Source organism: Caldanaerobius polysaccharolyticus DSM 13641 (genome assembly GCF_000427425.1).
Taxonomy (GTDB): domain Bacteria; phylum Bacillota; class Thermoanaerobacteria; order Thermoanaerobacterales; family Caldanaerobiaceae; genus Caldanaerobius; species Caldanaerobius polysaccharolyticus.
In genome coordinates, this window is sequence record NZ_KE386494.1 from 787,608 (window position 1) to 845,278 (window position 57,671).

The 57,671-nt window shown below is 42.4% G+C and carries 52 protein-coding genes, 1 other RNA gene, 4 pseudogenes and 1 riboswitch (1 of these 58 only partly in view); of the genes and pseudogenes, 11 read left to right on the forward strand and 46 right to left on the reverse strand.

The features are described 5' to 3' along the window. Positions 1 to 736, forward strand: a pseudogene (locus CALPO_RS14400) (IS30 family transposase); the annotation flags it as partial. A 419-nt stretch (positions 737 to 1,155) separates the two neighbouring features. On the opposite strand, the pseudogene CALPO_RS13260 reads toward CALPO_RS14400, so the two are convergent. Further along, a pseudogene (locus tag CALPO_RS13260) lies at positions 1,156 to 2,176 on the reverse strand (IS256 family transposase). A 457-nt stretch (positions 2,177 to 2,633) separates the two neighbouring features. Between CALPO_RS13260 and CALPO_RS0104730 the strand changes: the two are divergent. Continuing rightward, on the forward strand, positions 2,634 to 3,923 hold the full coding sequence (locus CALPO_RS0104730) for an IS110 family RNA-guided transposase (RefSeq protein WP_026486302.1): 1,290 nt from the start codon (positions 2,634 to 2,636) through the stop codon (positions 3,921 to 3,923). A gap of 348 nt (positions 3,924 to 4,271) precedes the next feature. Here the strand turns inward: CALPO_RS0104730 and CALPO_RS14595 are convergent, their stop codons facing one another. Together CALPO_RS14595 and CALPO_RS0104740 are read right to left on the reverse strand one after the other, a co-directional pair. Then, positions 4,272 to 4,433 carry a hypothetical protein gene (locus CALPO_RS14595; protein WP_156940132.1) on the reverse strand — a complete coding sequence of 54 codons (162 nt, stop codon included), beginning with the start codon at positions 4,431 to 4,433 and terminating at the stop codon, positions 4,272 to 4,274. 142 nt (positions 4,434 to 4,575) lie between these two features. Then, positions 4,576 to 5,832, reverse strand: coding sequence for an IS110 family RNA-guided transposase (locus tag CALPO_RS0104740; RefSeq protein WP_026486303.1), 1,257 nt, complete (start codon positions 5,830 to 5,832; stop codon positions 4,576 to 4,578). 95 nt (positions 5,833 to 5,927) lie between these two features. On the opposite strand from CALPO_RS0104740, the pseudogene CALPO_RS13265 reads away from it, so the two are divergent. Further along, positions 5,928 to 7,355: pseudogene (locus CALPO_RS13265) on the forward strand (ISLre2 family transposase). A 72-nt stretch (positions 7,356 to 7,427) separates the two neighbouring features. Here the strand turns inward: CALPO_RS13265 and CALPO_RS0104750 are convergent. The 4 genes from CALPO_RS0104750 to CALPO_RS0104765 all read right to left on the reverse strand — a co-directional run bounded on the left by CALPO_RS0104750 (position 7,428) and on the right by CALPO_RS0104765 (position 11,446). After that, entirely contained in the window at positions 7,428 to 7,643 is a 216-nt protein-coding gene (locus tag CALPO_RS0104750) for a hypothetical protein (protein WP_026486304.1), read from the reverse strand. Between the two features lie 259 nt (positions 7,644 to 7,902). After that, positions 7,903 to 8,736 carry a flagellin Hag gene (hag, locus tag CALPO_RS0104755; protein WP_026486305.1) on the reverse strand — a complete coding sequence of 278 codons (834 nt, stop codon included), beginning with the start codon at positions 8,734 to 8,736 and terminating at the stop codon, positions 7,903 to 7,905. Positions 8,737 to 8,822: 86 nt separating this feature from the next. Next, on the reverse strand, positions 8,823 to 10,562 hold the full coding sequence (locus CALPO_RS0104760; protein WP_051585828.1) for an ATP-binding protein: 1,740 nt from the start codon (positions 10,560 to 10,562) through the stop codon (positions 8,823 to 8,825). A gap of 71 nt (positions 10,563 to 10,633) precedes the next feature. Next, positions 10,634 to 11,446 carry an AraC family transcriptional regulator gene (locus CALPO_RS0104765; RefSeq protein ID WP_026486307.1) on the reverse strand — a complete coding sequence of 271 codons (813 nt, stop codon included), beginning with the start codon at positions 11,444 to 11,446 and terminating at the stop codon, positions 10,634 to 10,636. A gap of 136 nt (positions 11,447 to 11,582) precedes the next feature. On the opposite strand from CALPO_RS0104765, the gene mntA reads away from it, so the two are divergent. The 6 genes and pseudogenes from mntA (at position 11,583) to CALPO_RS0104800 (ending at position 15,513) form a co-directional block, all read left to right on the forward strand. After that, positions 11,583 to 12,005 carry a type VII toxin-antitoxin system MntA family adenylyltransferase antitoxin gene (gene mntA, locus CALPO_RS0104770; protein WP_026486308.1) on the forward strand — a complete coding sequence of 141 codons (423 nt, stop codon included), beginning with the start codon at positions 11,583 to 11,585 and terminating at the stop codon, positions 12,003 to 12,005. Continuing rightward, the gene (hepT, locus tag CALPO_RS0104775) at positions 11,995 to 12,423 is read left to right on the forward strand and encodes a type VII toxin-antitoxin system HepT family RNase toxin (protein WP_026486309.1); all 429 of its coding nucleotides are present in this window, start codon (positions 11,995 to 11,997) and stop codon (positions 12,421 to 12,423) included. Before mntA ends, hepT begins: the two co-directional genes overlap by 11 nt. Before the next feature lie 106 nt (positions 12,424 to 12,529). Next, entirely contained in the window at positions 12,530 to 13,831 is a 1,302-nt protein-coding gene (gene melA / locus CALPO_RS0104780; RefSeq protein ID WP_026486310.1) for an alpha-glucosidase/alpha-galactosidase, read from the forward strand. A gap of 259 nt (positions 13,832 to 14,090) precedes the next feature. Continuing rightward, positions 14,091 to 14,780, forward strand: a pseudogene (locus CALPO_RS14900) (ROK family protein). Between the two features lie 76 nt (positions 14,781 to 14,856). Next, a complete protein-coding gene (locus CALPO_RS15330) occupies positions 14,857 to 14,988 on the forward strand; it encodes a DUF4461 domain-containing protein (protein WP_218915144.1) in 132 nt (43 codons plus the stop codon). A gap of 90 nt (positions 14,989 to 15,078) precedes the next feature. After that, positions 15,079 to 15,513 (forward strand): VOC family protein, encoded by a 435-nt coding sequence (locus CALPO_RS0104800; RefSeq protein WP_026486312.1) that lies wholly within the window; start codon positions 15,079 to 15,081, stop codon positions 15,511 to 15,513. 214 nt (positions 15,514 to 15,727) lie between these two features. Here CALPO_RS0104800 and CALPO_RS0104805 read toward each other — a convergent pair whose 3' ends face one another. The 6 genes from CALPO_RS0104805 to CALPO_RS14605 all read right to left on the reverse strand — a co-directional run bounded on the left by CALPO_RS0104805 (position 15,728) and on the right by CALPO_RS14605 (position 22,817). Further along, positions 15,728 to 16,444 (reverse strand): ThuA domain-containing protein, encoded by a 717-nt coding sequence (locus tag CALPO_RS0104805; RefSeq protein ID WP_026486313.1) that lies wholly within the window; start codon positions 16,442 to 16,444, stop codon positions 15,728 to 15,730. 52 nt (positions 16,445 to 16,496) lie between these two features. Further along, positions 16,497 to 18,275 (reverse strand): ABC transporter ATP-binding protein, encoded by a 1,779-nt coding sequence (locus CALPO_RS0104810; protein ID WP_026486314.1) that lies wholly within the window; start codon positions 18,273 to 18,275, stop codon positions 16,497 to 16,499. Further along, positions 18,275 to 20,041 (reverse strand): ABC transporter ATP-binding protein, encoded by a 1,767-nt coding sequence (locus tag CALPO_RS0104815; RefSeq protein ID WP_026486315.1) that lies wholly within the window; start codon positions 20,039 to 20,041, stop codon positions 18,275 to 18,277. Before CALPO_RS0104815 ends, CALPO_RS0104810 begins: the two co-directional genes overlap by 1 nt. Before the next feature lie 247 nt (positions 20,042 to 20,288). Continuing rightward, positions 20,289 to 21,920, reverse strand: a complete 1,632-nt coding sequence (locus tag CALPO_RS0104820; RefSeq protein ID WP_026486316.1) for an AMP-binding protein — start codon at positions 21,918 to 21,920, stop codon at positions 20,289 to 20,291. Positions 21,921 to 21,948: 28 nt separating this feature from the next. After that, positions 21,949 to 22,656 carry a gamma-glutamyl-gamma-aminobutyrate hydrolase family protein gene (locus CALPO_RS0104825; protein WP_169736182.1) on the reverse strand — a complete coding sequence of 236 codons (708 nt, stop codon included), beginning with the start codon at positions 22,654 to 22,656 and terminating at the stop codon, positions 21,949 to 21,951. 5 nt (positions 22,657 to 22,661) lie between these two features. After that, positions 22,662 to 22,817 (reverse strand): hypothetical protein, encoded by a 156-nt coding sequence (locus tag CALPO_RS14605; protein WP_156940134.1) that lies wholly within the window; start codon positions 22,815 to 22,817, stop codon positions 22,662 to 22,664. A gap of 154 nt (positions 22,818 to 22,971) precedes the next feature. On the opposite strand from CALPO_RS14605, the gene CALPO_RS0104835 reads away from it, so the two are divergent. After that, entirely contained in the window at positions 22,972 to 24,006 is a 1,035-nt protein-coding gene (locus CALPO_RS0104835; protein WP_026486318.1) for an FAD:protein FMN transferase, read from the forward strand. Positions 24,007 to 24,031: 25 nt separating this feature from the next. On the opposite strand, the gene prfB is transcribed toward CALPO_RS0104835, so the two are convergent. From prfB to CALPO_RS0104965, 26 genes are all read right to left on the reverse strand, one after another. Continuing rightward, positions 24,032 to 25,151, reverse strand: a protein-coding gene (gene prfB / locus CALPO_RS0104840; protein ID WP_156940135.1) for a peptide chain release factor 2 whose coding sequence is annotated in 2 segments (ribosomal slippage) — positions 24,032 to 25,081 and positions 25,083 to 25,151 — 1,119 coding nt in all. Because the reading frame shifts where the segments join, the coding sequence is not laid out codon by codon here. Between the two features lie 34 nt (positions 25,152 to 25,185). Continuing rightward, positions 25,186 to 27,708 (reverse strand): preprotein translocase subunit SecA, encoded by a 2,523-nt coding sequence (secA, locus tag CALPO_RS0104845; RefSeq protein WP_026486320.1) that lies wholly within the window; start codon positions 27,706 to 27,708, stop codon positions 25,186 to 25,188. A gap of 77 nt (positions 27,709 to 27,785) precedes the next feature. Then, positions 27,786 to 28,328, reverse strand: a complete 543-nt coding sequence (gene hpf / locus CALPO_RS0104850; protein WP_026486321.1) for a ribosome hibernation-promoting factor, HPF/YfiA family — start codon at positions 28,326 to 28,328, stop codon at positions 27,786 to 27,788. A gap of 93 nt (positions 28,329 to 28,421) precedes the next feature. Then, complete coding sequence (locus tag CALPO_RS0104855; RefSeq protein WP_026486322.1) at positions 28,422 to 29,141, reverse strand: amino acid ABC transporter ATP-binding protein; 720 nt, start codon at positions 29,139 to 29,141, stop codon at positions 28,422 to 28,424. 1 nt (position 29,142) lies between these two features. Next, on the reverse strand, positions 29,143 to 29,811 hold the full coding sequence (locus CALPO_RS0104860) for an amino acid ABC transporter permease (protein WP_026486323.1): 669 nt from the start codon (positions 29,809 to 29,811) through the stop codon (positions 29,143 to 29,145). 13 nt (positions 29,812 to 29,824) lie between these two features. Beyond that, entirely contained in the window at positions 29,825 to 30,640 is an 816-nt protein-coding gene (locus CALPO_RS0104865; RefSeq protein WP_026486324.1) for a basic amino acid ABC transporter substrate-binding protein, read from the reverse strand. Positions 30,641 to 30,890: 250 nt separating this feature from the next. Then, positions 30,891 to 31,088 carry a zinc-ribbon domain-containing protein gene (locus CALPO_RS0104870; protein WP_026486325.1) on the reverse strand — a complete coding sequence of 66 codons (198 nt, stop codon included), beginning with the start codon at positions 31,086 to 31,088 and terminating at the stop codon, positions 30,891 to 30,893. Between the two features lie 86 nt (positions 31,089 to 31,174). Further along, the gene (locus CALPO_RS0104875; RefSeq protein WP_026486326.1) at positions 31,175 to 32,305 is read right to left on the reverse strand and encodes a glycosyltransferase family 4 protein; all 1,131 of its coding nucleotides are present in this window, start codon (positions 32,303 to 32,305) and stop codon (positions 31,175 to 31,177) included. A 59-nt stretch (positions 32,306 to 32,364) separates the two neighbouring features. Next, positions 32,365 to 32,703: an Arm DNA-binding domain-containing protein gene (locus CALPO_RS0104880; protein ID WP_026486327.1), complete on the reverse strand. Its 339-nt coding sequence runs from the start codon at positions 32,701 to 32,703 to the stop codon at positions 32,365 to 32,367. Between the two features lies 1 nt (position 32,704). Continuing rightward, positions 32,705 to 33,091, reverse strand: a complete 387-nt coding sequence (gene fliS, locus CALPO_RS0104885) for a flagellar export chaperone FliS (protein ID WP_026486328.1) — start codon at positions 33,089 to 33,091, stop codon at positions 32,705 to 32,707. Further along, on the reverse strand, positions 33,088 to 34,749 hold the full coding sequence (fliD, locus tag CALPO_RS0104890) for a flagellar filament capping protein FliD (RefSeq protein WP_026486329.1): 1,662 nt from the start codon (positions 34,747 to 34,749) through the stop codon (positions 33,088 to 33,090). Before fliD ends, fliS begins: the two co-directional genes overlap by 4 nt. A 15-nt stretch (positions 34,750 to 34,764) precedes the next feature. Beyond that, positions 34,765 to 35,121 carry a flagellar protein FlaG gene (locus tag CALPO_RS0104895; protein ID WP_026486330.1) on the reverse strand — a complete coding sequence of 119 codons (357 nt, stop codon included), beginning with the start codon at positions 35,119 to 35,121 and terminating at the stop codon, positions 34,765 to 34,767. 12 nt (positions 35,122 to 35,133) lie between these two features. Next, on the reverse strand, positions 35,134 to 36,051 hold the full coding sequence (gene flgL, locus CALPO_RS0104900) for a flagellar hook-associated protein FlgL (protein ID WP_026486331.1): 918 nt from the start codon (positions 36,049 to 36,051) through the stop codon (positions 35,134 to 35,136). Between the two features lie 5 nt (positions 36,052 to 36,056). Beyond that, entirely contained in the window at positions 36,057 to 37,541 is a 1,485-nt protein-coding gene (flgK, locus tag CALPO_RS0104905) for a flagellar hook-associated protein FlgK (RefSeq protein ID WP_026486332.1), read from the reverse strand. A 1-nt stretch (position 37,542) separates the two neighbouring features. Further along, positions 37,543 to 38,028, reverse strand: a complete 486-nt coding sequence (locus CALPO_RS0104910) for a flagellar protein FlgN (RefSeq protein ID WP_026486333.1) — start codon at positions 38,026 to 38,028, stop codon at positions 37,543 to 37,545. A 4-nt stretch (positions 38,029 to 38,032) separates the two neighbouring features. Further along, complete coding sequence (flgM, locus tag CALPO_RS14145) at positions 38,033 to 38,326, reverse strand: flagellar biosynthesis anti-sigma factor FlgM (protein WP_051585831.1); 294 nt, start codon at positions 38,324 to 38,326, stop codon at positions 38,033 to 38,035. Positions 38,327 to 38,375: 49 nt separating this feature from the next. Beyond that, positions 38,376 to 38,801: a TIGR03826 family flagellar region protein gene (locus tag CALPO_RS0104920; protein ID WP_026486334.1), complete on the reverse strand. Its 426-nt coding sequence runs from the start codon at positions 38,799 to 38,801 to the stop codon at positions 38,376 to 38,378. A gap of 13 nt (positions 38,802 to 38,814) precedes the next feature. Next, positions 38,815 to 39,507, reverse strand: a complete 693-nt coding sequence (locus CALPO_RS0104925; protein WP_026486335.1) for a ComF family protein — start codon at positions 39,505 to 39,507, stop codon at positions 38,815 to 38,817. Further along, entirely contained in the window at positions 39,504 to 41,195 is a 1,692-nt protein-coding gene (locus CALPO_RS13280; RefSeq protein WP_051585832.1) for a DEAD/DEAH box helicase family protein, read from the reverse strand. The genes CALPO_RS0104925 and CALPO_RS13280 overlap by 4 nt, the downstream gene beginning before the upstream one ends. After that, positions 41,192 to 43,411 (reverse strand): SF1B family DNA helicase RecD2, encoded by a 2,220-nt coding sequence (gene recD2, locus CALPO_RS0104935; protein ID WP_245589912.1) that lies wholly within the window; start codon positions 43,409 to 43,411, stop codon positions 41,192 to 41,194. The genes CALPO_RS13280 and recD2 overlap by 4 nt, the downstream gene beginning before the upstream one ends. Positions 43,412 to 43,462: 51 nt before the next feature. Continuing rightward, positions 43,463 to 44,428 carry a sugar phosphate isomerase/epimerase family protein gene (locus CALPO_RS0104940; protein WP_026486337.1) on the reverse strand — a complete coding sequence of 322 codons (966 nt, stop codon included), beginning with the start codon at positions 44,426 to 44,428 and terminating at the stop codon, positions 43,463 to 43,465. A 47-nt stretch (positions 44,429 to 44,475) separates the two neighbouring features. Then, positions 44,476 to 45,843 carry a PTS galactitol transporter subunit IIC gene (locus CALPO_RS13285; RefSeq protein ID WP_051585833.1) on the reverse strand — a complete coding sequence of 456 codons (1,368 nt, stop codon included), beginning with the start codon at positions 45,841 to 45,843 and terminating at the stop codon, positions 44,476 to 44,478. A gap of 67 nt (positions 45,844 to 45,910) precedes the next feature. Further along, positions 45,911 to 46,963, reverse strand: coding sequence for an NAD(P)/FAD-dependent oxidoreductase (locus tag CALPO_RS15035; RefSeq protein WP_026486338.1), 1,053 nt, complete (start codon positions 46,961 to 46,963; stop codon positions 45,911 to 45,913). 13 nt (positions 46,964 to 46,976) lie between these two features. Beyond that, on the reverse strand, positions 46,977 to 48,068 hold the full coding sequence (locus CALPO_RS0104955) for an NAD(P)/FAD-dependent oxidoreductase (RefSeq protein WP_026486339.1): 1,092 nt from the start codon (positions 48,066 to 48,068) through the stop codon (positions 46,977 to 46,979). Between the two features lie 93 nt (positions 48,069 to 48,161). Continuing rightward, positions 48,162 to 48,605, reverse strand: a complete 444-nt coding sequence (locus CALPO_RS0104960) for a hypothetical protein (RefSeq protein WP_026486340.1) — start codon at positions 48,603 to 48,605, stop codon at positions 48,162 to 48,164. Beyond that, the gene (locus CALPO_RS0104965) at positions 48,605 to 49,060 is read right to left on the reverse strand and encodes a ferritin family protein (RefSeq protein WP_026486341.1); all 456 of its coding nucleotides are present in this window, start codon (positions 49,058 to 49,060) and stop codon (positions 48,605 to 48,607) included. Before CALPO_RS0104965 ends, CALPO_RS0104960 begins: the two co-directional genes overlap by 1 nt. Before the next feature lie 92 nt (positions 49,061 to 49,152). Next, positions 49,153 to 49,328: riboswitch (Lysine riboswitch) on the forward strand. A gap of 71 nt (positions 49,329 to 49,399) precedes the next feature. On the opposite strand from CALPO_RS0104965, the gene lysA reads away from it, so the two are divergent. Next, entirely contained in the window at positions 49,400 to 50,731 is a 1,332-nt protein-coding gene (lysA, locus tag CALPO_RS0104970; protein ID WP_035172333.1) for a diaminopimelate decarboxylase, read from the forward strand. Between the two features lie 36 nt (positions 50,732 to 50,767). Here the strand turns inward: lysA and CALPO_RS0104975 are convergent, their stop codons facing one another. From CALPO_RS0104975 to CALPO_RS0105000, 7 genes are all read right to left on the reverse strand, one after another. Next, entirely contained in the window at positions 50,768 to 51,361 is a 594-nt protein-coding gene (locus CALPO_RS0104975; protein ID WP_026486343.1) for a 50S ribosomal protein L25, read from the reverse strand. Positions 51,362 to 51,428: 67 nt separating this feature from the next. Continuing rightward, positions 51,429 to 53,642 (reverse strand): hypothetical protein, encoded by a 2,214-nt coding sequence (locus CALPO_RS0104980; protein WP_035172336.1) that lies wholly within the window; start codon positions 53,640 to 53,642, stop codon positions 51,429 to 51,431. Positions 53,643 to 53,717: 75 nt separating this feature from the next. Beyond that, positions 53,718 to 53,894: non-coding RNA, 6S RNA (gene ssrS, locus CALPO_RS14405), on the reverse strand. A gap of 67 nt (positions 53,895 to 53,961) precedes the next feature. Beyond that, positions 53,962 to 55,575: a phosphoglycerate dehydrogenase gene (serA, locus tag CALPO_RS0104985; protein ID WP_026486345.1), complete on the reverse strand. Its 1,614-nt coding sequence runs from the start codon at positions 55,573 to 55,575 to the stop codon at positions 53,962 to 53,964. Positions 55,576 to 55,602: 27 nt separating this feature from the next. Further along, positions 55,603 to 56,742, reverse strand: a complete 1,140-nt coding sequence (locus tag CALPO_RS0104990) for a pyridoxal-phosphate-dependent aminotransferase family protein (RefSeq protein ID WP_026486346.1) — start codon at positions 56,740 to 56,742, stop codon at positions 55,603 to 55,605. A gap of 168 nt (positions 56,743 to 56,910) precedes the next feature. Further along, positions 56,911 to 57,132, reverse strand: a complete 222-nt coding sequence (locus CALPO_RS0104995) for a hypothetical protein (RefSeq protein WP_026486347.1) — start codon at positions 57,130 to 57,132, stop codon at positions 56,911 to 56,913. Between the two features lie 97 nt (positions 57,133 to 57,229). Next, positions 57,230 to 57,671, reverse strand: partial view of a SpoVR family protein gene (locus CALPO_RS0105000; RefSeq protein WP_026486348.1) — the 3' portion only. Its footprint extends 869 nt past the window's final position; 442 of the gene's 1,311 nt are visible here — the last part of the coding sequence; its start codon lies off the right edge, out of view; its stop codon occupies positions 57,230 to 57,232.

Genomic DNA, 57,671 nt, shown 5'->3' on the forward strand with positions numbered 1-57,671 from the left:
CTTTTAAAATCCTTACACCTTATGAAAGAGGTAAAATTTGTGCTCTTTTAAAAGAAGGGTTCTCACCATCTCAAATCGCTAAAAAACTTGGCCGTCATCGCAGCACCATTTACCGCGAAATAAAACGTGGCACCACAACTCAACGCCGCACAGATCTAACTACATATGAAGCATACTTCCCTGAAACCGGCCAGGCGGTATATGAGAAGAATCGCTCTTTCTGTGGCCGAAAAAGTTAGGCAAAAGTATTAGCGAACGGCCTGATAGCATTGAAAAGCGTGAGGAGCTCGGTCATTGGGAAATCGACACTGTTCTCGGAAGACGCTCTAATGACCATATTCTGCTGACCCTAACAGAAAGAAAAACTCGCTATCATCTGCTCCTTTCATTGGTAAGTAAAACTGCTGAGGCGGTAGATGAAGCATTAAAGCGGCTAAAAAGCCAGTATGGTCTTATGTTTTCTCGGGTGTTTAAGAGCATCACTGCGGATAACGGTAGTGAGTTTGCCAATTTAAACGTCCATGGGATTGATATTTACTATGCTCACCCCTACTCTGCCTGGGAACGAGCAATTAATGAGAGGCACAATGGCCTAGTAAGGCGGTTGATTCCTAAGGGAACAGCTATCAGTGAATTGTCACTTTCACAAATTGAGCGGGCGCAGAATTGGTATAATACTTTATTCGGGTTTCCAAAAAATGTGTCGCATTTAATATTGTCGCATTTAATACTGTAGTTTAAGAAAAATTAAGCGCTAAATAATTAACACTTACCATAATGGCAGAATTATGTGTATTTGTGAAAAAAAGTTTGTTAAAACCATTGAACTAAAAAAGAATAGATATTCATATAGGAGTATCATCCAATCATTAAACAAAACGCACTAAGAAATAACGTGGAAAATAAAATATTTAATAAAAAAATAGGGAGTGAAAAATATTTTGTGTATTTAGATTAATTTCATGCTCTTTCTTGATAAGAATCAATTAATATTTTATTTAACCCATTTCTTAGTATAACCTTTTTTCTACATTTTATGCATTAAAATGAATTAAATTGGTTAAAATATTTAATCAGGGATCGCCTGAGCTTTTTTGAGAACCTTTGAAGACCGTAGGGCTTAAGGTCCTCAAAAAAATTTTTTCGGTTTTCCCCTTATAGATATTTTTCTAGTCTACCTGGATACATTATAATTAATTGGTTTAACACTATATCCCAATTTTCATATCCTACTGTCCACTTCTTTAATACATTCATACTTACCAAATACAGCATTTTTTCTAAAGCTTCATCTGATGAGCTGCCTGTGGAATCCTTCAATTATGTTCGTCGTATACATTACTTTCCTTAATTCATTAGGAAATTTGTAAAATGAGCTTGAAACTTCCCAATTATTTTCCCAACTCTTTATTGCGTAGGGATAAGTATTTTGCCATTTGCTTTTTAGTTTTTCAAATTCATCTCTTGCAATTTCTTCATTAGCAACCTGGTACACTGCTTTAAAATCTTTGCTAAACTTTTTAAGATGTTTATATGAAACATATTTAAAGCAATTCCTTAATTGATGTATTATGCATCTTTGTATTTCTGAATAATACCTAATATGTCTTTTGTACTTTTTATTGTTACAATAATACTACATATGCAGCTCTATTAATAATATGGCCGTCAGTTCTAATTTTGTAGTGAAGGCATCCATGAATACAAATGGATAAATTTTTTCTGATGGTCTTGATTGCCATTCTTTAATTTCCGGCACTATTCTTTCGGTCATTTTGCTGACCATTTCAGCAGAAAGTTGTACACCATATAAGTCTTTAATTTGGTCATGGATGTCTCTGGTTGACATACCTCTTACATAAAGTGTAATAACTTTTTCTTCAATTCCTGATATGTCTCTTTTGTATTTCGGAACTATTTTGGGTTCAAATTCGCCTTCTTTATCACGTGGAATATCAATTTCCATTTCACCAAATTGAGTTTTTACAGTCTTTTAAGTATCTTCGTCTTTCTTCTCATACTTTTCATGTCCAAGCTCTGTAGAGAGCTCTGCTTCAAGTATTTCTTGGATAGCATCTTTAAAAAGGTCTTTTAGTATTGCATAAAGGTCTGGAATAGATTGAATATTGTTTTCACTGATGAAACTTTTTAATTGTTCCTTTGTCAAAATTGACATTTTTAAAAACCTCCCTTGTAAGATATAGTTGTAACAATTCAGTAATAAAATACTGAATGAGTTACCTATATTTAACTTTCCATTTCTCCTTCTCCCCTTCAGTGAAGAAGGAAAAAATCAAGCATTTCGTTTAAATATGCTTTTCTCTAGGGAAAAGCGCCCTTCTGTAATTATCTCTAGTCTTTAACTTCGCCAACTTGTTGGCCTGAACCTTGACAACGTAGTATAATATCTTGCGGAATAGGAAGTTTGATGCACTTCCTCCCAGAGACTCTTTCTATATGAAAGAGATTACTCGTAATAGAGACTATCAATCCATTCCGTGTAAGATTCTACGTTTTGGCTGGTTGAGGCCAACTTTCGTTGGTTCCTCGTTTCACGTGCAAGGTTGTATTCTTACAGGGAAATGGAATGGATCTTCCTATTTCAAAATATTTTCGTTAGGGGGTTAATAACTATGACTAATCAACCAATAGCTGGCTTTGATGTTAGTAAAAAATTCAGTGATATGTGCATCCTAAGCCCTGACAACAAAGTATTTGCTAGAATGAGAGTACATCATAACATATCCGACTTCAGAAAAGCTTGCTCTCTTTTAAAAGAGGCGGAAAAGGAGTTCGCTATGACACCCATAATTATCATGGAAGCTACTGGCCACTATCATAGACTCCTTTTCCATTTCCTCAAAAACTCTGGATATGAGGTTATTGTAGTTAACCCCATCCAAACTGATTCTATCAAAAATATCAGCGTAAGGAAAGTAAAAAATGATAAAGTTGATGCTTACCGTATTGCTATCCTCTACAGGCTTAGGGAACTCAAGCCTACCAATACGCCTGTAGAAGCCATATTAGACATTCGCAATCTCTGCAGGCAATATTATGATATTTCCGATGACTGTACTGCTTACAAAAATAAACTAATTGCTATCTTGGACGAATTGTTCCCAGGGTTCAATGACATCTTCGGAAACATAGCATCTAAAACTGCACTTGAGATTCTCTCAACTTATCCTACACCAGAAGATATACTAAATGCTCCAAAGGATATGCTTGTTGAAATTATCTCTAAGGCTAGCCGTAAAGGTTTAAAATGGTCTTTGAACAAATACGACAAGCTTATAGACATTGCAAATGAGGTTAAACCCTTATTCATCAAACATTCTAGCAGCAATGTTCTTTTAAACACTGTCATTACTTTAATTAAAACATTTCAAGACCTCTTAAAACAGATTGAAAATGAAATACATAAAATTATTACAAATAATCCTGACTATGTTGGCAAAGCAATTGAACTTTTAGATTCAATTCCTGGTATAGATACTATAACAGCCGCTACAATACTTGGTGAAATAGGTGACTTTTCGGCTTTTAAGAGTCCTAAACAGCTTGTTGCTTTCTTCGGTATCGATCCTTCTCAAAAGGATTCTGGACAATTCAAAAGTTCTAATAACAAAATGTCTAAAAGAGGTTCAAAAATACTCAGGAGAGTATTATATACTACTGCAATGGCCAATGTACGAAAAAAATGCAACAAGGAATTATTTAACCCGGTACTATTTGAATATTACAACCAAAAGCTTGCTTCTAAGCCTAAAAAAGTCGCCTTAGTTGCCGTAATGCATAAGCTTGTATATATCATTTTTGCCGTGTTGAGAGATCAAAGCCCTTTTATGTTAAGAACACCTGAAGAACATAAAAAATTACTCGTTCTTAAAGCGTTACAGCAACGGGGAAAAACGGCTTAATATTTTGTTGTCAAGGTTCAATTGTATCATTCAGGCCAGCTATTTTTTACCATTTTTAGGTGGCTTTGTTGTTGTGCGATTAATTTAAATACTGCATTTAACTAAAAATTTTTTTACTTTTTAAAAAGTCTCTTGACAAGTATTAGCTGGTCTCTATTATCTTTCATTTTCTCACGATATCTCCGTTTTTCTTCGATTTTCTCATTGCAACAAGAACCCTCTATGGCTTATATTATCATTTTTTACTCATATTCCCTCTAAATGCGTAACCTTAATAAGCCTCGTTTGTTATTTCCATATTCTGGCGGAATGCCTCCACTTATCTCATGGGGCTTACCCTCCCATGTCTCACAGGATCTTCGTCCTTAATTCCTTCGTTCTACCTGCCATGAGGTGGATGTCAGCTACGCTCCTTCGCAGGGTCTCTGCCCTTATGGTGAAAATTCTTACCTGACTATTCCTGCTCTTGTTGTCAATGTTCAAATCGTAATTTATCTTCTTGAAATGCATATTTCTTTTTTATCCTTTGCACCGCTTAATTGTCCTAACCATCGCAGAACGCGAGGCTGTCAAGGGTCAGCTTTTAAGACATGAACAAAACAAAGCTGAGACGGTAGTACTTGCCCAAGACTTCGAGCAGATGCGATGCTTATTACGCAACTTCCTGTAATGGGGGCCTCTTTATGTCTTTTAGCATCTTAACCGGATCGTATTTTACGCCTTTTCTCAGTATTACGTAGAATATCCTTATCATCTTGCAGCATAATGCTATCAATGATTGTTTCTTTTTTAATGGGTTTTGTGCCCGGGTCGTGTAGTACTTGTGAAGCTCCTGGAATTCTTTATTCTTTGCCACAATCGGCATTATTGCCTTGAATAATATGCTTCTTAATCGTCTTCGCCCCCTTTTGCTTATTACTGTCTCCCCTTTGTGTTTACCCGAGCTATTCTCTACCAGATTTAATCCCGCCAGCTTTTGTATCTGCTTTGGGTGCTCATATCTCTCTATATCTCCTACTTCTGAAATAAATCCTGCTACTGTATTTATACCTATGCCTTTGATCTTTAACATCTCATTAACTCCAGGTACCTGCATCACAAGCTCTTTTATTTCTTTATCTACCTCTTCAAGCTGCTTTCTAAGCAGTTCATATTGCTCGAGGGTACTCTTTAATTCGTATTCTGCCATCTTGATGCCCTCTCTTCTGCCTATACTCTTTCTTGCAGCATTTAAGAGCTCTATTGCCCTTTTTTGGCCTATTGCACGTTGTACTTCTTTTTTCCAGCATGATAGTATCTCTTCCATGCTTTTTTTAGCTATCTTCTCCGGCGTCGGAAATTCTTTTAACGTCACAAGTGCTGCTTTGCCTTCCCAATCCGCAAATACTGTATTAAATTCAGGAAAGTATATGTCAAGCCACCTTGCAACCTGGTTCTTTATCATCCCCAATTGCTTGTTTAATCTCTCGCGTATGTCCATTGCAGCCCTTAATTCTGCGTATATCCCTTCGGGTATATTGGGCTCCACATACCTGCCGTCTTTGACAAGCATTGCTATTGTCTTGGGATCCTTGTGGTCGCTTTTTGTTGGTGAATTATCGTCTAATTCTTTGCTTCTTTTTACATGGAATGGATTCACTAACACTACCTTTACGTCATTATCTTTAAGATACTGGGCAAAACACAACCAGTAATGGCCCGTAGGTTCCATACCGACCATCAAATGGTCTTTTTTGTTTTTTCTCATCAAATCCATCGCCCATGCAAGAAATTTTTCCATACCTTCTCTGTTGTTTTCGAATTCCAGGCGTTTACCGTACTCCACGCCCCTGTAATCAAATGCTCTGGCGTGATGCTTTTCTTTAGCAATGTCCACTCCTACGATTAATGTTTTTTGGCAGTGTAAAATTTAAGTAGGTGATTAAGAAGGAAAAAGGTACTCAAATGTAGAAAAAAGACCTCACCGCCTAAAAAAAATAAAAATACAAAGGAGTGTGAGGTCTTATGTTAAATATTCGACACATAGTAGGTGCAGTCCTTCTTTTTTGCAACGGATTAATAAAAATAATCAATGAAAGCAAAGATTTTTATGAACTCGAAAAAGGAGTATATGAACTCTGCCAGAAAGTCTGTAACCAGATTTTCATATGGGCACTGGAGCAAATGGATACACGTTTGATGAATGAACGCGACCGTGAAACCTGGGAAGTAATAGGATTTAGAAAAAAAGATGCCATAAGCACCTTTGGCGAATTTACATATAGAAGACGCTTATACAGAAACAAAAAGACAGGTGAGACCAGGTTTTTGTTGGATGATCTATTGGGTTGGCCAATACGGGCAAAAATAACTCCAAGGTTAAGAGAGATAGCCGTGAAGCTGAGTATAGAGATGCCCTTCAGGCGTGTTGCCGAAACTTTAAGCCAACTATTTCCCAATATCAGTACAATGACAATCTGGAAAGTCGTTAAGGATTTAGGAGAAACTTTAAAACAAGAGAGTGAAAAAAAGAGGACAGAGATATTTGAAGAAGGTAAATTGCCTCAAGGGCAAGAAATTACATCAACCCTTTGTATTGAAAGCGATGGTGTAATGATCCGACTGCAAAGAGCGGACAATAAGATAGGAGAAATAAAGCACCTAGTAGCCTGTGAAGGCAAAGAAAAAATAGGTTATGAACAGTATGCACTGAAGGACAAGATTGTAGTGAGTGGGTGAGCGGATAGCCAGACCATGTGGGGAGAAACATATGCAAAAGCCGGGAGCAAATGGGACCTAAATCGCGTAGAAAAAGTATACATAGGAGGAGATGGAGCCGATTGGCCAAAAGAGGGATTAGAATATTTTCCTGGAGCTGAGTACAAGCTGGACCCATATCACATTAGCAAGCATCTAACAGAGGCCTTGTGGTATGACGAAGAAACTTTCAACAAAGTACGAGAAGCTATTTACCAAAGCGACTTTGAGAAGACTCAAGAGACGCTAAAAGAAGAGATAAAGAAAACGAAAGGGAATCGAAGGAAGAAAGTCATAGCTCTTTTAGATTATCTCACAAAGAATTGGGAAGGGATAGCTGCGTTAAATGAAGAGGGACGACTAGGAACCATCGAAGGGCAGATACAGCACAACATAGCGCGACGGATGAAACGGTTGGGAGCCAGGTGGAGCACATCCGGTGGAGACAGGATAGCTCGAATATTAGCAGAGAGAGCCAATGGAGAGTTAGAGAAATATATTTTACGTTGGCCAATGGAACAGAGAAAGCTCAAAGAGATGGCGCAGATAAAGTCGGAAGAGAAAAAAGGAGTTGAAGACATAGAGGAATGGGTTAAAGTATCACTGCCTGCATTAAAAGGGCCCTTTGCCAGTCGGCCGTGGGTAAAGTATGTATTAAAAGAATTAAGCCATGTAAGTGTTGCAGCGATCATTTAAAGACAGTTTGTACTGAGATTTGAGGGTAAGAGAGGAATATAATAGGTTGAGAGAGGATACCGGTCAAGGGTATCAGAGCTTTTTTGAAAGAGGGCGACCGGTGTGAGGAGCTGTTGCTTTTTGTGTGTAATCAACAATTGCCAAATATGGAATGATATTTATAATTTCACCAACAAGGTTTATGAAAAGCGGTGAGGTAGAGTTATTAGAAAATTTACCTACAAACTCTTGACACAAACATGTTTTTTCTGTCACTTGCAAAATCTTTTCGTTTTGTGTATACTTCATTTAAGTACCTCCTGTTTTTTCGTTAATTCGAGGTAAGTTCTAGAACTTACACTCTGTATTTTATCAGGAGGTACTTATTTTTTCAAAGTTCTTTTTGGTTCATTTTGGCCCATTTTTATTCATTACAGGAATGCTCCTTCTCGGTTTGCTTTATTTTTGAATTCTTACCAAGAAAGAGGTTTTTAATCATTTTACACAAAATTTTTTACAGTCTCAAGAAATACTATAAGGGAGAGGCCTTGCCTCCCCCCCTTTTTTCTTACCTCAGTAACTGCAACACGTTCTGTGGTAATTGATTTGCCTGCGCTAACATAGCTGTCGCTGCCTGGTTCAATATGTTGTTCTTTGTAAACTCCATCATTTCTTTGGCCATATCTACATCTCTTATACGCGATTCAGCTGCAGTTAGGTTTTCTTCTGCTGTACCCAAATTGTTAATAGTATGTTCCAAACGATTCTGAGTGGCACCCAATTTAGAACGTTCTGCCGACACAGTATTAATAGCAATATCAATAACACTTATAGCAGCATCAAAACTAAAACTATTACTTGTTACATTTATTGTTGCACTTGTATCTATTCCCAAAGTAGCAGCATCCATCTGTCCAATTGTTAAACTCAATTGCTGTGCTTGATTAGCGCCAATTTGAAATACTAAAGCACTAGATGAATAATCTCCATTTAACAATGTTTTTCCGTTAAATTGTGTACGCTGGCTGATTCCATCAATCTCCTGAGCTAATGCATTAATTTCATCCTGTATCGCTTGTAAGTCTTCAGGTTGATTGGTACCCAAGTTACCAGCCTGTACCACCAGTTCTCTCATACGCTGTAAAATAGAGTGGGTTTCATTTAAAGCGCCTTCAGCTGTCTGAATTAAAGAAATGCCGTCTTGAGCATTTTTCTGTGCCATGCTCAGTCCTCTTATTTGCCCTCTCATTTTCTCCGATATAGCCAAACCTGCTGCGTCGTCGCCTGCCCTGTTGATCCTGTAACCTGATGACAGCTTCTCTAAGGCCTTTTGTGTGTTGGTGTTATTAATTGAAAGCTGTCTCCACGCATTTAATGCGCTTAAGTTATGGTTTATTATCATCCTTCTCTTCCTCCCTTATGTATATTTTGGTGGATTTATTGACCACTTCTTTTCACTAGTATTTATCGTAAATATCTCATAAAACTTTAGAGGGGGTTTTCAAAATACATATATTCTCCTTTGCCTATAAACACCACCAACGCTGCTTTAACGTCTTTCCTCTCCTTAAAACCTTTACTGTCTACATACTTTGCCAGCTGCCTTAATCCCTCTTGTTTGATTGCTTCTAATCTACTCCTGTCTTTCTCTTTTACATACTTTAACTCTATCAGCCACTCGTATTTTACATCCGTTGCCCTTATATCTCTCTCAAAGCATATATCTATGTATCTATTTTCTACTTCTCTTTCGCTTACAGGTCTGTATAAGCCGCTTAATACTAGATACGAAAACAGTATGACTTTTATGTATTTCTCATTGAAATCAATCATGTCTCTATTGGATAATGCTTTTAACACATTATCCCTTATATAATCTATATATGGCATTATATCGCCATTATATGCCATTTCTTCAATGGCAATCCTTAGTGACTCTGTATCGAGGACAATATTATATTCCCTTTTTATACTGTTAACTACATACTCCCAGTACACGGTCTTTATAACGTAGTTGGGTATTTTTAATATAAGCCTGGACTTTTCTTTTCTATCAATGGTCAGTAAACCCATATAAAACAACAGCGACACGAAATACTCCTGATCGTACATCCTGTCGAAGGAAAACCGCGTTACAACATCAGAGGTTATCCCTTCATTTTCGACTATGTTCTTCAGTATCCTTTGATTTTCTATATTCATGGACAATCTATTAAGCCTTCCGTAATCCATTTTCACATTGTCATCAATCAAATATCTCGGTCGTTGATTAAACCTTATAAACTGGTCTAAAAAATATAGGACCATATCGGGATTATATACCCTTTCAGTAGAAAATTCATTAAACAAATATCCATTATAATATTCTCTTAAATTTATCATAATATCTTTTCTTTCTATACCCAATTTTTCGATTATCCCGTTAACCTCACTTTCCGTAAAGCCCAGCATCTCATTCATATTCACATCCATCGTAATGTTCAAAGCTATATTAAAACCGCTGGTGAGGTCGTCCAGCATTATAGGCGAAATCCCTGTTATAAATATCCTCTCTACAACGCTTTCAGTTCCTATTTTTACGGTTTCATAAAAATCCCTGACAAATCCTGATGCCCTAATAATCTCCTTATATAATTGACTTTCACCCATTGCTATAATATCATTGGCAAAATGGTCGTATTCATCGATTATAAGATAAATCCTCCCGTCTACATTTTTAACCTGGTTAACAACGGTGATAAATATAGAACTAATATCTCCAATATTTTTGATCCTATCTATTACGCCATCAATTTCTCCAAAAATATTTTTGTACTTATTAAAAAAATCCTCTGCCGAATTGAGCAATCTTAATTTAAATGATTCTTCCAGAGAATCTTTATTGGACGTATTGAGGCCCGAAAAATTCAATCTAAAGATCATATACTTATTTTTCTGATTGGTTGGATTTTTACCTATATACAAATCCCCAAACAATTCGTTAAAGTCATCTACGGCATTTATATCATAATAATTCTCCAGAGTTGACAAAAATAAGCTCTTACCAAACCTCCTAGGTCTGATGAAAAATAAATAGTTACTGTTTAACTTCTCTATTTTCTCTATAAACATCGTCTTGTCTACATATAGATAACCTTCTTCTCTTAATCTCTTAAAATTGGATATGCCATACGGTATTTTCACACTATCACTCCCCACATAATATATCCCATCCCCATTTCTTAACATTCCTTTAATATAATATCATATTTTTGCCAATCTGAAATAAACTGTGCATAAAATCTTGTTCCGTCCATCAATCAATACGTTTCCCTATACGCCTTCGGGCTACACCCCTTTACTTTCTTAAACATCTTGGAAAAACCCAGCGGATCGCTGTAGCCTACTGAGCGAGCTACATCGCTTATGGACAGCGAAGGATTTTTCATAAGCTCACACGCTTTATCCATCCTATACTTTATTAGGTACTCTCGAGGGGATACTTTAAGATACTCTTTAAACAGCGAGCATAAATAGCTCCTGTCAAGGCCTATATGCCTTGCCAGTTCCATTACGCTTATATCCCTGGAATAGTTCATCTCTATGTACTGGATAGCTTTTCTTATGTATATCTCTTGCTGTTTTTTGCCCGCCTCAACATACCCATCTGCTGCCTCTATAAGTTCTGAAAGAAAAAGGTATAAAAGGCCCTGAAGGCGTATCTCGCCGCCCTTTTTCAGCTTAGAGGCATCTATCATTTTAAAAAAACATTCCTTTACGTAATTCCCTTTATCGTAAGTAAATATAGGATTTTCTCGCGTAAGCCCTGCGTACTTTAAATACATCTCAGCCTTGATGCCCTGAAACCCTACCCACGTGTATGTCCATGGGTTTTCTCTATCAGCTTCGTAATAAGTGACTATATCAGGGCATATGAGAAATCCCTGGTTCTTGCGAAGGCTATATACCTTTCCGTCGATATGAAATCTCCCCTGCCCATCCAGTATATAATGTATAAGAAAATGGTCTCTTACAGCAGGCCCGTAGGAGTGCCCTGGCTCACATTCTTCCATGCCACAGTGGTATACGCATAAATCGATACCTTCTCTTAAATTTGTGTGAAAATCGTACATACATCCATCTCCTCTATCTCACATTATACCATATTTATACCCCATCAAGTCATTGGATTTTCCATGTTAAGTGCTTTATGGTTGTGGTATAATAATATAAAAAAAATAATATAAAAATATATAAGGAGCACGAATTATGAGAAATTTGAGTTTAATACAAAATGAAATAAGTGCCATTAATTCATGTTTACAAAAAAATCCTAATATAATCGCATTATATATTTTTGGCTCCTATGGAACAGCATATTATAACAAATTTAGTGACATTGATTTCGCCGTTTTATACGACAAGATCCCTACATTGGATGAAGAATTGGCATTAGAAATATATATAAGTGATATTCTGAAACGAGATGATGTGGATGTTGTCAACCTAAATAAAGCTCCTATTAACCTAAAGCACAATGTAATATACACCGGTGACTTGCTTTACTGTAAAGACGACATAAAGTTAGCAGATTTTAAAGAATACGTGTTTAATGTATACGGCGACTATGGAATTACATTAAAATATTTTTACGATGATTATATCAAAGGACTGAGCAAGAATGCCTTATGACGTGGATAAAATAATTAAAAAACTGGATACAATTAAAAGATCCATAAATAACCTCAATGAGTTATCGCGACTTACACCAAAAGAATTTCTATCAGATTTCAAATATTATGATTCGGCAAAATATAATCTTCAAATAGCAATAGAAGCAATGATCGACATCGGAAATCACATCATATCAAGGCAAAATTTCGAACCCCCTAAGACCTATGCTGATACGTTCGAGATTCTTGGAAAGCACAACATATTGCCATCTGATATGATTAATACATATAAGTTAATGGCCAAATTTCGCAATAGAATCGTGCATTTTTATGATGATGTCGATGAATCTGAGGTCTACAACATCCTACAGAATAACATACAGGATTTCGAGAAATTTATTTCATTCATAGCTTCCTTATTGAACAAGCCCAGGTAGGCTACCTCACATTATACCATATTTATACCCCATCAAGTCATTGGATTTTCCATGGAGTGCCGCTATAATCTATTCATGAAATCGTTTAATCACAGGGGGTTTTAAAATGCCTAAGATCACGTTTATGGGTGCTGGAAGCACCGTGTTTGCCAAAAACGTACTGGGCGATGTGATGCTCACGCCTGCATTACAGGGGTGCGAGATAGCCTTATACGATATCGATCCTCAAAGGCTTAAAGACTCTGAGATGATGCTCAACAACATAAATGAAAACTACGGGGGGCACGCTACGATAAAAGCGTACCTTGGCGTGGAAAGCAGAAAAGAAGCCTTAAGAGGTGCTGATTTTGTGGTCAATGCCATACAGGTGGGCGGATACGAGCCCTGTACTGTCACAGACTTTGAGATTCCTAAGAAATACGGCCTGAGGCAAACCATCGCCGATACCCTGGGAATCGGAGGCATATTCAGGGCATTGAGGACCATCCCCGTTCTTAAAGAATTTGCAGACGACATGGCTGAGGTATGCCCTGATGCCTGGTTTTTAAACTACACCAATCCCATGGCCATATTAACGGGAGCCCTTATAAGGTTTGGCGTAAAAACAGTAGGACTTTGCCACAGCGTACAGGGATGCGTGCCGGGACTTTTAAGGCCGCTGGGTATAAGCACTGAAAACGTGCAGTGGAAAATCGCAGGCATCAATCACCAAGCCTGGCTTTTAGAGATCACCAGAGATGGAAAGGATCTGTATCCCGAGATAAAAGAAAAGGCATTCAGCAGGCCCACGCCCCACAACGATATGGTGCGCTATGAGATAATGAAACAGTTCGGTTACTATGTAACAGAGTCCAGCGAGCACAACGCCGAATACGTTCCGTGGTTTATAAAGAGCACCCATCCTGAGCTGATAGAGAGGTTCAACATCCCTCTGGACGAGTATCCCAGAAGGTGCGTAAACCAGATTAAAGGCTGGGAGGCCATGAGGAAGGACTTAGTTGAGAACAAGAATATAGAGCACCACAGGACACACGAATACGCTTCTTATATAATGGAAGCTATTGTCACGGATAAGCCCTACAGAATCCACGGCAACGTATTAAACACCGGCCTTATCACAAATCTCCCTTACGATGCTGTAGTTGAAGTGCCCTGCATGGTAGATAGAAACGGCATAAACCCTTGTTATGTAGGAGATCTGCCTCAGCAGTGCGCAGCTATCAATAGGACAAATATAAACGTACAGCTACTCACCTTAGAAGCTGCATTTACTTTAAAGAAGGATTACATATACATGGCAGCAATGATGGACCCCCATACAGCAGCAGAGCTCACCATTGACGAGATCAGGGCCATGTGTGACGACCTCATTGAAGCCCATGGTGATTGGTTACCGAAATTTAAATAATGCGAAAAACCACAGGCAAATTTTATTTCAAAAGACCTCTGAATATGCAGAGGTCTTTTTGCTGTATATATTATATTATATAGCCAACTTCCATACAATGTGATATAATTAAATTAATATACTTAATTAAGAATATATTTGGATTAGTGAAATGAAGTTTAAAGGAAGCAACCTTAGCAACGTTAAGATTTTAAACAGAGCTCTTATAATGAGGCCTCTGTACTTTAAAGGGCCTCTTTCCCGTATAGATCTGGCCAATATGACGGGTTTAACCCAGCCAACCATAACAAATATTATAAATGATTTAATTAAGGGAAATCTCGTCAACGAACTAGGCCCTGAAGAAACGACCAGCGGTCGTAGACCAATATCTCTAGAACTCAATTCCAGTTATCTCCACGCCATCGGTATAAACATATCAAGATATGGTTTTGCAGTAGCCCTCGTCAACATGGACGGTGAAATACTTTTTGAATACAAAAATGATACCCATACTATTGAGAATAAGGAAAACACCGATTTAAAGAAAGTTATTTATAGCCATGATCTCCCAATTTACAGTGATAATGTAGCTAATGCCTGTGCTCTTGCCGAAAAATATTTTGGTGAAGCGAGAAACGTTGAAAATTATATCTATATGATTGTCGATGAGGGTATAGGTGCCGGCCTGGTTATAGGCGATAAGATATTCCGAGGAGGAACAGGCCATGGTTGCGAATAGGGCCACATCACCGTAGATATAAATGGTCCAGAATACGATTGCGGTAACCGTGGATGCCTGGAGCTTTACGCCACAATTCCTCAGGTGGTTGAAAGGGTGCGGTCCGAATTACAGGCAGATCACATCACGTGGACAGATATAGTAAAGAATGCCAGACAAGGTAACAAGTTCATGAGAGAACAAATAGATATGTGGAGTCAATGTTTCAAAGAAATACCTTTATTATAACCATTATGACCGTATTGAGGCTCTCCGAAAACAACAACAGGAAAGGCTACCTTCTCCTAAGCAAGTTAAACGGGAGATGACCGATGCAAGCAAAGATGTCCTTATCGCTGCAAAAAACAAGCGTATAAAGGAATTAGAGGAAGAAGTTAAACGGTTGAAAGATATTCTAAAACGCAGATATGGTGAAGATTACGATAAAGGTATATAATGACAATAGTTAATGCAATATTTATTGCGTATTAGTAGGAAATAGCGAAGTAAAGATTATTTATAAATCTATAAAAGGAGTGTGTTCATAATGGTTGGAGTAGAAATTGATATGGTTGTTACAGACAGCTTGAAAGCATTGGAATTATACGAAAAAATATTTGATATCGAGCGTGTTGAGGTTACACATTTTCCCAAAGGTGAAAATGAAGTCATTTTTTCCCTATACGGAGTACGCTTTCACATGTTGGATGAAAACCCGCAATTCGAATTGAAAGCACCAAGCCCAGACGAACCCAAATCAATTTGGTTTAACATCCTCGTTCCTGACATCAAGGAAACATTTTCGAAGGCAATCAGCGCGGGTTGTAAAGTGGTGCAACCAGTAACTGAAATGCCTGATTACGGAGTGTCAAACGCTATATTTAGAGACGCTTTCGGCTATCAATGGATGCTGCATCAAATACACAAAGAAGTGAGCTTTGAAGAACGCACACGTCTTTGGGAGGAAAAAAAAGATAATTAACAATTGCTGCATTATGAGCATAATGTGTAGTTGAATTAATTCGCTTTTTTCTTATTCTACGAATTACCCACAAAAATGCTATCAGAAAGTTATACATATTTTATATATAAACAAAGAGACAAGCCATATAAATAAAAGCTTGCCTCTTTGTGAGTTCAGATTAACATTCTCAGCCCCTTATAAAACGCAGAACACGAAACTACCAAACCATAGATTATAACTGCTCCAGTGGCTTTACATTTCCAAATGTCGGAGTAGGTCCCTCTACAGGTGCTGCCCAGCGAACAGCATTGTCTATAACCTTGAGTATCTGCTCGTTGTGATAAATGGGAAAAGACTCGTGGCCCGGCCTGAAATAGAATATCTTGCCTTTGCCTCTGTAGAAGCAACAACCGCTTCTAAAAACCTCTCCCCCTTTAAACCAGCTTATGAAAACCAGCTCATCAGGTGCAGGTATGTCAAAGCGTTCACCGTACATCTCTTCATGAGGTAAATCTATATACTCACCTATTCCCCGGACAATAGGGTGTCCAGGCTCTACCACCCATATCCTTTCGTTTTCCCCTACCTCTCTCCACTTAAGGTCGCAGGAGGTACCCATAAGCTTTCTAAATATCTTAGAGAAATGACCTGAGTGCAGCACGATAAGGCCCATACCGTTTAATACCCTATTGTAGACCTTCTCCACCACTTCATCGCTTACCATATGATGTGCCACATGTCCCCACCATATCAGGACATCAGTCTGATTTAATACTTCATCGGTAAGGCCATGCTCTGGTTGGTCCAGGGTAGCTGTACATACCTCTAACTCCGGCTGTGCTTTAAGATAACTGGCTATAGCTCCGTGTATACCTTCAGGGTATAAAGAGCCCACCTTTGGATCCTGTTTCTCGTGGATATACTCATTCCACACAGTAACTCTTATCATTTTTTTGCCTCCTAAATTCAATTTTCATACTGATTATTATACCATAACTCCACTACACGGCGAACTTGTACTGGGATATATGCAGTTTATAGTATATACCCTTTTTAGCCATAAGCTCCTCATGGTTGCCCATTTCCTTTATCTGGCCGTCCTCCACGACGAATATCCTGTCGGCGTTTCTTATGGTGGACAACCGATGGGCAATGATAAAGGACGTCCTGCCTTCCAGCAATCTCTCCAACGCCTGCTGAACCAGCACCTCTGTATGGGTGTCTATGCTGGATGTGGCTTCGTCCAATATGAGTATTTTAGGGTCAGCCAGCAGCGTCCTAGCAAAGGATATAAGCTGCCTCTGCCCCACGGATAGCCTGGAACCCCTCTCATTGACCTGGGTGTTATAGCCGTCTTCAAATTCCATTATAAAGTCGTGGGCATGAACGGCCTTAGCGGCTTCCACCACTTCTTCATAGGTAGCATCGGGCCTGCCGTACTTTATATTATCGTATATGGTCCCTGCAAATATAAACGTATCCTGAAGCACGATGCCCATCTGTGACCTTAAAGATTTTAGCGTGACGTGCTTAATGTCATAGCCGTCAATGCACACCTGCCCTTCTACAGGATCGTAAAAGCGGCTTATTAGATTTACAATAGTGCTCTTGCCTGCACCCGTAGGACCTACCAGCGCTATGGTCTCTCCTGGCTTAACGGTAAAATTGACGTTTTTGAGAACAGGCTTTGCGAAGTCGTAGTAAAAAGAAACATCTTTAAACTCCACCTGACCCTTGATTTCAGGTAGTTCGCAGGCATCGGGCAGATCCGCTATATCAGGTGTCTGGTCAAACAGTTCAAACACCCTTTCAATGGATGCCATGGTGACCAGCAGCATGTTGTATATATTGCTCATATCGTTTATAGGTCCCCAGAACCTCCCAATATAGCTCAAAAACGCAAAAATAACGCCAACAGTCGCTTCCCCTCTAAAGTACATATACGATCCCATAAAGAAAACCAGCATGGTGCTCAGCGCGCCTGTAATATTTACCGCAGGCCCGAAGAAATTGTTTAGCCTTATAGCCTTCATCCACGTTTTGACTATATCGCCGTTTAACTGGTTAAAATCAGCCTCGCTGGCCTGCTCCTGGGCAAAAGCCTGGGTCACTTTCATCCCCTGGATGCTCTCATTGAGGTAGGCGTTCATGTTTGAAGATTTCTGCCGTACGTCAAACCACCTTTTCCTAATGCGCCTTTTTAGCACGGTTATCACCACGAATAAAAAAGGCAACACCGCAAAGGTGATCAATGACAGTCTCACGTTCATACTCAGCATTATAACTATGATGCCCACCAGTGTGACCAGGTCGCTTAATACGTTGACAAAGCCGTTGGTTATGAGGTCCGCAGGGGCGTTGATGTCGTTTATTATCCTCATCATTATCTTACCCGCAGGTCTGCTATCAAAAAACCTGAAAGAAAGTCCCTGCACGTGTTCAAACAGCCGTTGCCTCATATTGAATATTATCTCCTGTCCGGTTTTAGAGAGGATAAAGGTCTTGGTCCTATTTAAATACATTATCGCAAAGGTTATAGCCACATACAAAATCGATATGCGCCCCAACCCTATTAGGTCTTTTTTAGCTATATAATCGTCTATTGCGATTTTCAAAATGTAAGGCCCTGCAAGGCTGCCCACCGTGACAAACAGCACCATTATGGTGGCCAGCAGGATTTCTCTTTTATACGGAAACGCAAATTTCACCAAACGCTTAAACTGCTCTGCATTAAATGGCTTCTCCAGTTCTTCATCTTGGTCATACCTATTTACAACCATCAGGCGATCACCTCTTTTACCATCTTCTCTATCATCTCATCGGTAAACATGGCTTTAAACTGCTCTTTAAAGTTACGGTAATATCGCCCTTTAAGCTTCATGAGCTCCTTATGGGTACCTCTTTCTACTATACTGCCGTTTTCCAGCACGATGATCTCGTCGGCATCCTTTACCGATGAAATCCTGTGGGCTATTATTATAGTGGTTCGCCCTTTAGCCAGCTCGCTCAAATTTCGCTGTATCTCGGCTTCGGTCTCCATGTCCACGCTGGCCGTGGCGTCGTCCAGTATGAGAATGGGCGGATTTTTGAGAATGGCCCGGGCTATCGCTATTCTCTGCTTCTGCCCTCCTGACAAGCCCACACCCCTTTCGCCCACCACCGTATCGTACCCTTCAGGCATCTCCATTATAAAATCGTGGGCTTGAGCAGCTTTAGCCGCAGCGATTATTTCATCCATAGTGGCATCAGGTTTGCCAAAGGCTATGTTATTTTTAATGGTATCTGAGAACAAAAACGTCTCCTGCATAACTATGCCTATACTTCTCCTCAACGCCTTGAGGTCCAGATCCCTGACATCGTACCCGTCAACCAGTACCCTACCCTTGGTCACATCGTAATACCTGCCGATGAGATTGACAATAGAGGTCTTGCCCGATCCAGTAGCCCCCATGATGGCTACCTTTTTTCCTGCCGGGATATCTATATTGACGTTTTTTAATACCATTTCCTCGTCGTACTTTAAAGAGACGTTTTCAAATACGATGTTTCCCGTTATCTTATGGGGTATTACAGGGTGTTCAGGATTTTTTATCTGCGGCCTGGTGTTTAAAAGGTTAAATATCCTTTCGCCAGAAGCGTTGGCCTGTTCGTACATATTCAGGATGTTAGGCAACGCCCTAAGAGGCCATATCATAGACCAGAGGTAGCCGTTAAACTGTATAAGGGAGCCCAACGACAGCTGGCCTTTGACCACAAGGTAACCTCCAAACCATATGAGCATCACAAAACTCATATCGCCAATAAACCACATGACAGGTGAATACCTGCCCGATATAAACCCTATATCTATGCCCCTGTTCATGTTGTTTATATTTTCCCTTTTAAACTTCTGGATCTCCATGGGCTCTTGAGCAAACGCTTTAACCACCTTTATACCCGTTATGTTTTCCTGTAATGTGGTATTTAAGACGGCATATTGCTTTCTCAGCTCGTCAAAAGCAGACCTTATTTTTTTGTCAAATCTCATGGATAGAGTCACTAAAAAAGGCGATAATATAAGGGTAAGCAGTGTGAGTTTCCAATTGATGGTGAAGAGCATTACAAGGTAAGCTACAAACGTGGTGGTGCTATTAAAAAACTGCAAAAAGCCACCAGGCAAAAACACCCTTACTCCTTCCAGGTCGCCTGTAAGCCTTGACATGAGCTCACCGGTTCTCGCCTTGTCGTAAAAGCTAAAGGACACCTCCTGGAGGTGATTAAACATTTTATGCCTTATATCAGCTATGGTCCTCTGAGATGTGTATTCCACTAGATAAGAGTAAAGGTATCCAAATGCGGATGTCACAATGCTAACTGCTAGCATCCCCATTAAAAGATATACCAGCAGTCCTTTTTGCTTTTCCAGCAACACCTTATTGACCAACAGCTTCTGCAGATATGGGTTGATCATACCCAGTCCTATGTTTGCAAACATAAACACGCCGGCTAGATAAAAATACCTTCGATATGGCCTTGCAAACTCAAAGAGGCCTTTGAGGATATCCATAAAAACACACCTTTCATAAATTTTATTTGCCGGTTGCCAATTACCTCTATGATTATACCATCATTCCCATATGTTTCAATCCTCATAATCCATCATATTCCCTCATTATCCTTCAAAATCAAAAAAATACTCTGCTTTTCTTCCCCTGCTTACTATTTAGTAAAATTTTTTGCACCATCTGGATTTTTCCCGACTTTTCCTTTCATAAATATAGCTCCGATTTCCAAAAACATCGGAGCTAAAAGCGCTATTTTAATCGCATAATTTCTTTTGCAGCCATTTCCCTTAAAATGTACTTTTGCACCTTGCCGCTAGCTGTAACGGGAAATTTATCCAAAAACCGTACATATTTTGGCACCTTAAACCTGGCAAGTCCAGCTTTAGCGTATTCTATCACGTCTTGTTCCGTAAGCCGACGGCCTTCTTTTGGTATCACGTATGCCATTATCTCTTCTCCGTACTTGTGATCCGGTACCCCTACCACCTGCACATCTTTAATATCAGGGTGATGATAAAGGTAATCCTCTATCTCCCTAGGGGATATGTTCTCTCCACCTCTTATTATCATATCCTTGAGCCTTCCTGTTATAGTAAGGTACCCCCTGTGATCCATCACACCGATATCCCCTGTATGAAGCCATCCGTCAGGCTCTATGGCTTTAGAGGTCTCCTCTGGCATCTTGTAGTATCCTTTCATGACGTTATAGCCTCTCGCCATTACCTCGCCCTGTACTCCTGGCGGCACCTCTTTACCTGTTGCAGGATCTACTATTTTTACCTCTACTCCAGGCAGCGCATACCCTACCGTCGTCACCCTATCCTCCACCGTGTCGTATACGCTGGTCTGGGTAATGCCGGGTGAGGCCTCTGTAAGGCCGTACACGCTGGTTATTTCCTTCATGTTCATTCTGTCCACCACCGCTCTCATGACCTTTATTGGGCACACAGAACCGGCCATTATACCTGTCCGCAAGCTGCTAAAGTCGTACGTATTAAAATCCGGGTGTTCCAGCATGGTTATAAACATGGTGGGAACGCCGTGTACTGCTGTGCACTTTTCCCTTTGTATAGCATCCATCACCCTTATGGGGTTAAAATGGTCTACCAGTACCATAGCAGAACCTTTTGAAAGGCATGCCATGATAGATAGGGTATAACCAAAGCAATGAAACAAAGGAACAGGTATACACAATCTGTCCTCTACGGTAAAGTTCATGCGAGAAGCTATAGCATCTCCGTTGTTGAGCAATCCGTAATGGGTAAGCATGACGCCTTTGGGAAAACCGGTAGTACCAGATGTATACTGTATATCGATCACTTCATGAGAATGCAGTTTCCTTTGCACTCTGTCAAGCATCTCATCTGGCACAGAATTCCCTATTTCCATAACCTCCTGAAAGCCGAAAACGCCAGGAAGGCTTTTATCCCCTATGTATACCACCGATTTCAAACGCGGCAATCGAGAACTTTTTAGAGCCCCCTTAGGGGATTTCTTTAATTCAGGCACCAGGTTATAAACGGTCTTTACATAATCTAAGTCTTTAAAGCCGTCAATGAACACCAGCGCCGCGGCGTCTGACTGCTTCAGTATATACTCCACCTCGTGCTGCTTGTACGCGGTGTTTATGCTGACGAGAGGAGCACCTATCTTGGCGGTAGCAAATAGGGTTACCACCCACTCAGGAATGTTAGTGGCCCAGATGGCCACGGGATCTCCTTTTTTTATTCCTATCTTCATAAGACCTTTTGCCATTCTATCTGCCATATTTTTCAGCGTGCGATAGGAATACCTCGCCTGGTCCTCAAATATTACAGCGTCATGATCAGGGTACTTTGATGCGATATAATCCAGGTATTGTCCTATAGTCATTTCTATCATCGGTTTGTTTCACTCCAATCGCTTAAGCTTAGAAATAGCAAGACTTTACAAAATGCTCAAAGATCCTGAGATTTTCCGGGCTTCTCTCCCACATGCGCTCGGGGTGCCATTGCACGCCCAGCAAAAATTTAGAACCAATCCCTTCTACTGCCTCGATGACACCGTCCTGTGAACGGCCAACCACTTTAAGGCACGACGCCACTTTTTTTACGGCTTGATGATGAAAAGAATTAACCGCCAGCGTCTTTTTACCCACTATGCGGTACAGCACGGAGCCTTCTACTATATCAACAGAATGAATGCCGTGATATGAAGGTGTATTGCCCTGATCGTGCATTACGGCTTCTTTTACCTGATCAGGTATGTGCTGGTAAAGGGTGCCCCCAAAAGCCACGTTTAACACCTGAATCCCCCTGCATATAGCCAGCACCGGCGCATTTTTTTTAGCGCACAGCTCTATCAACTTCAGCTCCATTCTATCCCTCTCAGGGGAAACCATGCCCAGATGCCTGTGAGGACCTTCACCGTATAAAGCCGGGTCTACGTCGCATCCCCCTGTGAGCAGAAGGCCGTCGATGTGGTTTACAACCTCCTGGGGATAATCGCCATCATGGCACATGGGGAGAATTACAGGTATACCTCCAGCAGCCCTTATGGCCTCATAATAACCCGATTTTATAAATGAATAACCCCTGTCATAGTCGTACGCAGATACCACCCCGATAACAGGCTTCATGGGCATCATTCCTTCCCGTGTAAATCCTCTACCTCAGATCGCTTGACTTTTTCCTTGGATTTAAGCTTTCTCATATTATAGGCCAAGACTGCCCCGAAGGCAAGCCCCATGCCACCCAGGCTGATAAGAGGTAAGTACAGATAAGGTAAAATGTCTTTCACGACGTTTTCCCCCCTGTGAGACGCTTTGGAAAAAGTATACCATTTTACAGTAGCCATTTCAAGCCATGAAACTATAAAAGGGGGTTGCCCTTGTGCTTTAAATGACCATGTGCTAGAATATAAGGTAAATCGGCCGCTTCTGGAGGGATCTTAAATGGACAAACGCATCACGTCTACAGTTCTTTTTTTTATGGCATTTATCGTCGCCATATTGCTCTCAGGGTGTAGTGCCAAAAGCACAAAGCCCCTATCCAGAACTCAATTCGCTCTGGACACATATTGCACAATAACCATATACGATCCCATGCCTCAAAAGGTGCTGGACGATGGCTTCAAAAGCATAAAGGATATAGAAAACAAGATGAGCGCCAACATTAAAAGCAGCGAAGTAAGCAGGATCAATGAATACGCCGGTATTGAGCCCGTAAAGGTCTCTTACGATACCCTTTACGTAATAAAAAAAGCCGTGTATTTTGCTGACCTGGAAAAAGGGTACTTTGACGTAACAATAGGGCCTATAGTAAACCTCTGGAATATAGGCACCGACAAAGCCAGGGTTCCCTCACCCCAAGAAATAAAGGATAAACTACCTCTGGTAAACTACAAAGGCATCGTATTTGACGACAAAAACAGGACCATCATGCTAAAAAACAAGGGCATGAGCATAGACCTGGGAGGTATCGCCAAGGGATACGCCGCAGACAAGGCAGCAGAAACCCTAAAAGCCGAGGGAGTAAAGCACGCCATAATAAACCTGGGGGGAAATGTCCTCACTATAGGCACAAAACCCGATGGGCATCCCTGGCGCATAGGCATTCAGACGCCCTTTAAGCCACGGGGAGACTACCTTGGTATAGTGGAAGTGTCAAATAAAGCGGTAGTTACATCAGGTGTATACGAGAGGTATTTTGAGAAAAACGGGATGCTCTATCACCACCTGCTCAATCCTTTCACCGGTTACCCAACTGACAACCACCTTTACAGCGTAACGATCATAACAGATAAATCGGTAGACGCTGACGCCCTTTCTAAAACTTTCATCATGGGACTAGACCAGGGCATGAAATTAGTAAAAAGCTTAAAAGGAGTACAGGCCATATTTGTAACAGATGACAAACAGGTGTACATAACGCCTGGCTTAAAGGGCAGTTTTAAGATCACCGATCCCAGTTACAATCTAAAAAATTAAAAGCGGACAAATAAAAAGGGTTGATTTACACCAACCCTTTTTTCTTTTCCCTTGCGGTAAGCTTCAAGTATTCATTTATAAAATCGTCAATCTCGCCGTCCATTACTGCCTGCACATTGCCTACCTCATAGTCTGTCCTGTGGTCTTTGACCATAGAGTACGGGTGAAAGACGTATGACCTTATCTGATTGCCCCAGCCCATATCCACGTGTTCTCCTTTTATCGCGTTGATTTCTCGCTCCCGCTCCCTCTCCTTTATTTCCAACAGCCTGGCCTTCAGCATCCGCATAGCGGTCTCTCTGTTCTGCATTTGTGAGCGTTCATTCTGGCACTGGACCACTATGCCTGTGGGTATATGGGTTATCCTAACCGCAGATTCTGTTTTATTGACATGCTGTCCCCCTGCGCCGCTGGATCGATAGGTATCTACCTTAATATCCTCCGGATTTATCTCTATATCCACGTCGTCGGTAATCTCGGGTATAACCTCCACCAGGGCAAAAGACGTATGCCTCCTTCCCGCAGCGTCAAAAGGAGAGATCCTGACCAGGCGATGCACTCCCTTTTCAGACTTTAGATAGCCGTAGGCGTAATCGCCTTTTACCAAAAGGGTGGCATTTTTTACACCGGCTTCATCCCCCTCTAGGTAGTCCAACACCTCCACTTTAAAACCTCTCCGCTCAGCCCAGCGAGTGTACATCCTTATCAACATTTCCACCCAGTCCTGTGCCTCAGTTCCTCCGGCCCCTGCGTGGAAGGACATAATGGCGTTATTGGCATCGTAGCGACCGCTCAACATCAGCTTTACCTTCATGTCAGCCACATCTTTACAAAGCTTGCGGTATTCGCTTTGTACCTCTCCCTCCAGGGACTCATCTCCTTCTTCTTGTGCCAGTTCCAGTAATACCTGTAAATCCTCGTATCTAGACCTTATACTGTCGTATTCGTCTAGCTTATCCTTTAAGACCTTTATCTGCTGGTTTATCTTACCGGCTTTCTCTGCATCCGCCCAAATAGCCGGATCAGCTATAATGCCTTCTAGCCTTTTTAATTCTTCTCGAGAACCAGCGTAGTCAAAGAGAAGCCCCCATTTCGTCTACTTCTTCTTTTAGCTCCTGTATTTGTGCTTTCAGCTCATCGAGCACTTAAACCACTCCTCCTGTACTATAATACTCATCCTTAAGCTGATCTACCGCAACAATGTTTATACTTCTTTCCGCTTCCACAGGGGCACGGATCATTCCTGCCTACCTTTTTACCTTTTACAATGGGTTTTCTTTTTTCCTCATCTCCAGAGCTTGCCACCATAATAGGCCCTGTAACGCTCTCTCTCTTGGGCATGTTTTCTTCTCTTATTTCAACATGGTACAATAACCTGACGGTATCCTCCTGGATGCTGTCTATGAGGTCCTGGAACATATCGTAAGCTTCTTTCTGATAAGCCACTACAGGATCAATCTGACCGTACGCCCTTAGGCCTATACCCTCTCTCAACCTTTCCATATTGTCAATGTGATCCATCCACTTGGTGTCAACCACTCTCAGAAGCACCACTCGCTCCAGTTCCCTCATTTGCTCAGACCCTATCTTCTCCTCTTTCTGGTTGTACACCTTTGTGGCGATGTCCATTATCCTATCTTTTAATTCCTCTCTGGTTAAAGAAGGAATCTCGCTTTTATCGATAACAAGACTTCCTTTGGGCAAAAACACATTCTCAAGGTGGGCCTTAAGATCGTCCAGCCTCCACTCCTCTGGATACCTTCCATTGCCTGTATACACGCTGATGGCATTGTCCACGATCTTTTCTGTCATACCTATTATATATTCCTTTAGGTTTTCTCCTTCCAGTACCTTTCTCCTCTCCTGGTATATGACCTCGCGCTGCTTATTCATCACATTATCGTATTGCAAAAGATTTTTCCTGATTTCAAAGTTTCTCGCCTCTACCTTTTTCTGAGCAGCCTCGATCTGCTTTGTGAGAAAATTGTTCTCGATGGGCTGGTCTTCGTCTATTCCCAGCTTATTCATCATATCCATTATGCGCTCAGAACCAAACAGCCTCATGAGATCATCTTCCAGGGAAATATAAAACCTGGAAGAACCTGGATCACCTTGTCTGCCCGCACGACCTCTTAACTGGTTATCTATTCTCCTTGACTCATGCCTCTCTGTACCTATGATGTGCAGGCCTCCCAGCTCTTTTACTCCCTCGCCCAAAACTATATCGGTACCACGGCCCGCCATGTTGGTGGCGATGGTGACAGCGCCTTTCTGCCCCGCCTTGGCTATTATCTCCGCCTCTTTTTCGTGGTATTTGGCATTTAATACCTCATGCTTTATGCCTCGGCGCTTGAGCATCTGGCTGAGCTTTTCGGATTTTTCAATGGATACGGTACCCACCAGCACAGGCTGGCCTTTGGAGTGCCTTTCCACTATCTCTTCCACTACAGCCCTGAACTTAGCCTCTTCTGTCTTATATATTACGTCGGGATAATCCACCCTTATCATAGGCTTGTTGGTAGGTATCACTACCACGTCCAATCCGTAAATATCCCTGAACTCCTGTTCTTCTGTCTTAGCAGTACCAGTCATGCCAGCCAGCTTTTTATACATCCTGAAATAATTCTGAAATGTTATGGTGGCATACGTCCTGCTTTCGCTCTGAATTTTTACGTTTTCTTTAGCTTCAATGGCCTGGTGAAGGCCATCGCTGTACCTCCTCCCAAACATCAGACGGCCTGTAAATTCGTCGACGATGATAACCTCGCCATCTTTAACCACATAATCCCTGTCCCTCTTCATCAAGGCATGGGCCTTCAACGCCTGGATTATGCAGTGATTTATCTCCATATTGTCCAGGTCAGCCAAATTTTTTACGCCGAAATAAGCTTCAGCTTTTTTTATGCCGGTATCCGTAAGGCTTACGGTGTGATCCTTTTCGTCGGCTTTGTAATCCACATCTGGTTTTAAAGTGGAGACAAAGCGATCGGCTCTTATATACAAATCGGTGGATTTATCGCCAGGACCTGAAATAATAAGAGGCGTCCTGGCCTCGTCTATGAGTATGCTGTCCACCTCGTCCACGATAGCGTAATTAAATCCCCTCTGCACCATCTCTTCTTTGTATATCACCATGTTGTCCCTGAGGTAATCAAAGCCGAATTCGTTGTTGGTGCCATAGGTTATGTCGCAGTTATAAGCCTCTCTCCTCTGCTCATTATCCATATCGTGGACAATGACGCCTACCGACAGTCCTAGAAATTCGTAAATCTTGCCCATCCAGTTCCTATCACGCTTTGCCAGATAATCGTTAACCGTGACAATGTGAACGCCTTTGCCTTCTAGGGCATTTAAGTAGGCAGGTAGCGTAGCAACCAGCGTTTTACCTTCTCCTGTTTTCATCTCGGCAATTCTGCCCTGATGAAGCACTATCCCCCCTAGCACCTGAACCGGGAAGTGCTTCATGCCCAAAGTCCTCCATGCGGCCTCCCTGACCACTGCAAAGGCTTCGGGGAGTATATCGTCCAGCGTCTCGCCGTTATTCAATCTATCTTTAAATTCATCCGTCTTAGCTCTCAACTGCTCATCGGTAAGCTTTGACATCTCATCTTCGTATGCCAATACCTCATCTACTACTGGGTAAAGCCTCTTTAGTTCCCTCTCATTGTAGCTTCCAAAAATCTTTTCTAATAAATTTAACATCTTTATCACCTTATCAGTATTATATAATATTTCATATACAGCGTCAAATACATAAAAAAGGTCCTTTCAAAAGGACCTCACATTTTTTCCGCCTCTATCAATCCGTAGCTCCCATCTCTGCGCCTGTAAACCACGTTTATATCGTCAGTTTCCACGTTATTGAATATATAAAAGTCGTGCCCCAGCAGGTTCATCTGCAATATGGCCTCTTCAGGGGACATGGGCTTCATGCCAAATTTTTTGGTTCTCACTATCTTAAATTCTTCTTCCCGCGGCTCTTTTTCTGGCTCCTCAGCTGCCAACTGAAGGTCTGCAGGGATCTTGACGTTAAACCTCTTTTCAAGCTTGGTCTTGTATTTCCTCCACTGCTTTTTGAGCTTTTCCACCACTTCGTCCAGCGTTGAATACATATCCTCGCTTCTGGCTTCTGCCCTGAATATGACGCCTTTATACGGTATGGTGACTTCTACGATCTGATCGTTTTTAACAACGCTCAATACCACGTTAACGTCGGTGTCGTCTTCAAAAAACTTGTCCACTATGCTCAACTTCTTTTCAACGGCATTTTTTAGCGCATCGGTAAGCTCCAGATTATTTTTCCCTGTAATCCTCAACTTCATAAATTGCCACTCCCTTCAGCACTAGTATTATTTACCGCTACTTATATTATTCTTCATACACCGCGATAATCCTTCTTTATTTTTAAAAGCACTTCATAATACCTTGCTCAAAAAAGATCTGGTTCTCTCCTGCTTAGGGTCTGTAAAAATCTTGTCAGGTGGCGCCTCTTCAATTATCACTCCATCATCTAAAAACACCACCCTGTGACACACCTCCCTGGCAAATCCCATCTCGTGGGTGACTATCATCATGGTCATGCCCTCCTTTGCCAGGTCTTTCATCACATTGAGCACCTCTTTTACCATCTCCGGGTCTAGTGCCGATGTGGGCTCGTCAAAAAGCATTACATCAGGTTGCATGGCCAAAGCCCTGGCTATGGCTATTCTCTGTTTCTGACCTCCTGAGAGCTGAGCAGGATATGCCTTTACCTTATCCTTGAGCCCTACCTTGCCCAATAGATCCAGGGCTATTTCCTCCGCCTGCGCCCTATCCATTTTTTTTACCTTTACAGGCGCTATAGTTATATTGTCCAGCACGGTCATATGGGGAAAGAGGTTAAAGTGCTGAAAAACCATGCCGACTTTCTGCCTTATCCTGTTTATGTTTTTCACCGGATCGACTTTTTCGCCTTCGATGTAAACACTGCCTGAAGTGGGCTCCTCTAGGTAATTTATACACCTCAGCAACGTGCTTTTACCCGAACCGCTAGGCCCTATAATAGCCACAACCTCCCCTTTCTTTACCTCCAGGTTTATGCCATTTAAAACTGAGAGGTGGCCAAAGGACTTTTTTAAATTCTCTACTTTTACCATGTTATCGGACATCACCGGCTTTTAACCTCCTCTCTAATACGCCTATAAGCTTGGAGAGGCACAGTGTCATTATAAAGTATATAACTGCGATTACCACTAAAGGCTCAAAGGGGCGATAGGTTATACTGGATATAATCTCCTGCTGTCTCATGAGGTCTGATGCCCCTATGACAGAAACGATTGAAGATTCTTTGAGCAACACGATAAACTCATTTCCCAGGGCAGGTAGTATGTTTTTTACAGCCTGTGGCATGATGATATAGCGCATCGCCATCCTATGGGGCATACCCAGTGATCGAGCAGCTTCCATCTGACCTCTGTCAACAGCTTCTATCCCAGCTCTGATTATCTCCGCCACATACGCCCCGCTGTTTATACCCAAGGCAAAAACAGCTGCATAAAATTTGGGGATATTCATGTCTAACACCTGGGAAATACCGAAATATATAATAAAGAGCTGCACAAGAGATGGGGTTCCCCTTATGATCTCTATATACGCTTTTCCGATAAAGCTTACAACCCCTACCTTTGACATCTTCATAAGCGCCGCAATAGTGCCTAAGACAACACCTATCATAACGGCGCCTATGGTAAATTCTACAGTGCTTAGAGCGCCTCTCAAAAATAGAGGCCAGTATTTAAGCATACTGGCAAAATCTAAATTGCTCATGCTTTACTCTCCTTTACTTTCTAAACCATTTGTCTATAAGCTTATCATATTCTCCCGAGTTTTTAAGCTGCTTCAAAATCTTATTTATTTCATCGAGTAGGGCTTTATCGCCTTTCTTGACCGCAATAGCTGCGCCTTCTTCGCTTTTGAGTTCAGGTATTTCCACTATTTTTAAATCAGGATTCTCTTTAAGGTACGCAACTGCCACGGTCTGCTCTACCACCATTCCGTCAACTTTTCCGGTCTTGACCTCCATTACTTCGGTGGACACTTTGTCTATGGGGATTACAGTAGCACCTTTAATGCCTCTAGCAGCCTTTTCGCTGGTGGTTCCCAGCTGGGCATCCAGTTTTTTGCCCTTTAAATCAGAAGCGCTTTTAATGGTTTTGTTGTCCTTCTTGACCACCAACACCTGCTTGCCGTTATAGTACAGGTCGGAAAAATCTACGCTTTTTGCCCTCTCAGGTGTAGGAGTCATGCCAGCAACAATCATATCGATCTTCCCTGACTGCAAAGCTGCGATAAGGCCATCAAATTTCATGTCTTCTATCCTGAGCTTTACGCCCAACCCATCGGCAATGGCCTGGGCTATATCCACGTCAAACCCCACGATTTTGTCCTCGCCGTTTACTAGCTGATGGCTCTCATAGGGTGGAAAATCCGCACTGGTACCCATAACCAAAACCCCTGCTTTCTTTATCCTGTCCAGACTTGTAGCAGAGGAAGTACCCACATCGCTCTTTTGAGGTGAATTTTTAGAAGAACTCGCGCAAGATGCTAACGATAAGGCCAGTAAAGCAACTAAAACCAAAACTATAAACTTTTTCATCTAATTTCTCCCCTCTAATTTTAAATATTAAATCCATTGAATAATTATACGATAATTATACATTGTATGTTGATCTTTTGCAACATCAATTTGTTGACAGCTTGTCTGTGGATATTGTGGATAAACCTGTTCATAACTTTGGTCAGGCCACTTTTAAGTGTGGGAAACCTGTGGGAAAACAAAGTAAAAAACAAAAGAGGCCGTACGGCCTCTTTGTGTTGGCTTATAATCCTCTTTCAAAGCAAGGGGATTATAACTCCATGGTATTTGACCTGCGCTGCCTCATGGCGCCATTGTTTCTGCGGCTGTTCTTTCTGGCAGCTCTACACGCTTTGCACCTTACAGGAGCATTCTGAAAGCCTTTCTCAGCGTAAAACTCCTGTTCCCCTGCGGTCCATACAAATTCTTGGCCGCAGTCTTTACATACTAAAACTTTGTCCTGATACATCAAAAAATCCCCTCACTTTGAATAATGGTTTAAATTACAGATATTATATCATGTTTTTTACAAAATTACAAGTCATTTATTAAAAATCAGAATTTTCTCACCAAACGTTCAAATACCTTTAAATACACCCTGGCGGCAAAGATGCTGGAATAACTCCGGAGGGCTGTGGCATAGGCATTTTTCTCTATGGCACTTCTTAAACTCCCATCCTTTATAATCCTCATAATTCCGTCAGCTATGGCAAAAGGACTTTTTTGTCTGACCAGTATGCCATTTACTCCATCTTTTATTACATCTTTTATGCCTGCAATAGCTGATGCCACCACCACTTTTCCGCACATCATAGCCTCCAGGACAGATACAGGGGTCTCTCCGTTCGCCCTCCCAATGGCAACAGATGGTATACACACCGCATCGGCGATGGCATAAAACATGGGCATTATAGAATGGTTCACAGACCCTAACATTATGTAATTGCCGGTCAATCTGAGAGATTCTGCTTTATTTATTAAGGCCTTTCTCTCTTCTCCCTCCCCTGCTACCACCAGATAAGCTTTTATACCTTCATCCAGCAATATCCTGAATCCGTCTATGAGATACCCAATGCCGCTCTTGGCCGTAAGCTTTAGAGGGCACAAAACCACAAACCTATCGTCAGGTATTCCTAAGTCCCGCTTAAAGCCCTTATCTACCTCTATTGGCCTGAAAAGTTCCATATCAACGAAGTTTCTCAATAAGGTTATCCTTTTACAGCCCGCTACAGCCTTTATATAATCCCTTATGACCGGACTCATTGCTATTATCTCCGGTGCACTTTTATATGCCATCTCCTCGCAGTATTTCAGGTATTTCTCCTCCACGGAGTTTTCTAATATCAATTTTGAGGCAAGAGCTTCTTCCTCTATCAAATCGTGAACCGTGAGGACAATGGGTATATTTACGTGCAAAAACAGGCAAGCCAAAAATGACATGACATCATGGCAGCTTATGACATCATAAGTGGCAGATCTCAATCGATACTCCACTTTATCAGCCAGGGAATGCCTGGCGTTTTCATAAAAAGCTATAAGGGAATTACATCTACTTTCAGGGTAATCCGGCAACACTACGTCCACGCTGTGCCCTAATCGCTCCAGAGTGGCTTTTAAAGCCTTAATATGTGAAGAAACGCCGCCAGGAAGTGGATACATCCATATCGACGATATGAGGATTCTCATAAAACGACCCCCTTTACATTAATATGAATATGTAAAGGAGGCTGTTTTGTTTGCGTAATTCACTTTTTTTTGTCCAGATAGGCAGGTAAAGCATAACTATGGGGAAAATAACCCTGCAGAGCACTTTTACCCGACTTAACGTGCTCAATTTTACGCCGTATCTCATCCCTTAGTCGAGCCGCTTTCTCGAGGTTGGTTTTTTCCAGTTTCAATATCTCTTTAAGCAGTTTCTCGTCCTGTTCTCCTTTAACCAATATGCTTTTTCCGCCCCTATACTTATCTATTATCCTCTGCTTTTCATCAGTCACGTCCATAAGCCTCTTTACATCCTGTCGCTCTATGGCCTCCCCCTGCTGCAACGTCAAATGGTACAGTCTTACCACATCGCTTTCACTCATACTACTTCGCTTTTTCCTTTCTGGCCTTTTTCATCGCTTGTTGCCACGTATCCCTTAAATCCCTCGCCAGATCCAACACTTCATCGATAATAGACACATCTTTCTTTACATTGGCCTCTACCGTTTTACGAATCATAAAATCGTACAAACTGGCAAAATTAGCGGATATATCGTAATTCCTATCCAGTGTGGCGTTTAGTTCATTTAATATATCCTGTACCCTTACCAGCCTCTCGTGGGCTGTCTGCATATCGTGAGATGAAATAGCTTCCTTTGCCTGATTTAAAAACCTTATAATGCCATCGTAAAGCATAAGGGTCAATTCCTCAGGGGAAGCTGTCATAACCGCATTGGCCTTATACTGCTGATAAGGATTATTAACCATCATTTTCCACCCCCTAATTGCTGGGCCAACCATTGGCTCTGAGTATTCATCTGCTGCATAAGCGTCTCCAGCTGGGTAAACTGCTGATAATACCTGTTCTCTATATCCGTTAAGCGCGCCTGCATATCGGATATCTGCTGGTCGTATTCTTTTATACTCTGGGATATGAAGCTGTTGTCATAAAGCATATCACTGGTGCCAGCTTTCTGCGTCAACTGATCTATAGCAGAATCCAGGTAATCTTTAAGCTGTACAGCTAATCCGCCTTCAGACTTCCTTTGGGTATCTACACTCCCATCGGGCTTCGTGGGAAATGGATTTGTAAAAAGCTTTATGACAGCATCCAGATTATTGTTAATAGCATCTTTTAATTTGGCATCGTCTATGGTTATCTTACCTGTCTTATCAATCCAGTAACTGGATGTATTCAAACCTATCTGGTACATATTCCGGTACGTAAAAGAGGCATCGCCTACGTTGGAGGACATCTTCATCCTCATATTGGTCATAATGCTATCCAGCAAATCGTCGCCGTTTAACAAACCGCTTTTGGCCCTCTCCGTCCATTGCTGCTGCTGGGTATCCGTAAGCTGCTGCTTCTGGTCATCGGTAAGAGGAGGATAATCGGGATACCTGGGCTCTGTATACATCTTATAAATCGTATCCAGCGTGCTGTTATACTTATCTATAAAATCCTTTATGGATTGATATATGGCATCGGTGTCCTTTTGAATAAATATATCTGCCCTTCCCGTACCAATGAGATTATATGTGACACCGTTTATTGTAACTGTATTGGTATGGTAAACAGGATTGGTAGAATCGTTAGTAAAACTTAAACCGCTGATCTGGTTATTGGTATATGAAAAAATTGGATCTGAACCCTGAGCCGGATTATTAGTTGATATATTTAAAGTGCCACCCATAAAATTACTGCTATTATCTCTTACTTCAATCTTAGCATTGCCACCTATACCAGTGGTAGTAAGCACAAATCTCTTTAGCACAGCATCAAAAGAAGCCTTTACACCAAGGCTATTACCACTAGCATCTTTTGCACTATTTATCTTGTTTATAATATCATTTAAAGTCATACTTGTATCTACTTTATAAGAACCATTAGTATCTGTACCTGTTGAACTAAATGTTGCTGAATAGGCAATTTGACTTCCATTGCTGTCTTTTATGGGATTTCCATTGGCATCTACCTGATATACAGTTATAGTAAAATCTATCGAGGTAATACCTTGATCAGATAACTTTTTTGTCGGATCTACCGTAACATTTTGCGTGCTTACCAAACTTGCAGGTTTGGCCAGTTGCGTTACATCAATAATATAACTACCTTCCACAGCCGATGCCCCTGGTGTTGCTGACACTGCACCTGCATTGCCGTTAGTGCTTCCAGGTGTCGCTGTCACAGTGGCTTTATACTTAAGATACGTCCCCCGAAGTGTCATGTTAAAAGCCATATCCCTCAGGGCGCTTATAGCGGTATTTATGCTCCTGTAGTCATCCCTCTGCCACTCCAGTATCTGCTTTTTCTGCTTCAGCTGATCTAGAGGGATCTGATGTATCTGCATCAACTGCTTTACAATAGAATCGGTATCAAGGCCTGTGGCCAGTCCGCTTATCCTGAGGGTATTTACAGGGCTTACCACATTATCACCGTCCTCTCAAACCTTTTCATCCACAAATAACCCCGCCAGCTCCCATAAACTCGCTACCAAATCCAGGTATTTCTCCGGCGGGTATTCTTTTATAACCTGATTTGTATCGCTGTCCACAAACTTTACAACCACGTCTTTGGTCTTTTCGTGAACAGAAAGCTCTATTCTTATATTGAGATCTTTAATCTTTTTATTGGCATCCTCAACGGCTTTAACTAACCTGTCTTTTTTGATCTCATCGATATTCTTGCCGGTTTCTTTTTGAGAGCCATCCCCTTCTTTCTTCAGGTGAACATCTCTATCCGTCTGCCCTTTAACCGGCTTTATAGCAGGAACATTGGTTACAGCCGGTACGATATTCAACGCTCATACCTCCTACTTTATAAAATCTATAAGCGTAGGCATTATTATCTTGGAGCCCAGCATAAGCGATGCCGTATATACGTTCTGTTCATTGGCCAGCTTTATAGATATCTCGGCGATATCCACGTCCTGGGTTTTTGACAAAAGATCGGTGTAATTCAGGTTGTCGTCCTGCAGCCTGTCTAATATAAGCTGCATTCTATTTTGCCGCGCCCCTATATCAGCTCTTACAGCCAGAACATTATTTAAGTGAGCGTCGATTTTCCCCAGCATGGAAGATACCGCCTGGGTATCGCCTTTGTTGAGGGCAGTTATCAAATTATCTAAATCAGTAAAAATATCATTTTTGCCGCTAGCACTATCCCTGATTCCAAACACCTGATATGCCTCTACATTGACAGGTATGCTTACTCCCTGCCCTACTTCAAATTCAATCTGCTGCGGCGTCACGCCTCCGTTAATCCCTCTGTACGTAATTGTGCCACCCTGTACGGTTAAAGGCGGATTCTGGGTATTATACCCGCCAAAAATGTACCTTCCAGCGTAAGTGGTATTGCCTATCTCCTTTATGTCGTCCTTTATCTGCTGTATCTCCTGAGCTATGCTGGCGGCATCCTCTGGGCTTAAAGTACCATTAGAACCCTGAACAGCCAGCTCCCTCACCCTCTGCAGGTCAGTGGTCAACTGGTTTAATGCGGTATCGGTGAGGTCCAGCCAGGATACACCGTCTTTTGCGTTTTTGATGTATTGATCGTTGTTGTCCAGTATACTCTTTAACACCACTGTCCTGGAAACGCCAATAGGGTCGTCCGACGGCACCCTAAACTTAACCCCCGAAGACATTTGCTTTTGAGTCTGCATCATGCGATTTAAATTGTTGTTTAAATCCCTAAGCATATTGTCGATCATCATGTTATTGGTAACCCGCAACGCCGTCACCTCCCGACAACTCCGGTATTGTTTATAAGGGTATCAAGCATCTGGTCAATTGCCGTGATCATCCTGGCAGCGGCTTGATAGGAGTGCTGAAATTTTATCATATTGGTCATCTCTTCGTCCAGGGATACCCCTGACACCTGCTGCCTTAATGAGTCCACCTGCTGAGTAAGGGCAGTCTGGTTTTCAGCCATCCTCTTAGCCTGCTGGCTGTCCACCCCAAGCCCGGATATAAGCGAGTTTATGTAGTCATCAACCGTGCCTTTATTCTGATTGCCAGCCCCAAAAACCGTGGGATCGTACCTTAAATTTATGAGATCAATTACGTTTCTGTTATCTCCCGTATCCACTGGTAAGCTCGGATCGTCTTTTTTTGCTGCAGCTATTTTATTCAGTCCATCTGTAGGGTCTTGTATCTCATCAGACACAGCAAATACCTTGGAGTAACCCTCGTAAGATGCATCATTGTACAACGCAGTATCGATCTTAAAAAAGTCTTCACCCGTTGAACCGTCCAGTCCATACCCATTTCTATGTATTTCATTAAATTTCGTCGCAAAGGTATACGCGAACTCATCCAGCTTGTTTTTATAATACGGTATACCCTGCTTATTATCATAGGCCATATCGTACATGCCTTTCAAGGTGCCGCTTTCTACATCTACAGCCTGGCCGTCTATGGACCACGTAAAAACATCGCTCAAGTTGGCTCCGTCGGGCTTGTAGGATACCTCGTAATCGGTTATGTGATCCACCAGAGGCCTTCCGCCTATATCCACTCTGTAATGCCCATTTCCGGTTTCATACGCCTTTACGTTTACAAGCTTTGAAAGCTGGTCCACGATGTAGTCCCTCTTGTCCCTCAAATCGTTGGCTTTATCCCCGCTAAGCTCAAACTTATATATCTGCTGGTTTAAATCCCTTATCTGCCTGGCATAAGTATTGATCTGATCCACAGTCGCCTGTATCTGACTTTTAAGCTGATTTTGCTGGTCTTCCAGCTGACTGTACATGTGGTTTATGGTATCGGCAAGTGCCACAGCCCTTTGCCTCACCAGCGCCCTGGCGTCCAGGCTCTCTGGGTTTTTGCTCAACTCCTGTAGCGAATCGAAAAACTGGCCTATGACGGTTTTTATACCCGTATCACTGGGTTCGTTAAATATGTACTCCACCGCTGACAGGACATCGCTTTTAGCCTGCCACTCCCCCAGCCCTTTATTTTCATTGCGATACTGCATATCCAGAAATACATCCCGCACGCGACTTATGTCTTGAACGCTGACGCCAGACCCTATCTGGCCAGAACCATAAGCGGTATTCATGTTAAAATAAGGATTAGGAGCATTGGCCTCCAGTACCACCTGCTGCCTGGAGTAACCAGGCGTATTGACGTTAGCCACATTGTGCCCCGTTACATCCAGAGCCTTCTGGCTTACAAAAAGCCCTGTTTTAGCTATTTCAAAACCGTAAAAAAGTGAACTCATTTCACACCTTCCTATCAAATAGACTTACGACGTTTTTGGGCAAATTCTCGCGCCCGTATACGCCATCGTCTTTAACCATAACGGATTTTAAGGCATTCATTGAACTATCTATATAATCCAGTGCCTGCTTTACTAGCTTGCCGTTGAGCCTGTTCTGCTGACTGACGTTTTCTACTGCGCTTTTAAGCTTATCTTGCAGTGTAAGCAAGTCCTGTTTTCGCACACCTAGTGAAGCAATCTGAGACAGCGAAATCCCGCTATCCAGCTTATACTTAAGGCAAAGCTCCGAAACAATTTCCCCTCTTGCCCTCTCCAATTCGCCCAATGCGGTTATTATACTGTCTTCTTCTTTTAAAATCTCCTGGAGTTTTGCTATGTCACCTGCCACGATGACTGCCGTCTGCTGTTTCTGCAACTCGTAAAGTTTCTCATAAGAGGACAATATGGCAGAGAGGATTTTTATCAGTTCGTCTATCAATTTTTCCATTGTATCATGCCTTCCTGTCGATAATCATACCTGCGATTTTGCCAGCATCAACGGTGTATTTGCCAGCCTCAATAGACTGCTTTAACCTGGCCACCACATCCTCTCTCACGTCGGGAACGCTTTTTAAAGTCTGCATGGCCTTGTGCAAAAACTGTCCTTCACTGGATATGGTCACGCTGTCTTTATGTCCTCCACCGTTTGCTGCTGGCAGGTCCTTGCTCTTTCTCACTTGTGCGTTATAATAGCTTGATATAACCCTCTGGACATTATAATTATTCTCTATCCTCAGATTTACCACCCCTCTTTTTTCCTATATACAATATCGTCACTTGCAAAAAATTATTAAGTTACTTGTCAAAATTTATTCTGCTCCTTATCCTGTCCTCTATGTGAAGTTTCTCATTCCCTTTAACCATATTGCTGTTATCCACGCGCAACGGCTCCAGGCCTTTTTTTAAGCCCTTGCTTATCTCTGCCGCGCACACATCACAAAACCTCCCAGCTCGTATAGGTCTTCCACATCTCTCACACTTTAATATGCTGTTGTGCTCTGAGGACAACTCAAGCTTTCCCTCTTTTAAGTACCTTAATATCTTGTCCGTTGAAACCCCTGTGGCCTCTGATACCTCTATAAGCGACGCACCCGGGTTATCGTAGAGGTAATCTTTTACTTTGGAAAAGTCTTGCTCGTCCAGCTTCTGGCATTCCGGGCACAGAGAGCTGCCTTTGTACACAAACAGTTTCCCACACCTCGAACAATTTTTCAGTTGCACCAAAAACCCCTCCTTATGTATTTCTACCCGTCGCCAGAGTCAAAACGTAAACTCTCTGCGCTCCTCCTGCTTTTAAAATGCAAGAGGCGGCGTCAGCTGTTGCCCCTGTGGTAAATACATCGTCAATTAAAAGGACGTTGTGACAACCGATATCCCCTTCGCCCCTCACCGAAAACGCCCCCAGCATATTTTCAAACCGTCTAACTTTATCCAGCTTTGCCTGAGCATCGGTATGCTTAACCCTTACGATGGTCTCTTCTAATGGCAATCCAATCAACCTGCTTACAACCCTTGCCAGCAGATACGCCTGGTTATACCCTCTCTCTTTTAACCTTTCGCGGTGCAAAGGTATAGGAGTTATAATGTCCACAGGAGGATTCCACGCTTTGAGCACCTCAGCCATCATCTCTCCAAACGGCTCGGCCAAGTCCACTTTGCCCTTGTACTTAAAAAGGTACACTGAATCGTGTAGCCTTTCATTGTAAACCAGCACACTGCGAGCCCCGTCAAAGTTTCTCCCGCCTATACAGTCCGGGCACAGGTCTTGCGCGTAATCATCGCTCAAAGGCTTGCCGCATATTTTGCATATATTATCGCCTACAAATTCCATCTCGTCAAGGCAATTTTTGCACAGGCCGTATTTATAAGCATATCTACCGCACAGCGGGCACCTTTTATAAGGATAGAGCGCATCAAGAATACTCACACCACATACCCCTTTCTCCTGGCGATTTCATTCATGTGATTTATCATCTCTACAGCTGTCTCCATCTCCCGGGTAATATTTCTGGCCACAAACAACACTTCACCTGAAGGACAACCCTCAGTCCTGCCCACCCTGCCAGCCATCTGCACCAAAGTCCTTTCGTCAAACACACTGTTGTCGTCGGCAAACAAAACCATGACTTGAACTCCCTCTACTGTAATGCCCCTTTCCAGGACAGTAGTCGAAACGATTACAGGCAACTGGCCAGTGTAAAATTTCCTGCGCTTTTCATCTCTTTCAGGGTCTTTAGAATAGATGCAATCAGCGTCAATTCCGATAATTTTTACAGCATCAGCTACCTTTTTAGATAAATTGACCGTAGGAACAAATATAATAAGCCTTCTATTTAATTTTACACATTTTTCTATGAATTTGTAAATATCCTCTGGCAATATATTTATATCTTCATTTATATTACTTCTCAATATAGTAGGGACAGGCAACGGGTGCCCATGGTGCCTAGCTGGTATCAAAATACCCTTTATTTTTTTTCTCTTATAATCTCTGTAAAGATGCCTTGGAGGAGTGGCTGTCATATACAAAAGCTTCGCATCTTGTTTCATAGAGCGCTTTACGGCCATCTCCAGCATGTCATTGCCATCGTATGGAAAAGCATCTACCTCATCTAGTATCACCAGGTCGAATTCCCGATAATATCTCAACACCTGATGGGTAGTGGCTACGGTAAAATCCGCTGTGCTTTTTCCGCTACCTCCGTACAAAACCGCTATTTTTTCACCAGGGAAAGCCCTTTTAAACCTCTCAGAGATCTCTATGACTACATCTCGTCTAGGAACGGCGTACAATACCCTGTTACCCCACTCCAGCGCCTCCTTTATACCCTCAAATGTCACCTCGGTCTTGCCTGCACCGCAGGCGGCCCACACCAGCGCTTTTTTCTCGGTCCCCCTTATAAACTCCTTAACTTCATCAGACGCATGCTGCTGAGCAGGCGTGAGTTTTACGGGCATTATCAGCTGTACATCCCTGTGGCTACCGAGCTTTTGTTCACCTGGACACAATATGTAAGGTTGACACAAAAGGGCTCTACCCATTATAAGGCATTGATCGCAATAAGCGCATTCATTTTCACATTTTTCGCACCTATGCCTGATGGCCCCTTTACAACCGCATCGCTGACATATATACCCGTTCTCTTGAATTCTTATCGATGGCATTATCTCAAGCTTTCCGCCCAAGAAGAGGATTTGAAGGTTGTCCAAAAGGGCTTTCTCCTCACAGCCCAGTAAAGATTTGACTTCGTCTAAGAGCAATGCCTTACCTCTCACCTTCCTTAAAATCTCATCCTGCAATTTCTCATCAATGAAATAGCCCTTTTGATCCAGCTGGCAGGTGCGCAATCCCATTTTCTCTATACGCTTTCTGATTTTTTCCTTTTTATCGCGTATAATGTTTTCTACCGGATTTTTAAACCAGCGCCGCAGGGATATCTTTGAATCACTGCATACCTCCCTGCATAAATACTCAGCGTAGCCTAAAGGCATATAAAGGGAAATCTGCACCAGTTTACAATCTGGCGGATAAAAACTCCTGTCCACGCGGATATCGTGGGTATACCTGTACTCCACGGTGTCGCCGACACATGCCGCATAAATGGCATAATTCAACTTTTTTCCACCACCATAACGCCTTTTTTAAGCCTGTAGCACAGACCCGAGTACCTCGCTGTTACCATATCGTTATCTACCATTTCCTTTATATACCTTTCTTGACCTACCAATACCACAAGCTTTTTAGCCCTGGTCACAGCCGTATACAGGAGATTTCTGGTCATGAGGACCTTAGGGCCCCATGTAACAGGTATGATTACCGCTGGAAACTCGCTGCCCTGGCTTTTGTGAATGGTGATGGCATAAGCAAGCATCAGATCTTCCAGAGAGTAAAAATCATACCGTACCAGCCGGTCGTCGTCAAAAGCCACCGTGATGTACTCGCCATCAGTATCTATCTGCTTAACGTAACCTATGTCTCCATTGTACACCCCTGTGCCCTTTTCTCCATTGAGCTTCTCCCATTCCACGTCATAATCATTTCTTATCTGCATGACTTTATCCTCTACAGCGAAACCCAAATCTTTAATGTGTTTGCTGTTGGGGTTTAACGCCCTCTGAAGCTCCGCGTTTAAGTTAAGCACTCCTACAATGCCCTTTTTCATAGGGCAGAGGACCTGAATATCCTTCACAGGATCAAAGCCGTACGCCTCAGGCAATCTCGTCTTCACCAGCTCCAATATCTGCTGCAGCATGTCCTGTTGATTGGCCTGTCTTATAAAGAAGAAGTCGTTATTTTTGTCGTTGACCACAGGCATATGTCCGTGGTTTATCCTATGGGCATTCACCACGATAAGGCTTTGCTGGGCCTGCCTGAAGATCTCTTTAAGCCTTATGACGGGTATAATACCGCAGTTTATGGCATCCCTTAAGACATCGCCAGCGCCCACTGAAGGAAGCTGATCGGCATCTCCTACCAGAATAAGCCTTGTCCCGGGCCTAATGGCCTTTAACAAGTTGTTCATCAGCAAAATATCTACCATGGACGTCTCATCTATTATGACCACATCGGCATCTAGCTGGTCACTTTCGTTTTTTTGAAAAAATCCCCCTGGTATCACACCATCATCGTCGCCTTTTTTGCCGTACTCCAGCAATCTATGAATGGTCTTGGCCTCTTTGCCCGTAGCCTCGGTCATCCTTTTGGCAGCCCTACCGGTCGGAGCAGCTAAAGCCACTTTTTTGCCAAAACCTTCGTAGATCTTTATTATGCAATCAATAGTGGTGGTCTTCCCCGTGCCAGGCCCTCCTGTTATAATGAGGACGCCGTTTTTAAAGGACTGAATTACGGCTTCCTTTTGCTGTCCCGAGAGGTTTATACCTGTTTCCATAGCCACCTTGTCCAAGGCCTGGTCAAAATTTACGGGCAATTCTTCTACCTGTGTTATTGCCAGCTCAAATAATTTTTTGCTGACATTGACTTCCGCTTGATAAAAGGGCGTATAGTACACTACCGCTTTGCCGTCTACAGTGTCAAATGTAACCTGATTCTCCCTGAAAAGGTCAGTTAAAGCCTCTCCCAGCCTTTCCCTAGACACTGGGATATACTCCCTCACCTTTTCATAAAGCGCGTCTTCCGGCAAATACGTATGGCCGTTTAAGCAGGATTGTATAAGGACATATCGGGCGCAGGAAGCCACTCTGTTGACATCGTCTTGTGCAAAGCCAAGGCTAAGTCCTATTCTATCTACACGGGCAAAACCCAGTCCCGGTATATCCAGGCACAACCTATAGGGGTTTTTCTTTACGATATTTAAGCTGTCCTGACCGTACGCCTTGTATATCTTGACCGCAAAATTAGGGCTTATGTCGTACTGGCAGAGGAATTGATAAAGCTCCATGATCTCTTTCTGCTCTGTTATAGCTCTACATATATCATTTATCTTGGCTTCACCTATGCCTTTTATCTCTGCCAGCCTCTCGGGGTTTTGCACAATCACTTGGATGGTATTATTCCCAAATTTATCCACGATTCTTTCAGCCAGCGACCTACCGATACCAGGTATAAGCCCTGAGGAGAGGTATCGGATAATTCCAGACCTGGTCTTTGAAATCTCCATCCTGTACTGGTGTACCTTTAGCTGCTGGCCGTAAGTTGGGTGAACCACCCACTCCCCTATCACCGTTACCTCCGAACCCTCGTTAACAATGGGCATGGTTCCAACGCATACCACTTCACCTTCATCGCACAAAAGCTCGATGACCGCATATCCGTTGGATTTATTGTGAAATATCACCTCGTTTACCAGCCCGTTTAGCTCCACCATATTCATCACCTGTTGTTTCAGTTCTCTTGCAACATCGAGTTATAAAAAACTGGGCTGTTAAGCCCAGTACATTCCGCCTTTTGCTTCAAAAGGTATGACTTCTTTTAAAAACGCCACGGCCTTTTTGAATCCCTCTTCCGCTGTAAACAAGCTGTCTTCGTGCTCTATGCTCAGAACATCGTCGTAGCCCACCATCCTCAAATTGCTGACGATGTCTTTCCACAACTGATAATCATGTCCATAGCCTACAGATCTGAATATCCACGCCCTGTTTACCTCATCGCTGTAGTGCTTGGTGTCCAGAACTCCTATCCTTGGCGCGTTTATGGGGTCTATCTTGGTGTCCTTGGCGTGGAAGAAGTATATGGCGTCGCCCAGATACCTTATAGCAGCCACCGGATCTATACCTTGCCAGAAGAGATGGCTGGGATCTAAGTTGGCGCCGATAGTAGGCCCTACCGCTTTCCTCAGCTTTAACAGCGTCTCAGGATTGTACACGCAAAAACCAGGATGCATCTCCAGCGCTATCCTCTTTACGCCGTGTTCATTGGCAAATTTGACCGCTTTCTCCCAGTAAGGAATCAGCACCTCATTCCATTGATAATCCAGTACCTTCAGAAAATCCTCAGGCCACGGACATGTAACCCAGTTAGGATACTTAGAATTAGGGGAGTCCCCGGGACAACCCGAGAAGGTTATAACCCTATCAATTCCCAGCTGTTCTGCCAAAAGCACGGTATTCTTAAAATCCTCGTCAAATTTCCTGGCGATTTCTTTGTCAGGATGTACAGGGTTGCCATGGGTGCTCAGCGCGCTGATTTCCACCCCTCTGTCATCAAAAGCCTTTTTAAACTTCTTTATGCTAGCCGGATCTTTAAGAAGCTCTTCAGGATTGCAATGGGCTTTTCCGGGGTAGCCGCCAGAACCCACTTCTACCACGTTCACACCCAGCTCCACGATGTGGTCCAGGGCATCCTCCAGCTTTCTGTCCTGAAAAAGCACCATAAAAACGCCTAATTTCATCAAAAAAACCCCTTTCTTAATGTCCTCATCAATATTTCTATTCTACACTAAACCTTAAAATCCTCCTCAATCATAGCTCCTCCGCTTGACCTAAATTTCTTGCAAGCGCGCCATGAGGCGTACAGCAAAAGAACCAAGATGGGCAACGACGCATAGCCGTACACATCGCCTTTAAACGCCTCAAAAAGCCAGTATCTCAAGGGATTGCCCCCGTCGGTAAAGCTGCTCATAAGGCCATGATAGCCTTTTTCACCTGAAATCCCGTAAAAGCGCATAAGAGCTGTGAATAGTTCCGCCATTTTAGAGGAAATAAGGAGGTCCACTGCGACGATAGGCACGCCTAAAATCAAAGCCCTTATCACGTTGCTGTCAGTTGCCAAGATGACCATGGAAATGGTGGTCATGAGGTTGGTCAAATCTGCTAAAGGTATTATCCTGTTGCCTGGTATTATAAACGCCAAAGCTATGGATATAGGTATAAGCAGCAATCCCGTAACCAGCACCGACGTATTGCCCATAAGCAACGCCGGATCTACACTTAAGTACAATCTACCTCTGCCCGGAAACTTCCTTTGCATAAAGTCCTTTATGCCTTCGGATATAGGATTTAAGCCCTCTACCAAAACCCCTGCCATAGCAGGTAATAACACCATCACCGCAGCCAAACATACCCCCAGCTGCAGAATCCCTTTTAAATCATAACCTGAAATAATACCTATGAAGTCTCCGATAACAAAACCTATGATAACAGGCTCTCCCAGCACCCCAAATTTCTTTTTAATAGTGTCCGGATTGGCATGGAGATCCTTGATATAAGGTATTTTATCCAAAAGGGCATTTCCTATAACGCCTACGGGGAAAAAGGTAACAGCAGATACAGTAGGCACCGATATGCCTTTAAAGCCAAACCGCTTTTCCACCAGTGGCGCAGTCCAGTCCGCCAGCTTTAAGGTTATAATCGCAATCACCGCTGTAGCCAATACAGCTACATAAAAACTACCCGTGGCTTTTTTCACCATCACACCCAATATAGCAAAATGCCAGTAATTCCAAATGTCCACGTCAATCGTCCTGGTTACATTAAAGTAAATCATGGCTATATTGATCAATAAAACCATAGGTATGGTGACCATACCTATATCAGAAGCCCAAGCCACTGCAGCCAAAGAAGGCCATCCGACGTCCATTACAGGATAATTTAAACTCCTCTGATTTATCAAATTATCGATTGCAGGACCTACATTAGTCACCAGAAAATCTATGACAATAAAAATGCCAGCAAGGCCCACACCTAAGGTGAGGGATGATTTTAAAGCCTGGCCCGGCTTTATGGATATCATCAGGTCTATGGCGAAAATGACAATGGGAAGCATTGCATACGCTTTAAAACTCAGTATGTATGATATTATACTCATCAAAATCCCCTTTCGATGTAACAACACTCCTCTCCATTATACAATAGCTAACTATGGGGTACAAGAATTACTTTCTCAACAACCTCGCCCCTAGCTGAAGCACATTGATGTTGGTATTATAAATCATATGTTTTATACCCGGTACTTTTAAAAACTTTATAAGCCTGTCAATTCCTTTATTGTCTAACTCATCTATATAATTCCTGAAAGCCGTAAAGGCGTCAATGGTTCTGACAAGGGGCTTAATCATTTTTTCATAATCCTTTTTCTGCACAATAGCTATAGCTGCATATATGCCACTCAAAAGCCCCGCAAAAATGCCATACCCCAGTAGCGGATCCAGTAAACCTGCCGCATTGCCCACAAAGTACATGTTATCGACCACATGGGTCGTACAGTACCCCACTGTTAGATCTTGTTCAAAAGTCTCAACTATGGGGTTGTTGAGCTTGATGGTCTTTAGAAAAAGATTCCAGTAATTTTCCATCTCCTTTTTGGTTGCATAAGGAACTACAAGTCCCAGCGTAGCCTTTTTGTCATCAAAGGGTATCATATACCCATAGCCCGATTTAGCAAAATCGGTATCAACCCATATTGACATCGAACGCGGATTAAAGTCGCCTAGTATTACAGCGCCTTTTATAAAAGCAACTATGGCTTCCCTCCATATGCCCACGTCGTTGCTTATCATGTGATTACCTGACGCTACTACTACATAGTCGAACTCCTTGGCCAATACCTTGTAATCAGCATGGGTATTAAAATTGACCTTAGATTTTACAAAGCGCCACAATTGCCTTTCCATAGAAGTTTCATCTTGTCCTCTCTGAAAAGTATAACCTAAATGTGCGCCCCTGACCACGGCTTTATTCCGCGGACTGTACATAACTATTTCTTCTATTTTATTTAAAGGCAAGAGGGTTATGTCAAATTTATCTCTTATATACTGTAATTGATCAGAAATAGGCCTGCTGCTAATCTGCAACATAGCCCCCGTATGTTGATGAAAATCTCCCACCGTAAAACGCCTTTCAAATATTACGGGATTTACTCCCAGCCTTTCCAGTTCGTAAGCGCAAGCAAGGCCAGATATCCCTGCACCTATAATCGCCACTTTCATGCCATCACCGCTCTCACTTTAAAGGATTTCTACCCCAGAACCTGTTATAAACGTTGTCTACCAACCATGAAAGGTACCTAACTGCATTTATTCCCGTGCCGTATATCAATTTATTTAACCCTGGAAACCCCAGGAACTTTATGATAAAATCGTAGCCCCTGTTGGTCATCCTGTCCAGTGCCTTTCTAAATACAAACATCTTATTAAACTCGCTCTTGATGTACAGGAGCTCTTTTTCGTAATCCTTCTCTTCGACAATACATTTAGCCGCAATGCAACCCGTCAGTATCGCGTGGTATTGTCCAAATCCAAGAAACGGCTCTAATACTCCTCCTGCACTGCCTATAAAGTACACGTTCTCTACCACATGGGGATAAACATTGCCAGAACTATGTTGCATTAAAAAACCCTCGATTTTCTCGTGAGTGATATTTTCCATATTCAAGAACAGCTGCCATCGTTCCTCTAATTCGTCCCTGCTTATGTAGGGTACCATCATTGCCACAATGGCCCTTCTAGAATCATAAGGGGCCAGATAAGCGTACCCTGACTTAGCGTAAGCTGCATTCATCCACATTACAAGTGTATTGGGATCAAATTCCCCTACTACGATAGCTCCTTTAAGCCATGTTTCCATCAAATCTTGCCAGCACCCATACTGTTTCGCAAAATAATTATTCCCTGTTGCCACCACCACATAATCAAATTCTTTCTTTAAAGGCTCCAGATCATCAATCTTTGTATTAAAGTTCACATTCGATTTTATGAGCCTGTACAGTTTGTTCTCCAGTGAATTCTCTTCTGGCCCCCTGATAAAAAGCCAGCCTAGATCGTTGCCTTTTATTACACTCCTCGCTGTAGGGCCGTTCATCACGATCCTATTTAAAACAGCCGTCGGCTGAACCGGTATATCAAATTTTACTTTTTCATACATGATGGGATTAACCGTGGGTCTTGTTATGACCTGTAAAACCGCACCTACGTGGCTATAGCCACTTCCCACCGAAGATTGCGCCTCAAAAATAACAGGTTTTATGCCGTAGCTTTCCAGCTGATATGCGCAAACAAGTCCAGATATACCTGCTCCAACAATGGCTACTTTCACATTATCACCACTTTCTCAATTTTAACATACGGACATATACGTATATCAGTATACTTATACCCACACCATAAGCTATAAATAGATACATCTTTATTACCTCTCCATTTTAACAAAGTTTTCTCCTACCCATGAAATATTCATTAATACCACTATATCAACCCATAAACTGTATAGCTGATTCCAGTGCCTGTATTCCAGGTAGCCAAAAGAGAGCATAAGCCACTCCATAAGCATAAAAAAACCTACCCACACAAATATATTTAAGAGCCTCATCCATCTGTTATCTGGGATGTTCTGCACTAATAATGTACCCATGGTAAAAACGGGTCCTAAGGTAAAAAAAATCGATCCACTCCCCAGCAGGTCTATTATATATCCTTTTGCCGTGTAGAGGTTCAAGCTTATAGAAATCCTATCGACGATAATCTGAACTATAACCGCATATATACCCCCCAATATCCCTGGCCATAGTTTCTTCCAATCAGCACACAATATAAAAAGAATCCAGCTCAGCACAAATATTATGATCCAACCCATCATAACCCTTCTCTCGTCGAAAATACCTTATTTATTTCGGTGGGCTTTGACTCTATGGCTTCAATTTTCTGCTGAAGCATGGATATAGACTTCATCTCTTCATCCCTGAACTGAGTCAACATTTCCCTTATATCAGGATTTGTTATCATTATGATGTGGTCGTTGTAAAAGGTCTGAAGCTTTATCACCTCTTTAACGACATCCTGCATCAAATCCAGGGTGTCTAATGACATATTGGTTTTCACCAACGACGGCAGCTTTATCAACTTTCTTTTCTGCTTTATGCCATCCATGTGTTTTGATGCAATTCTACCGCACTCCTCTAGAATCCCTGAGATCATAGGGTCACCGATCTGATTGGCGTACTTCAAGCACTTATCCTTTAAAGTTTTCTCTTGTTTTTCCGCGTTGTTAAAGCAGCTGTATATGAGCTCCTGTTGTGTCAGTTTTTGCATAAACACACCTCCGCTCTATCCGCTCTTATTTTCCCTTGACACAATGATTTTTATGCTGTAAAATGAAAAAAACAAAACACCTCATCTTCCAGCAGTGAAGTAGAGGCGCGAAATTCATGAGTAAGCTGTAGAGCACGGGCTGCGATGAAGCAGCTGAAAGGGGATTTCGCCGAAGCGCAGGAAAAGCCCATTTCCTGTAGCTGGGCCTGCATCGAATAGGTGCAGGACTGTCACCGGCGGCATAAACCGGTGGAGAGCTATCTCGCGCATGGAAGGGAGGCAACTCCCTTAAATGCGCAAATATTTAAGGGAGTGAAATAAGTGAGATTGCATGGCACTATGAAGGTCAATTCTAGAAACCACCTGGAGATCGGTGGGTGTGATACTGTTCGATTAGCTAAAAAGTTCGGTACTCCTCTTTACGTCATCGACGAGCAGCTGGTACGTGAAACCTGCAGGAGATATTATAACTCCTTTGTGAAAAAACACGGCGGTGTGGTCTTATACGCTTCTAAAGCGTTTATGAACATGGCCATGGCCCGTTTAATTGACGAAGAAGGGTTAGGCCTTGATGTGGTATCAGGCGGTGAGATATACACAGCGCTTCAAGCAGATTTCCCCATGGAGAAGGTGTATTTTAACGGCAACAATAAAAGCCCTGATGAGCTTATACTCGCCCTTAAATCAGGCGTCTCCCGCATCATAGTCGATAACTTTTATGAATTGGAAATCCTCAACTATATAGCGGGAACGCTGGGTAAAAAGGCAGATATACTCATAAGGATAACACCAGGCATAGAAGCCCATACCCATGAGTATATAATGACAGGACAGCTGGACTCCAAGTTCGGCTTTAACGTTCCCGATGGCCAGGCTATGAAAGCCATAAAAATGGCCATAAAAATGCCTAACCTGAATTTAAAAGGCATACACTGCCACATAGGCTCTCAGATATTCGAAATGAATTCCTACAAGCGAGAAGTGGAAATAACCACCAGGTTTATAAAGCAAATAAAGGATGAGACAGGTTATGAAGTAGAAGAGCTGGATCTGGGTGGAGGATTTGGAGTCTATTACACCGAAGAAGATAACCCGTCTTCCATAGAGGATTACGCTGAGGTCGTGTTTGAGACGCTGGAAAAAATGGTAGAGGAGCTGGACATAATTAAACCCAGGGTCATCATCGAACCAGGGAGATCCATCATAGCCAATGCAGGTACGACCCTTTACACCGTCGGTGCCATCAAGGATATACCTGGCGTAAGGAAATACATCTCGGTGGATGGCGGCATGACCGATAATCCCCGATTGGCTTTATACGGTGCCAAATACGAGGCTGTCATTGCGAATAAGGTCTTTGAAGAAAACAGCGAAGTGGTATCTATTGCGGGAAAGTGCTGTGAATCCGGAGATATGCTAATATGGGATGTACGGCTTCCCCATGTGGTATCCGGCGACATAATCGCCGTCATGAGCACAGGTGCGTATAATTATTCCATGGCCAGCAACTACAACCGCCTTACCAAACCCGCTGTAGTACTGGTAAAAGACGGTCGTGCTGACGTAATCGTAAAGCGCGAGACCTATGAAGATCTGTTGAGAAACGACGTGATTCCAGCCAGGCTGAGCAAAAAGTGTTTTGAAAATATCGGTGACGTAAGCGCTATATAAAACCACAAAAATAAAAGCCGGTCAAAAACCGGCTTTTTATTGTTCTCCTTCAGGCTGGGGCTCTGTTTCTTCTACCTCACCAGCTCTGGGCACGATGACAGATAATACGATCTCCTCAGGTTCGTCTACGACCTTAACCCCTTTGGGCACGTTTAAGTCTGATACCTTAATCACATCCCCCACGTCCATGCCAGATACGTCCACGGTAATCTCTTCAGGCAAGTCTTGCGCCCTGCACCTTACGGTTATCTCTCTGAGCTGATGCTGAATGATGGCGCCTTTGCTCTCTATAATACCTGCTCCTTCAACTTTTATCGGAATCTCTGCCTCAATCTCTTCCTCCAGGGACACCTTCTGAAAATCCACGTGGATAATTTTGCCGTCCAAAGTCCCGTATTGCACTTCTTTTATTATCCCAGGTATGGTCTGTCCGTTCAGGATCAGATTTACAATAGCACTGTGTCCTTGTTCCCTATAGATTTCATAAAACTTTGACGCGTTAACCGCTATAGGCAAACTGTCAAGACCTTTCCCATAGACAACGGCGGGAATTAAGTTCTGCTGCCTTAATTTTCTGGCAACACTTTTTCCTGCGCCCCTTGTCATTACCTCAAGATCGACAGTTTCCATGCAAAACATCTCCTTTTATTATAGTTTTTTTGGAATTATAACACAATATCGGTTAAATATCAAATCCCTAGCCTTTTAATTGATCTATTACCATTATTAAAAACGACGGAACTACGTATATGAACATAGTAGCAGCAGCGATAATACCGGCATCGTTAAAAGCCAGCGCAAAAAGCATTCCTGCCGTGCTGCCTAAAAACCCTGCGTATATAGCTTTGTTGTTTTTAAATATATTTATGAGAATATTTGTAGGCTTATAGAACAAAAATCCTAAAACCAGTATAAACGCTATCAGCACTTTTGTCCATATAGTATACTTTATAAGCCTCAAGTTCATAGCCAATTTGCGCTGAAATATCATGAGAAGCGGTTTTATGCCTTCAGCTTTGACCAACAGGGCGGTTCTCCCTATATGGGATTGCCCTCCCTTCATCATGTCGTATGCAAAAAGACCTACCATGGCTAGCAGCATAGCAGCAAAGAGATAAATAAAGCTCTTTCGATTAAATCTCCAGTTAAACAACAGCATTGCGCACGTGCCATAAGCCATAAATGAGACTATAAAACCTCCCACCTTGGTTCCCAGGCTTGGAGCGCTCATTATGTACGCTAGAAAGACAAACAGGGCTACCACTATATACTTCGTATAAGGTTTTTTAAACCTATCTATAAGGGCAGTCAACCCTATGATGCTGGATCCCATCAGGACGCCCATGTACTCATTGCCGATACCGTAAAACCTTGCTCCGATAATAGGATCATAACCCAGCACGGAGTTTTTCATAAGCTTCTGCCCCGTGAGTATATCTACTGCCAACAGACCAGCAGTTATAATGCATAAGATCATTATAACATCCATGTTGTTTCTGGATAAGGTCAGCGATATAAACACCATGGCGATCAACACAGCCACCGTAATAGCTGCTTTGAAAATAGCTGAATTCACATCAAAAGCAGGCAGTATTAAGAACACCAAAGGCACTGCCATATTAGCCAGAATCAGCGGCTTAACATACCGGGCGTATTTGTAGTCGAAAAACAAAGCCAGTATGGCCATAAATAAAACCACTATCTGCGCTATTACATAAGTCTTTATAAAATAGGGCCTTTGGACATAAGTGGCTACAATCCTCTGGTTTATGTCATTTATGTAGTTTAATTTAGTCTGCGTTAAAGCTTTAGCTTCACCGCCACCTACAGGATCTGACAGCGAAAAAAGAGGCGATCCCATCATGGATTCAGGAGCACTTATTTTAAAAAAATGTAAAACCGTAGGAGCAATATCTATGTTCTGCACTATGCCCTCTCTTTTGGTGGACTTGGAGGAGAGAATTCCCCCATTATAACCATATCCCGCTGCTATAATCGGGGTCACAAGGTGATTGCTCGCTATATTCTCCTTAGAGGGATAAGGCGTAAGCACCAACAAAACGTCTTTTTTAAAATCCAGCGTCCTAGCTACTTTCCCTATAAATTCATCAGCTTTTTTTAACGCCTGCTCCCTGTAGCGAGGTGCCATGGCGGGTGTGGTAACCGAAGCGAACTCATCGGCTCTTATGGTATCCCCCAGGTCTATAACCACCAGTCCTCCACCGGCAGAATAGTTTTTATATTCCCTGTACAGCTTGTCGTAATCCGTACTTACAAGATAGGGCGCTTCCCTGTCCAACCGGTGTAAATCCCCTGATACATCCCCTTTCGCCTTTCCGCTCTCATCCATCCCTATAAGGGCTACATACCTCCTATAATTAGAATCTGGTATGTCCCCATTGCCCAGCACCGCCACAGGTATTCCATTATCCTTAAGTATCTGTCCTAATAACCCCGGAACCACCTCGTGGTCCTGTTTTGCAGAAACCTCTTTTAACCTGTTTATCCCCAAATTTACCACATCATCTGCCGACGCGTGCTGGCCTGTATATACGTGGTACAGCTCACCGGCTTTATTTATCCCATATAGCTCACCGTAATTAAACGCAAGGCCTCCGCGATAGTCGCTTTCGGCTCTGGACCCTGCCCCGATGCTCAAGTAAGACGATGGCTCATCGTAGTCTTTCGATGTCCTCACATTGAGAAGCCCTATGGAACCTTTTTCAATCAAGTCCTTTATGTTAGGTAAATCGTACTTTATGTAGTCGTCCAATCCCACTCTGCTGACTACCACCATTACAAACTTTCGCTGAGGTGCGCTATTTGATGCGTACGCTTTAACACTGAAAGAGGACATCAAAATCAGAAAAAATATCACTACCTGCGCCCATCTTTTAGAAAATCTTATCATGTGTATCTCTCCGTTTTTGTTTTTATTATACATCAAACACCAGTGCAAATAAAGAGCCCCATTTGGGGCTCACCAGTACATCCCGTCTGGCCGTTTTGCTCGTTTAAACCAACCCTACTCTCGTAGGGTGGGAACCTGCCCTCTGCTTCTGAGGTCCTGTCGACGCAGGCTTCTCATCCACAGCGGGACTCCGGCTCCCTATTATCAGCTGTGGGTTGTTAAACAGGAGCAACACGGGCCCAACAGGATTGCGTTTTCTTTTTTCAATATTAGTATAATATTATTTCACCCATTTTTCAAGTGCAAATTTATGCCACACCTACAAACTCATCGTGATGGCATTTTCAACCCCGTCTACATTCTTTATCATGGACAGGGTCTCTTTAGAGAGCTGGCTGTCTACGCCTAAGACCATTAAAGCCATCCCATCCTCCCTGGAAGGACTTACTCTCATCATGGATATATTCACTTTGGAAACCCCCAAAAGGGTACCTATCTGGCCTATTACACCTGGTTTATCCACATTTTTAACCACAACCATGTGCTCAGAAGGCTCAAATTCTACATCATAACCCATAAAACTCACTATGCGCAGCTCGCCTTTGCCAAATACCGTTCCGGCAAATTCTAAGGCTCGCTTGGAATTTTCAAAACGGACCTTTACGAGGTTGGTGTAATTACCTACCTCATTGCTGTTGCTCACTATCACATCGATACCCCTAGACTTGGCGACGTATTCAGCGTTTACAAAATTCACCCTTTCATTTAAAACGGGATCTAACAACCCCTTGAGTACTGACATAGATATAAACTGAGGCCTGTATTGAGCTACGTCGCCGCTCAAAGTTATCTCAATTTTCCTCACAGGCTCTTTCTCTACCTGATAATAGATATTGCCTAATTTTTCGCTTAAAGCCAGATATGGCTTTATAGCATTAAGCTCGTTTTTATCCAGCTGAGGCATGTTAACCACATTGGGCGTTATTTCGCCTTTTAGCGCCGCGATAACCGCCTTTGCTACCGAGTAGCCCACATTGTACTGAGCTTCCACAGTGGAGGCACCCATATGGGGCGTTACAATTACATTATCTATGCCCAGTAATGGATTGTCAAAGTCTTCATCCCTCTCTTTTTCGTAAGAGGGTTCCTTAGCAAATACGTCCAGGGCAGCTGCGGCTACTGTTCCATCCTTAAGGGCCTCGTAAAGCGCCTGCTCATCTATAAGTCCTCCTCTGGCGCAGTTGACTATTCGAACGCCCTTCTTCACTTTTTTAAATTCTTCCCTGCCTATCATGCCTATGGTCTCAGGCGTCTTGGGCGTGTGAATGGTAATAAAATCCGCCTGCTCCAGCAGCTGATCCAATGTGTCTACCTTTTCAGCCCCGAACTTAGCAAATCTCTCATCAGATATGTAGGGGTCGTAGGCTATAACCCTCATGCCAAAGGATTTCAACCGGGTAGCTACAAGGGAACCTATCCTCCCAAGGCCGATGATCCCCACCGTCTTACCGTGGAGTTCCACTCCTTTAAACCTGTTCCTCCTAAAATCTTTATTCTTAGCAGCGTAGTTGGCCTGAGGGAGATTTCTGGAAATAGCTAACATGTGAGCGATGGTGAGCTCTGCTGCAGCTATTATGTTGCCCTCAGGGGTGTTTACCACGATTATACCCAGTCTGGTGGCAGCATCCAGGTCTATATTGTCCGTTCCATTTCCTGCCCTACCTACCACTTTAAGCCTCTTGCCAGACCTCATCAACTCCTCAGAGACGTTGGTAACGCTGCGCACCACGATGGCATCGTACTCTCCTATGACTTTTAAAAGCTCTTGGTAGCTGATGTCGTACCTCACATCCACCTGTGCATTTTCTTTAAGGTACTCAATACCCGCTTCATCAATTCTCTCTGTTACAATCACCCTGTATTTGCCTTCCAACTTTGCGCACCACCCTTCGCTTTTGCTCTAATTTAGAATTTCATTCAGAACCTTTATGCTAGCACCTTTTTCCACGCCGTAACCCATATCAACCATCGCGCCTTCAATAGCCTCAAATGCCCTCATGAGAAAATCCTTGTTTATGTAACCCATATGCCCTATCCTGAAAATCTGGCCTTTTAAATGCTTTTGCCCCCCTGTTAAAACCACTCCCCGCTGGTCTACCAGCGCCAAGAACCTGGCCACGTCAAATCCCTGCGGCGCTTTTACCGCCGTTATAAGCGGCGAGGAAATGGACTCTTGGGGAAAAAGCTCAAATCCCAGAGATACCAGTGCTGCCCTGGTAGCGTGGGCTATGTTCTGATGCCTTAAAAACACATTTTCAAGCCCTTCCTCCAATATCATGGAAAGCGCCTCATTTTGCGCCACAATCAGCGAAATAGCCGGTGTATAGGGCGTATCAGGGATGGCCTTCTGCAACCCCTTTTTAGCAGCCTTAAAATCCCAGTAATAACTTACGCCATCAGATTCCATGGCTTTCCACGCCCTTTCGCTAACCGTCACAAAAGCAAGGCCCGGCGGTGCCATCAGGGCCTTTTGCGATGCCGTCACCATCACATCTATGTCGTTGGCGTCCACTCTTACCGGCACTCCACCGGCAGAACTTACAGCATCTACCACTATAAGTACATCTTTGTCCGCCTCTCTGACCCTTTTGCAAATGGCCTCTATGTCATTAATAACCCCTGTGGACGTCTCATTGTGGGTGATCAGAAGTCCTTTGTACTTGGAAGATTTAAGCCTCTGAGCCACATCATCGGGAGATGCAGCATACCCCCATTGGTAGCTTAATATATCTACATCCACGCCAAAACGCTTAGCTATCTGAGCAAAACGGTCACCAAAAACGCCAATACTTACAGCTAATACCTTATCTCCAGGCTTAAAAACATTGGCAACAGCAGCTTCCATACCCCCTGTTCCCGATGCGGGAAAGGTGAGCACGTAATTTTTCGTCTCAAATACCTCCTGTAATTTCCTGTTCATGGATTTAAAAATTTCTCCAAAATCAGGGGTTCTGTGGTGAACAGGTTGCTTCGCCATAGCCTTTAATACCCTTTCTGGTACCATCGTAGGACCTGGCGTCATCAAAAGTTTTTCATGCAAAAATCTCCCTCCCCGGCTAAAAATGCAGGATACAAAAAATTTATTGCATATTGAAAAGCACATTTGTGATGAATAGTTTCTATTTATAATAACTTATTTTCGGATTTTTTTCAATAGTGAATATTGCAAAGCTCAATCTGGCAATTAGGATACATTTAAAGGGCTGGTTTACTTCACAGCCCTTTTTTCCTTTTCTAAATCCTGTATTCTCTTTTCTAAGGTATCAATTTTTCTTTTTAATTTATTTATATCTAAATTTATTGACCCTATGTAGAATATTATAGCAAATATAAATATATAATCTAGTATCTTGCTTCCACTATAGGCGATCAAATAAAATATAACGACTCCAATACATGCGATTAGTATCAGCCATGGTTTATCTTTCATTATGTATAAAATCATCCTCTCTATCTTTATCATTGCTATTATTATATTTAAAAACTCAATCTATGACAATATTAATCGCAACACTTATACATCATCCTTATACGATGCTTACGCGTTTATTATCGTCGCATACTATCTCCTTTTTTTTGCCCCCTATCACTGTTCTCAACACAACCTTGTGCTTCCATATATCCACAATGTACTTTAGGGTTTCCTGAGCATAGTTTAACTCCAATTCCCTGCCATCGTAAACGTGTTCCAGCACCAACGATTTATCTCTATTTGACAACTCTACTACTTTTATGTAAGGTATGCTCCCCATTCCAGCGGAATTGCTCAACGAATTCCTGATGTTTTCCCATCCCTTCTCATCAGGTACTTCCGTCACTACTATATCATCGCCCTGCCTTACGTACTCAAACAGGTTGAGCTCACAGACCAACGGGTACGTAAGATATCTCCTTATAAAAGTTTGGTCCCTATCCAATAGCCTGACTTCAAATATTTTTTCTAATCCATGCTTTTTTTCTATTTCCGAG

Excerpts from the sequence above, each read along its gene's own strand:
- CALPO_RS0104995 (WP_026486347.1), bottom strand. The coding sequence starts at position 57,132 with ATGAAAGATAAACCATGGCTGATACTAATCGCATGTATTGGAGTCGTT.
- hag (WP_026486305.1), bottom strand. The coding sequence starts at position 8,736 with ATGATAATAAACCATAACTTAAGCGCATTAAATGCGTGGAGACAGCTT.
- CALPO_RS0104760 (WP_051585828.1), bottom strand. The coding sequence starts at position 10,562 with ATGTTAAGAAATGGGGATGGGATATATTATGTGGGGAGTGATAGTGTG.
- CALPO_RS0104880 (WP_026486327.1), bottom strand. The coding sequence starts at position 32,703 with ATGAGTGAAAGCGATGTGGTAAGACTGTACCATTTGACGTTGCAGCAG.
- CALPO_RS0104875 (WP_026486326.1), bottom strand. The coding sequence starts at position 32,305 with ATGAGAATCCTCATATCGTCGATATGGATGTATCCACTTCCTGGCGGC.
- lysA (WP_035172333.1), top strand. The coding sequence starts at position 49,400 with ATGAAGGTCAATTCTAGAAACCACCTGGAGATCGGTGGGTGTGATACT.
- CALPO_RS0104860 (WP_026486323.1), bottom strand. The coding sequence starts at position 29,811 with ATGAGCAATTTAGATTTTGCCAGTATGCTTAAATACTGGCCTCTATTT.
- CALPO_RS14595 (WP_156940132.1), bottom strand. The coding sequence starts at position 4,433 with ATGCATTTCAAGAAGATAAATTACGATTTGAACATTGACAACAAGAGC.
- CALPO_RS15035 (WP_026486338.1), bottom strand. The coding sequence starts at position 46,963 with ATGAAAGTGGCGATTATAGGTGCAGGGATATCTGGCCTTGCTTGCGCT.
- hpf (WP_026486321.1), bottom strand. The coding sequence starts at position 28,328 with ATGAAGTTGAGGATTACAGGGAAAAATAATCTGGAGCTTACCGATGCG.
- CALPO_RS0104910 (WP_026486333.1), bottom strand. The coding sequence starts at position 38,028 with ATGGAAAAATTGATAGACGAACTGATAAAAATCCTCTCTGCCATATTG.
- CALPO_RS0104960 (WP_026486340.1), bottom strand. The coding sequence starts at position 48,605 with ATGGGTTGGATCATAATATTTGTGCTGAGCTGGATTCTTTTTATATTG.
- CALPO_RS0104965 (WP_026486341.1), bottom strand. The coding sequence starts at position 49,060 with ATGCAAAAACTGACACAACAGGAGCTCATATACAGCTGCTTTAACAAC.
- CALPO_RS0104800 (WP_026486312.1), top strand. The coding sequence starts at position 15,079 with ATGGTTGGAGTAGAAATTGATATGGTTGTTACAGACAGCTTGAAAGCA.
- CALPO_RS0104980 (WP_035172336.1), bottom strand. The coding sequence starts at position 53,642 with ATGATAAGATTTTCTAAAAGATGGGCGCAGGTAGTGATATTTTTTCTG.
- CALPO_RS0104765 (WP_026486307.1), bottom strand. The coding sequence starts at position 11,446 with ATGTACGATTTTCACACAAATTTAAGAGAAGGTATCGATTTATGCGTA.
- CALPO_RS0104810 (WP_026486314.1), bottom strand. The coding sequence starts at position 18,275 with ATGGTTGTAAATAGGTATGACCAAGATGAAGAACTGGAGAAGCCATTT.
- CALPO_RS0104805 (WP_026486313.1), bottom strand. The coding sequence starts at position 16,444 with ATGATAAGAGTTACTGTGTGGAATGAGTATATCCACGAGAAACAGGAT.
- secA (WP_026486320.1), bottom strand. The coding sequence starts at position 27,708 with ATGTTAAATTTATTAGAAAAGATTTTTGGAAGCTACAATGAGAGGGAA.
- recD2 (WP_245589912.1), bottom strand. The coding sequence starts at position 43,411 with ATGAATATGGTGGAGCTAAACGGGCTGGTAAACGAGGTGATATTTCAC.
- CALPO_RS0104855 (WP_026486322.1), bottom strand. The coding sequence starts at position 29,141 with ATGGTAAAAGTAGAGAATTTAAAAAAGTCCTTTGGCCACCTCTCAGTT.
- CALPO_RS0104940 (WP_026486337.1), bottom strand. The coding sequence starts at position 44,428 with ATGAAATTAGGCGTTTTTATGGTGCTTTTTCAGGACAGAAAGCTGGAG.
- CALPO_RS13285 (WP_051585833.1), bottom strand. The coding sequence starts at position 45,843 with ATGAGTATAATATCATACATACTGAGTTTTAAAGCGTATGCAATGCTT.
- CALPO_RS0104835 (WP_026486318.1), top strand. The coding sequence starts at position 22,972 with ATGGACAAACGCATCACGTCTACAGTTCTTTTTTTTATGGCATTTATC.
- fliS (WP_026486328.1), bottom strand. The coding sequence starts at position 33,091 with ATGATGGTTAATAATCCTTATCAGCAGTATAAGGCCAATGCGGTTATG.
- CALPO_RS0104975 (WP_026486343.1), bottom strand. The coding sequence starts at position 51,361 with ATGGAAACTGTCGATCTTGAGGTAATGACAAGGGGCGCAGGAAAAAGT.
- melA (WP_026486310.1), top strand. The coding sequence starts at position 12,530 with ATGCCTAAGATCACGTTTATGGGTGCTGGAAGCACCGTGTTTGCCAAA.
- CALPO_RS15330 (WP_218915144.1), top strand. The coding sequence starts at position 14,857 with ATGACCGATGCAAGCAAAGATGTCCTTATCGCTGCAAAAAACAAGCGT.
- CALPO_RS0104815 (WP_026486315.1), bottom strand. The coding sequence starts at position 20,041 with ATGGATATCCTCAAAGGCCTCTTTGAGTTTGCAAGGCCATATCGAAGG.
- flgK (WP_026486332.1), bottom strand. The coding sequence starts at position 37,541 with ATGAGTTCACTTTTTTACGGTTTTGAAATAGCTAAAACAGGGCTTTTT.
- CALPO_RS0104870 (WP_026486325.1), bottom strand. The coding sequence starts at position 31,088 with ATGTATCAGGACAAAGTTTTAGTATGTAAAGACTGCGGCCAAGAATTT.
- hepT (WP_026486309.1), top strand. The coding sequence starts at position 11,995 with ATGCCTTATGACGTGGATAAAATAATTAAAAAACTGGATACAATTAAA.
- CALPO_RS0104750 (WP_026486304.1), bottom strand. The coding sequence starts at position 7,643 with ATGAAGTATACACAAAACGAAAAGATTTTGCAAGTGACAGAAAAAACA.
- CALPO_RS0104865 (WP_026486324.1), bottom strand. The coding sequence starts at position 30,640 with ATGAAAAAGTTTATAGTTTTGGTTTTAGTTGCTTTACTGGCCTTATCG.
- CALPO_RS0104825 (WP_169736182.1), bottom strand. The coding sequence starts at position 22,656 with ATGAAGCCTGTTATCGGGGTGGTATCTGCGTACGACTATGACAGGGGT.
- CALPO_RS0104730 (WP_026486302.1), top strand. The coding sequence starts at position 2,634 with ATGACTAATCAACCAATAGCTGGCTTTGATGTTAGTAAAAAATTCAGT.
- CALPO_RS0104820 (WP_026486316.1), bottom strand. The coding sequence starts at position 21,920 with ATGATAGAAATGACTATAGGACAATACCTGGATTATATCGCATCAAAG.
- mntA (WP_026486308.1), top strand. The coding sequence starts at position 11,583 with ATGAGAAATTTGAGTTTAATACAAAATGAAATAAGTGCCATTAATTCA.